The 41766-nt window shown below is 68.2% G+C and carries 42 protein-coding genes; 23 read left to right on the top strand and 19 right to left on the bottom strand.

What is annotated here, in order from left to right:
* Nucleotides 1-95: 95 nt before the first annotated feature.
* From PMI12_RS27580 to PMI12_RS27570, 3 genes are read right to left on the bottom strand one after another with little or no spacing between them, the layout of a single operon-like run.
* The gene (locus tag PMI12_RS27580; RefSeq protein WP_007839274.1) at nt 96-1061 is read right to left on the bottom strand and encodes a threonine/serine dehydratase; all 966 of its coding nucleotides are present in this window, start codon (nt 1059-1061) and stop codon (nt 96-98) included.
* Complete coding sequence (gene ispH / locus PMI12_RS27575) at nt 1058-2026, bottom strand: 4-hydroxy-3-methylbut-2-enyl diphosphate reductase (protein ID WP_007839273.1); 969 nt, start codon at nt 2024-2026, stop codon at nt 1058-1060. The genes PMI12_RS27580 and ispH overlap by 4 nt, the downstream gene beginning before the upstream one ends.
* Nucleotides 2023-2466, bottom strand: coding sequence for an FKBP-type peptidyl-prolyl cis-trans isomerase (locus tag PMI12_RS27570; protein WP_007839272.1), 444 nt, complete (start codon nt 2464-2466; stop codon nt 2023-2025). Before PMI12_RS27570 ends, ispH begins: the two co-directional genes overlap by 4 nt.
* A 108-nt stretch (nt 2467-2574) precedes the next feature.
* On the opposite strand from PMI12_RS27570, the gene radC reads away from it, so the two are divergent.
* A complete protein-coding gene (radC, locus tag PMI12_RS27565; RefSeq protein WP_007839271.1) occupies nt 2575-3252 on the top strand; it encodes a RadC family protein in 678 nt (225 codons plus the stop codon).
* Nucleotides 3252-3908, top strand: a complete 657-nt coding sequence (locus PMI12_RS27560; RefSeq protein ID WP_007839270.1) for a Smr/MutS family protein — start codon at nt 3252-3254, stop codon at nt 3906-3908. Before radC ends, PMI12_RS27560 begins: the two co-directional genes overlap by 1 nt.
* A gap of 143 nt (nt 3909-4051) precedes the next feature.
* Here PMI12_RS27560 and PMI12_RS27555 read toward each other — a convergent pair whose 3' ends face one another.
* The 3 genes from PMI12_RS27555 to fabV are packed head-to-tail and all read right to left on the bottom strand — an operon-like array spanning nt 4052 to nt 6957.
* Entirely contained in the window at nt 4052-5275 is a 1224-nt protein-coding gene (locus tag PMI12_RS27555) for an NAD(P)/FAD-dependent oxidoreductase (RefSeq protein WP_007839269.1), read from the bottom strand.
* Nucleotides 5276-5313: 38 nt separating this feature from the next.
* Nucleotides 5314-5733 (bottom strand): group II truncated hemoglobin, encoded by a 420-nt coding sequence (locus PMI12_RS27550; protein ID WP_007839268.1) that lies wholly within the window; start codon nt 5731-5733, stop codon nt 5314-5316.
* A gap of 27 nt (nt 5734-5760) precedes the next feature.
* Entirely contained in the window at nt 5761-6957 is a 1197-nt protein-coding gene (gene fabV / locus PMI12_RS27545) for an enoyl-ACP reductase FabV (protein ID WP_007839267.1), read from the bottom strand.
* Nucleotides 6958-7143: 186 nt separating this feature from the next.
* Between fabV and PMI12_RS27540 the strand changes: the two genes are divergently transcribed.
* The 5 genes from PMI12_RS27540 (at nt 7144) to PMI12_RS27520 (ending at nt 11296) form a co-directional block, all read left to right on the top strand.
* The gene (locus PMI12_RS27540) at nt 7144-7971 is read left to right on the top strand and encodes an ABC transporter substrate-binding protein (protein ID WP_007839266.1); all 828 of its coding nucleotides are present in this window, start codon (nt 7144-7146) and stop codon (nt 7969-7971) included.
* Between the two features lie 168 nt (nt 7972-8139).
* Nucleotides 8140-8835 (top strand): amino acid ABC transporter permease, encoded by a 696-nt coding sequence (locus PMI12_RS27535; protein ID WP_007839265.1) that lies wholly within the window; start codon nt 8140-8142, stop codon nt 8833-8835.
* A gap of 12 nt (nt 8836-8847) precedes the next feature.
* Nucleotides 8848-9558 carry an amino acid ABC transporter permease gene (locus PMI12_RS27530; RefSeq protein WP_007839262.1) on the top strand — a complete coding sequence of 237 codons (711 nt, stop codon included), beginning with the start codon at nt 8848-8850 and terminating at the stop codon, nt 9556-9558.
* Complete coding sequence (locus PMI12_RS27525; RefSeq protein WP_007839260.1) at nt 9555-10298, top strand: amino acid ABC transporter ATP-binding protein; 744 nt, start codon at nt 9555-9557, stop codon at nt 10296-10298. The genes PMI12_RS27530 and PMI12_RS27525 overlap by 4 nt, the downstream gene beginning before the upstream one ends.
* Nucleotides 10295-11296, top strand: a complete 1002-nt coding sequence (locus tag PMI12_RS27520; RefSeq protein WP_007839259.1) for an isopenicillin N synthase family dioxygenase — start codon at nt 10295-10297, stop codon at nt 11294-11296. Before PMI12_RS27525 ends, PMI12_RS27520 begins: the two co-directional genes overlap by 4 nt.
* 10 nt (nt 11297-11306) lie before the next feature.
* Here the strand turns inward: PMI12_RS27520 and PMI12_RS27515 are convergent, their stop codons facing one another.
* Both PMI12_RS27515 and PMI12_RS27510 read right to left on the bottom strand, forming a co-directional pair.
* Nucleotides 11307-11996 carry an HAD family hydrolase gene (locus tag PMI12_RS27515; protein ID WP_007839258.1) on the bottom strand — a complete coding sequence of 230 codons (690 nt, stop codon included), beginning with the start codon at nt 11994-11996 and terminating at the stop codon, nt 11307-11309.
* Nucleotides 11997-12060: 64 nt separating this feature from the next.
* Entirely contained in the window at nt 12061-13401 is a 1341-nt protein-coding gene (locus PMI12_RS27510) for an MFS transporter (RefSeq protein WP_007839257.1), read from the bottom strand.
* Nucleotides 13402-13579: 178 nt separating this feature from the next.
* Here PMI12_RS27510 and cyoA point away from each other — a divergent pair, with 178 nt between their 5' ends.
* From cyoA to trhA, 8 genes are read left to right on the top strand one after another with little or no spacing between them, the layout of a single operon-like run.
* On the top strand, nt 13580-14608 hold the full coding sequence (gene cyoA, locus PMI12_RS27505) for a ubiquinol oxidase subunit II (RefSeq protein WP_042674611.1): 1029 nt from the start codon (nt 13580-13582) through the stop codon (nt 14606-14608).
* A 1-nt stretch (nt 14609) separates the two neighbouring features.
* A complete protein-coding gene (gene cyoB, locus PMI12_RS27500) occupies nt 14610-16613 on the top strand; it encodes a cytochrome o ubiquinol oxidase subunit I (RefSeq protein ID WP_007839255.1) in 2004 nt (667 codons plus the stop codon).
* Complete coding sequence (gene cyoC / locus PMI12_RS27495; RefSeq protein ID WP_007839254.1) at nt 16606-17268, top strand: cytochrome o ubiquinol oxidase subunit III; 663 nt, start codon at nt 16606-16608, stop codon at nt 17266-17268. The genes cyoB and cyoC overlap by 8 nt, the downstream gene beginning before the upstream one ends.
* Nucleotides 17265-17669 (top strand): cytochrome o ubiquinol oxidase subunit IV, encoded by a 405-nt coding sequence (gene cyoD / locus PMI12_RS27490; protein ID WP_007839253.1) that lies wholly within the window; start codon nt 17265-17267, stop codon nt 17667-17669. The genes cyoC and cyoD overlap by 4 nt, the downstream gene beginning before the upstream one ends.
* Entirely contained in the window at nt 17669-18457 is a 789-nt protein-coding gene (locus PMI12_RS27485; RefSeq protein ID WP_007839251.1) for an SURF1 family protein, read from the top strand. Before cyoD ends, PMI12_RS27485 begins: the two co-directional genes overlap by 1 nt.
* A complete protein-coding gene (locus PMI12_RS27480) occupies nt 18441-19835 on the top strand; it encodes an ATP-binding protein (protein ID WP_042674621.1) in 1395 nt (464 codons plus the stop codon). The genes PMI12_RS27485 and PMI12_RS27480 overlap by 17 nt, the downstream gene beginning before the upstream one ends.
* On the top strand, nt 19816-20361 hold the full coding sequence (locus PMI12_RS27475) for a response regulator transcription factor (RefSeq protein WP_007839247.1): 546 nt from the start codon (nt 19816-19818) through the stop codon (nt 20359-20361). The genes PMI12_RS27480 and PMI12_RS27475 overlap by 20 nt, the downstream gene beginning before the upstream one ends.
* Nucleotides 20362-20397: 36 nt before the next feature.
* A complete protein-coding gene (gene trhA / locus PMI12_RS27470) occupies nt 20398-21087 on the top strand; it encodes a PAQR family membrane homeostasis protein TrhA (protein WP_007839245.1) in 690 nt (229 codons plus the stop codon).
* 10 nt (nt 21088-21097) lie between these two features.
* Here the strand turns inward: trhA and PMI12_RS27465 are convergent, their stop codons facing one another.
* The 3 genes from PMI12_RS27465 to PMI12_RS27455 all read right to left on the bottom strand — a co-directional run bounded on the left by PMI12_RS27465 (nt 21098) and on the right by PMI12_RS27455 (nt 23071).
* On the bottom strand, nt 21098-21322 hold the full coding sequence (locus PMI12_RS27465; RefSeq protein WP_007839244.1) for a SlyX family protein: 225 nt from the start codon (nt 21320-21322) through the stop codon (nt 21098-21100).
* 63 nt (nt 21323-21385) lie between these two features.
* Nucleotides 21386-22282: an SDR family NAD(P)-dependent oxidoreductase gene (locus tag PMI12_RS27460; protein WP_007839243.1), complete on the bottom strand. Its 897-nt coding sequence runs from the start codon at nt 22280-22282 to the stop codon at nt 21386-21388.
* Between the two features lie 45 nt (nt 22283-22327).
* Nucleotides 22328-23071, bottom strand: coding sequence for an SDR family oxidoreductase (locus PMI12_RS27455; protein WP_007839241.1), 744 nt, complete (start codon nt 23069-23071; stop codon nt 22328-22330).
* A 123-nt stretch (nt 23072-23194) separates the two neighbouring features.
* On the opposite strand from PMI12_RS27455, the gene PMI12_RS27450 reads away from it, so the two are divergent.
* Nucleotides 23195-24091 carry a LysR family transcriptional regulator gene (locus PMI12_RS27450; RefSeq protein ID WP_007839239.1) on the top strand — a complete coding sequence of 299 codons (897 nt, stop codon included), beginning with the start codon at nt 23195-23197 and terminating at the stop codon, nt 24089-24091.
* Between the two features lie 7 nt (nt 24092-24098).
* On the opposite strand, the gene PMI12_RS27445 is transcribed toward PMI12_RS27450, so the two are convergent.
* A complete protein-coding gene (locus PMI12_RS27445) occupies nt 24099-25610 on the bottom strand; it encodes an MFS transporter (RefSeq protein ID WP_007839237.1) in 1512 nt (503 codons plus the stop codon).
* Between the two features lie 107 nt (nt 25611-25717).
* Between PMI12_RS27445 and PMI12_RS27440 the strand changes: the two genes are divergently transcribed.
* Nucleotides 25718-26644, top strand: a complete 927-nt coding sequence (locus PMI12_RS27440) for a LysR family transcriptional regulator (RefSeq protein WP_007839236.1) — start codon at nt 25718-25720, stop codon at nt 26642-26644.
* On the opposite strand, the gene PMI12_RS27435 is transcribed toward PMI12_RS27440, so the two are convergent.
* Together PMI12_RS27435 and PMI12_RS27430 are read right to left on the bottom strand one after the other, a co-directional pair.
* Entirely contained in the window at nt 26645-28231 is a 1587-nt protein-coding gene (locus PMI12_RS27435; RefSeq protein WP_007839235.1) for an AAA family ATPase, read from the bottom strand.
* An 89-nt stretch (nt 28232-28320) separates the two neighbouring features.
* Nucleotides 28321-30837 carry an ABC transporter permease gene (locus PMI12_RS27430; RefSeq protein ID WP_007839234.1) on the bottom strand — a complete coding sequence of 839 codons (2517 nt, stop codon included), beginning with the start codon at nt 30835-30837 and terminating at the stop codon, nt 28321-28323.
* A 204-nt stretch (nt 30838-31041) separates the two neighbouring features.
* On the opposite strand from PMI12_RS27430, the gene PMI12_RS27425 reads away from it, so the two are divergent.
* Nucleotides 31042-31269 (top strand): hypothetical protein, encoded by a 228-nt coding sequence (locus PMI12_RS27425; protein ID WP_007839233.1) that lies wholly within the window; start codon nt 31042-31044, stop codon nt 31267-31269.
* A gap of 84 nt (nt 31270-31353) precedes the next feature.
* Here the strand turns inward: PMI12_RS27425 and selD are convergent, their stop codons facing one another.
* Nucleotides 31354-32421 carry a selenide, water dikinase SelD gene (gene selD / locus PMI12_RS27420; RefSeq protein ID WP_007839232.1) on the bottom strand — a complete coding sequence of 356 codons (1068 nt, stop codon included), beginning with the start codon at nt 32419-32421 and terminating at the stop codon, nt 31354-31356.
* An 83-nt stretch (nt 32422-32504) separates the two neighbouring features.
* On the opposite strand from selD, the gene PMI12_RS27415 reads away from it, so the two are divergent.
* From PMI12_RS27415 to mnmH, 5 genes are all read left to right on the top strand, one after another.
* Nucleotides 32505-33365 (top strand): putative selenate ABC transporter substrate-binding protein, encoded by an 861-nt coding sequence (locus PMI12_RS27415; RefSeq protein ID WP_007839231.1) that lies wholly within the window; start codon nt 32505-32507, stop codon nt 33363-33365.
* Between the two features lie 142 nt (nt 33366-33507).
* Nucleotides 33508-34323 carry a phosphonate ABC transporter ATP-binding protein gene (locus PMI12_RS27410; protein WP_007839230.1) on the top strand — a complete coding sequence of 272 codons (816 nt, stop codon included), beginning with the start codon at nt 33508-33510 and terminating at the stop codon, nt 34321-34323.
* The gene (locus tag PMI12_RS27405; protein ID WP_007839229.1) at nt 34320-35150 is read left to right on the top strand and encodes a PhnE/PtxC family ABC transporter permease; all 831 of its coding nucleotides are present in this window, start codon (nt 34320-34322) and stop codon (nt 35148-35150) included. Before PMI12_RS27410 ends, PMI12_RS27405 begins: the two co-directional genes overlap by 4 nt.
* Nucleotides 35147-35947 (top strand): phosphonate ABC transporter, permease protein PhnE, encoded by an 801-nt coding sequence (gene phnE, locus PMI12_RS27400; protein ID WP_007839224.1) that lies wholly within the window; start codon nt 35147-35149, stop codon nt 35945-35947. Before PMI12_RS27405 ends, phnE begins: the two co-directional genes overlap by 4 nt.
* Nucleotides 35948-36068: 121 nt before the next feature.
* Nucleotides 36069-37139 carry a tRNA 2-selenouridine(34) synthase MnmH gene (mnmH, locus tag PMI12_RS27395; RefSeq protein WP_007839223.1) on the top strand — a complete coding sequence of 357 codons (1071 nt, stop codon included), beginning with the start codon at nt 36069-36071 and terminating at the stop codon, nt 37137-37139.
* Here the strand turns inward: mnmH and fdhD are convergent.
* The 4 genes from fdhD to PMI12_RS27375 all read right to left on the bottom strand — a co-directional run bounded on the left by fdhD (nt 37073) and on the right by PMI12_RS27375 (nt 41554).
* Nucleotides 37073-37999, bottom strand: a complete 927-nt coding sequence (gene fdhD, locus PMI12_RS27390) for a formate dehydrogenase accessory sulfurtransferase FdhD (RefSeq protein ID WP_007839222.1) — start codon at nt 37997-37999, stop codon at nt 37073-37075. The genes mnmH and fdhD overlap by 67 nt on opposite strands.
* Nucleotides 38000-38030: 31 nt before the next feature.
* Nucleotides 38031-38321 carry a hypothetical protein gene (locus PMI12_RS27385; RefSeq protein WP_007839221.1) on the bottom strand — a complete coding sequence of 97 codons (291 nt, stop codon included), beginning with the start codon at nt 38319-38321 and terminating at the stop codon, nt 38031-38033.
* Nucleotides 38318-40678, bottom strand: coding sequence for an FdhF/YdeP family oxidoreductase (locus tag PMI12_RS27380; RefSeq protein WP_007839220.1), 2361 nt, complete (start codon nt 40676-40678; stop codon nt 38318-38320). The genes PMI12_RS27385 and PMI12_RS27380 overlap by 4 nt, the downstream gene beginning before the upstream one ends.
* Before the next feature lie 84 nt (nt 40679-40762).
* Nucleotides 40763-41554 (bottom strand): ABC transporter ATP-binding protein, encoded by a 792-nt coding sequence (locus tag PMI12_RS27375; RefSeq protein WP_007839219.1) that lies wholly within the window; start codon nt 41552-41554, stop codon nt 40763-40765.
* Between the last annotated feature and the right edge of the window lie 212 nt (nt 41555-41766).

The raw sequence follows: 41766 nt of genomic DNA, 5'->3' as shown, positions 1-41766 counted from the left end.
CTTTTCACTGCGCTTCGCTCCGTGTAATTCGCCACCCCCCCGAGGGGGAGGCGCGGCTCGCCTTGGGGCGGCCCGGCGGCGGCCGCCTTCGACTCTCAGGCGACCGTCGCGGGATCGACGTTCGCCCCGCAGACGATCAGGCAGACCTTCTCGCCCGCGCGCGGCGCGTAAGCGCCGGTCTGCAGCGCGGCCAGCGGCAGCGCGGCGGCCGGTTCCACTGCCAGCTTCAGCTCTTTCCACAGCCACTGCTGGGCGGCGCGGATGGATTCGTCGGACAGCAGCAGGGCGTGCCGCACCTGCCGCTGCGTAATTTCCCACGAAATGGCGCCGATGCGACGCGCCCCGAGCGAATCGGCCGCGATGCCGCCCACCTCCACGTCGATCGGCTCTCCGGCCTCGCGAGCGCGAAACAGCGTGGGCGCCTTTTCGGGTTCGAGTGCCACCACACGGACGCGCTGCTCGAACCAACCAGCGAGGCCACCGATCAGCCCACCGCCGCCGACGCTCACGAGCACAGCATCGGGAAGACCGCCCTGCTCTTCGATCTCACGGCCGAGCGTGCCCGCGCCGGCCACCACTTCGGGCTGGTCGTAGGCGTGGGTGAGCAAGGCGCCGGATTCCTTCTGGCGCGTCAGGCAGGCGGCCAGCGCATCGGGGTACAGCTCGCCGACGACGACCACTTCCGCGCCCAGCGCACGCAGCCGCGCGCGCTTGGCCTCAGGCGACACGCCCGGCAGGAACACCTGGCAAGGCACGCCCAGAGCGCGCGCCGCGGCCGCCGTGGCGATGCCCGCATTGCCGCCCGAGGCCACGACCACGCCGCTGTCGGGAATGTCGTTGGCCAGCAGCCGGTTCATCATGCCGCGCGCCTTGAAGCTGCCGCTGACCTGCATGTGCTCGAGCTTCAGCCAGATCTCGGCGCCCGGCGCCGCGACGCCGAAGGCGGCCGCCGGCAGCTTCCACAGCGGGGTTTCGCGCAGAAAGTGGCCGGCACGCTCGCTCAGCCTGCGGGAAGCGCTATCTATTTCAGAGCGCCAGTCGAAGGTTTTCTTGTCGTTCAAGAGATATGTCCTGGAGGGGGAATGTCGTCGAGCTTGAGCCCCTTGGGCAGCGGAAACTTGATGGTTTCCTCGATGCCGTCCATCTTGCGGACCGACACCGCGCCGAACGCGCGCACGCGCTCGATCACCTCGCGCACCAGCACCTCGGGGGCCGAGGCGCCGGCGGTGAGGCCGATGCGCGTCTTGCCCTCGAACCACTCGGGCTTGAGCTCTTCGGCCGAATCGACCATGTAGCTCTCGGTGCCCAGCCGCTGCGCCAGTTCGCGCAGCCGGTTGCTGTTGGAACTGGTGGGGCTGCCGACCACGATCACGAGGTCGACCTGCGGGCTCATGATCTTCACCGCGTCCTGGCGGTTCTGGGTGGCATAGCAGATGTCCTGCTGCTTGGGTTCGCGCACGGCCGGAAAGCGCGTGCGCACGGCGGCGGCGATCTCGGCTGCGTCGTCCACGCTCAGCGTGGTCTGGGTGACCACCGCGAGCTTCTCGGTCTGCGAGGGCGAGACCTTCGCCACGTCGGCCACGTCCTCGACGAGGTGAATGCCGCTGCTGAGCTGGCCCATCGTGCCCTCGACCTCGGGATGCCCCTTGTGGCCGATCATGATGAACTCGAAGCCCTCCTTCGCGAGCTTGGCGACCTCGACGTGCACCTTGGTCACCAGCGGGCAGGTGGCATCGAAGATCTCGAAGCCGCGGTCGCGCGCCTCCTGCTCCACCGCCTTGCTCACGCCGTGTGCGCTGAACACCAGCGTGGCGCCGGGCGGCACGTCGGACAGTTCCTCGATGAAGATCGCGCCCTTGGCCTTGAGCTCGTTCACCACGTAGGTGTTGTGCACGATCTCGTGGCGCACGTAGATCGGTGCGCCGAACTTGGCAATGGCGCGCTCGACGATCTCGATGGCGCGATCGACACCCGCGCAGAAACCGCGCGGTTCGGCAAGGATGACTTCCGAGATGTCGGGGTTCATAGCACGCCGATCAGCTTCACTTCGAAGGTGACGGGCTGGCCGGCCAGCGGATGGTTGAAGTCGAAGCGCACCGCCGTGTCATTCGATTCGATCACCGCTCCCGCGTAGCTGCCCGTGCCGTCGGGCGTGGGGAACTGCACGACGTCGCCCGCGGCGTATTGCTCGTCGGGGTCGCCCATCTGAGCGAGCAGCTTCCTGGCCACCCACTGCTGCATGTCGGGGTTGCGCTCGCCGAAGGCCTCGCCGGCGGGCAGCTCGAAGGTGGCATGCGCGCCTTCTTCCAGGCCCATCAGGCGCTGCTCCATGGCCGGAGAAAGCTCGCCGGTGCCGAGCGACAGGGTCGCGGGCTTGTCGGCGAAAGTGTTGATGATGTCGCCCGCCGGGCCGGCCAGCCGGTAGTGCAGGGTCAGGAAGGAGCCGGAAGTCACGAGTTGGGACATGGGGGCAGCGGAGGTGGGCAAAGACAAGGTGGGTGTCCCGATAAACTGGACCTCATTTTAAGGACCGGGACTTCACCCGGCTCCGCCAAGGTTTCACCCCAGGGTTTCATGGCATTCAAGGATCTCCCTCTCGACGCCCGTCCCCGCGAAAAACTCATCTCGCGAGGGGCATCCGCGCTGGCCGACGCCGAGCTGCTGGCCCTGCTGCTGCGCACCGGCGTGGCGGGCATGAACGTGCTGCAGCTGGCGCAGCAGCTGCTCGAGCGCTTCGGCGGCCTCTCGGGCCTGCTGCACACCGGCGCCGAGGAGCTCAAGACCATCAAGGGCATGGGCGGCAGCGCCAAGCGCTCCGAACTGATCGCGGTGCTCGAACTGGCGCGCCGCGCCATGGGCGAAAGGCTCAGGGAGCGCACGGTGTTCGACTCGCCCGACGCGGTCAAGCAGTACCTGCAGCTGCACATCGGCTCGCGCCCCTACGAAGTGTTCGCGGTGGTGTTCCTCGACGTGCAGCACCGCATGATCGCGCTGGAGGAAATGTTCCGCGGCACGCTCACGCAGACCAGCGTCTATCCGCGCGAGGTCGTCACGCGCGCCATCCACCACCAGGCCGCGGCGGTGGTGCTGGCGCACAACCACCCCAGCGGCAACATCGAGCCCTCGCGCGCCGACGAGTCGCTCACGCAGACGCTGCGCGCCGCACTGGCGCTGGTGGACGTGCGGGTGCTCGACCACATCATCGTGAGCCCCGGACAGAGCTTCTCGATGGCCGAGAAGGGCGTGCTCTGATGGCCGCACGCGCCCCGTCTCTCAAGAACCTCGCCGACCTCAAGCAGGTGCAGCGCACGCTCGCCGAAACCCGCGAGCGCGAAGCCGCCGAGGCGGCCGCAAAGGCCGCGGCCGAACGCAAGCTCGCCGCCGAGAAAGACCTCTTTGCACGCGCCATCGGTGCCACCGAGCCGCTGCGCCGCAAGGCCGCAGTGCCGCTTGCGCCGCTGCCGCCGGCACCGATCCCGGTGCAGCACCAGCTCGACGAGCAGCGCGTGCTGCGCGAGTCGCTCTCCGACGAGTTCGACGTGACCACGCTGCTCGACGTGGACAACGCCATGAGCTTTCGCCGGCCCGGCATCGGCACCGACGTGACGGCGCGGCTGCGCAAGGGCGAATGGGCGATCCAGGGGCAGGTCGACCTGCACGGGCTGCGCAGCGACGAGGCGCGCGAGGCGCTCGGTGGCTTCATCCGCAACGCCAGCAAGCAGGGGCTGCGCTGCGTGCGCGTGGTGCACGGCAAGGGGCTGGGTTCGCCAGGCAGGCAGCCGGTGCTGAAGACCAAGGCGCAGCGCTGGCTGATCCAGAAGAACGAGGTGATCGCGTTCGTGCAGGCCAAGCCCGCGGAAGGCGGCGCCGGCGCCCTCGTCGTGCTGCTGGCGCCCACGCGGCGCTGACGCTTTCTGACTTGCTCCTTCCCCTTCCGGGCGAAGGCTGGGATGGGGGCTCGCGGCCTTTGCACGGGCCCTCCCTCATCCATCGCCGTCGTGTCCCCACCCCTACCCTCCCCAGCGGGGAGGGAGCAGGAAACGCAGCCGGCTTACGCCAAGTGATTCTTCAGCGGAACCGATGCGTCCGCCACCGCCGCAGCATCAGGGCTACGCCCCGCTTCAAGCAGCTTGCGGCTCATCATGTGGTCGACCGGCGCGTTCACCGACTCCACGCACACGAGCTGCCCATCGACGTAGTGGAACAGCGAGAACGCATCGGGCTTCGGCCCCGCGCGGCGAACGCTGACGAGGCCCGGCGTGCCTTCGGCCGGCATCAGGCCCACCATCTGCAGGCGCATGCCGCCCTGGTCGGACCAGAACCACGCGACCGCGTCGTGCGCACGCGCCGCGCCGGTCAGCGTGGCCACCGCGGTGCGCGCCTGGTCGTTGGCGTTCTGCACCGACTCGAGCCGCAGCGCGCGGCCCGCGCGGCGGTCGGGGAAGCGCGTGCAGTCGCCCACCGCGAGCACACCGGCCGCGCTGGTCTGCATGTGGCCGTCGACCACGATGCCGTCGGCGCATTCGATGCCGGCCGCCTGTGCGAGCGCCGTCTCGGGCACGGCGCCGATGCCGAGCAGCAGCAGGTCGACCGGCTGCTTCACGCCGTTGACCTGGATCGACACCAGCCGGTCGCCTTCCACTTCGAAGGCACCGGTCTGCGCACCGAGCACGATGTCGATGCCGGCCGCACGGTGCGTGGCGAGCACATGCGCCGACAGCTCGGGCGAGACGGCCCGGCCCAGCAGGCGCGGCGCGCTTTCGATCACCTGCACCGATTTGCCGAGCGCCTTGGCGGTGGCCGCCACCTCGAGCCCGATGAAGCCGCCGCCGAGCACGGTCACCTTCTCGGCCGATGCAAGCCGCTCGCGCAGGCGGTGCGCTTCTTCGGCGGCACGCAGGCTCGCGACGTTTTCGAGGCCCGGCTTCAGGTCGGGCATCTGGCGTGCGCGCGTACCGGTGGCCAGCACCAAGCGCTCCCACGGCAGCACCGCGCCCGAACGCAGCGTGACGGTGCGCGCCTCGCGGTCGATCGCCACGGCCGCGTCGCCCAGGTGCAGCGCGATGCCCGCTTCGCGGTACCAGTCGGCGGCCTTGTGCGGCTGCGTGGTTTCCTCCGCGCTCTTCAGGAAGGCCTTGGACAGGGGCGGGCGGTGGTACGGCTCGCACGCCTCTTCGCACACGAGGTGCACGCGCGCGCCCTGCCCCGCTTCGGCAAGCCCCGCGCAGAGCTGGGCCGCGGCGTGGCCGCCGCCGATGATGACGATGGAATTCATGATGAGAGAAACGTCTTTCGGAATCGTTATGGGGTCGGTCACTCGCCGCGGTTGCGCATCCAGTCGGCGGTTTTGAAAAAGGAGTCGCGCAGCCTTGCGCGCAAGTCCTCGGGCACACCCGTCTCGCCCATCGCCTGGTCCATGCAGGCCAGCCATTGGTCGCGTTCCTTGATGCCGATGGTGTGGCCGCCGATGCTCTGCGGCAGGTGGCGCGCGCGCAGCATCGGATGGCCGAAGCGGTCGGTGTAGTGCTGCGGCCCGCCGAGCCAGCCGCAGAGGAACCAGAACAGGCGCTGGCGCGCGTTGTCGAGGCTGGTGCCGTGCACGGCGCGCAATTGCGCATACGCGGGCTCGAGGTCCATCAGGTCGTAGAAGCGCTCGACCAGCGCCTCCACCTTCGGTTCGCCGCCGATCCAGTCGAACGGCGTGCCGGCGGGCGGCTTTTCTTGAATCTGCATGGGCGGGAGTATCCCTCCGAGCGCTTGCTAGAGCTGCACGAGGCCGGGAATGGCCACGTCGGGGTTCACGTCGGCCTCGTAGTCCACGCCCTCCACCGAGAAGCCGAAGAGGCGCAGGAACTCGGTCTTGTAGCCGGCGAAATCAGTGAGCTCGTCGAGGTTGTCGCCGGTCACCTGCGGCCAGAGCTCCAGCACGCGAGCCTGCACCCGCGGCGCCAGTTCCTTGTAGTCCGCGCGCAGGCGGCCTTCCTCGTCGATGTGCGGTGCGCTGCCGTAGAGACTTTCGGCGAAAAGCCCGTGCACCTGCTCGATGCAGCCCTCGTGCGTGCCTTGCGCCTTCATCACCTTGAACAGCAGCGACAGGTACAGCGGCATCATCGGAATGGCCGAACTGGCCTGCGTGACGACCGCCTTCAGCACCGACACGCGCGCATCGCCGCCCTTGGCCGCCAGTTGCGCGCGGATGCCCAGCACCTTCTGGTCGAGGTCCTTCTTGGCGGCGCCGATGGAGCCGTTCCAGTAGATGTCGTGCGTGATCTGCTCGCCCAGATAGGTAAAGGCGGTGGTCTTCGCGCCGTCGGCCAGCACGCCGGCCTGCTGCAGCGCGTCGATCCACATTTGCCAGTCTTCACCGCCCATCACGGCCACGGTGTTGTCGATTTCTTCCTGCGTCGCGGGTTCGAGCACCGTTTCCTTCACGGCCCCGCTGTCGGTGTCGAGGCCGCGCAGGTTCACGGCCTTGCCCACGGGCTTGAGCACCGAGTTGAAGACCTGGCCGGTCTTCGGGTGCGTGCGGCGCGGCGCGGCCAGGCTGTAGACGACGAGGTCGACCTGCCCCAGGTCGGCGCGGATGGTGTCGATGACCTGCTGCTTCACCGCGTCGGAAAAGCCGTCGCCGTTGATGCTCTTCGCATAGCGGCCTTCGGCGTGCGCCGCGCGCTCGAAGGCGGCGGTGTTGTACCAGCCGGGCGAGCCGGGCTTGGCCTCGCTGCCGGGGCGCTCGAAGAAGACGCCCAGCGTGTCGGCGCCGCAGCCGAAGGCGGCGGTGATGCGCGCCGCGAGGCCGTAGCCGGTCGATGCGCCGATCACCAGCACCTTCTTCGGGCCGCCCTCGATGGCGGGCCTGGCCTTGACGTACTCGATCTGCTGGCGGACGTTGGCTTCGCAGCCGGCAGGATGGGTGGTAACGCAGATGAAGCCGCGCACGCGGGGTTTGATGATCATGAGGATCTCGCTGGATGAGATGCGGGAAGAAAACGGCGGGAGCGCGTTTTTGGCGCCGCGAATTTAACCCAGCCCGTAATAACCGCCTTCAGCTTGTCCATATGCATATGTCGATTGACGATTTAATAATCAGGGGTTTTATTGATATGGTTCGACCCTGAATTTCCTCTAGGAGAGAGACAACCTATGCGCCACACCCTGCTCGCCGCGGCCGTCGCCGCTTCCACTTTCCTGCTCGGCACCGTCGCCCACGCCGACCAGCTGGCCGACATCAAGAAAAAGGGCGAGCTGGTCGTCGGCGTGCTCGGCACCGACGAGCCCGCGACCTTCGTCGACCCCAAGACGCGCCAGATCGTCGGCTACGAAGTCGACCTGGTGAACGCCATTGCAAAGAAGATCGGCGTGAAGCCGGTGCTCAAGCAGATCGCCGTGGCCGCGCGCATTCCCGAACTGCAGCAGGGCCACGTCGACCTTGTCGCCGCCGGCCTCACGCACAACAAGGAGCGCGAGGCGCAGATCGACTTCTCGCTCACCACCTTCGTGACGGGCCAGAAGGCCATCGTGAAGAAGGACAGCGGCATCACCGAGGTGCCGCAGCTCGCCGGCAAGAAGGTGCTGACCATCCGCGGCGGCACGCAGGAACCCAACATCCGCAAGGCCGTGCCCAACGTCGAGGTCGTGACCTTCGACACCAGCCAGCAGGCCTTCCAGGCGCTGCAGCAGGGCAAGGGCGTGGGCTATGTGGACGACGAGGCCGCGCTGCTGCGCAGCTACGCCAAGCTCGGCCCGCAGAAGGCGCAGTACGTGGTGCTCAAGCAGAACCTGAGCACCGAGGCGCTGGCCATCGGTATCAAGAAGGGCGAGAGCGGCCTGAAGGCCGTGGTGGACGACACGCTGCGTGAGCTCGAGAAGTCGGGCGAGGCGCAGAAGATCTTCATCAAGTGGTACGGCCCGGACACGGCCTCGGGCTTCCAGTCGCGCGACTTCAAGCTCGAGAGCGACAAGATCGACTGAGCCCGGCCCCCGGTCTTTCTCCTTCCCCCGCTGGGGGAAGGCCGGGATAGGGGCTGACGGCCTTTGCATAGGCCTCGGTGGATCGACCTCCGCCGCACCCCCACCCCAACCCTCCCCCAGCGGGGGAGGGAGCCAAGACCCCCTGCGGCAGTGATACTGTCGCCCCCCATGCCCCTGTTCGACTATTCCTTGCTGCTCACCGGCAAGTACCACGACATGCTGGTCGCGGGCCTGCTGCTGTCGCTGCAGCTGCTCGCGGCCGCGCTGGTGCTGGCGCTGCCCCTCGCGCTGGTGGTCGCGCTGCTGCGCCTTTCGCCCTTCGCACCGCTGCGCTGGCTCGGCTTCGCGTACGTCGAGTCGATCCGCAACATCCCGCTGCTCGCGCACATGCTGTTCTGGTACTTCGGCGCGCCCGAGCTGCTGCCCGAAGGCATCAAGCAATGGCTCTACGCGGGGCACATCGAGGCCTACAGCGCGGTGATCGCGCTGTCGCTGTACACGGCGGCCTTCATGGCCGAGGACATCCGCAGCGGCATCCGCGCGATCCCCACGGTGCAGTTCGAGGCCGGCCGCGCGATGGGCTTCAGCTACCTCGCCACCATGCGCGGCGTGGTGCTGCCGCAGGCGCTGCGCGTGACTGTCCCGCCGCTGATCTCGCAGACGCTGAGCCTCTGGAAGAACACCTCCATCGCCACCGTGATCGGCGTGGCCGAGCTGATGTACCAGGCCGGCCAGGTCGAGAGCGCGACCTTCCGCAGCTTCGAGTCCTTCGCGTTCGCGAGCGCGGCGTACCTGACGGTGTCGCTGGCGATCACGGGGCTGGCGACGTGGTACCACCACCGGTATCCGGTGCGCACGATCTGAGGACGCCGGGCGATGCTGCAGATCATCAACGACTATTGGGTCTACTTCCTCATCGGGCAGTACCCGAATGGCCCGCTCGGCGGACTGGTGCTCACGCTGCTGCTGGCCTCCTGCGGGCTCGTACTCGCCTTGCCATTGGGCATCGTGCTCGGCCTCGCGCGCGTCAGTCCGTGGCGCTGGCTGCGCTGGCCGGTCACGGGCTTCGTGTTCGTGGTGCGCGGCCTGCCGCTGCTGATGGTGATCTTCTGGGCCTACTTCTTCCTGCCGAGCGTCACGGGCGTGAAGACCGACCAGTTCACCACCATGCTGATCGCGCTGGTGATATTCGACGCCGCCTACCTCGCGGAGATCGTGCGCGCCGGCATCCAGGGCCTGCCCCGCGGGCAGATGGAAACCGCCCGCGCGCTGGGCCTGGGCTACGGCCGCGCGATGCGCCTCGTGGTGCTGCCGCAGGCGCTGCGCAGCATGCTGCCCTCGCTGGTGAACCAGTTCGTCTCGACCATCAAGGAAACCTCGCTGGGCTACATCATCGGGCTGGCCGAGGTGTCGTTCATCGCGACGCAGATCAACACGCAGGTGTTCACCAAGCCCGCGCAGATCTACCTGATCCTGGGCGGCACGTATTTCATTCTCTGCTTCGGCCTGTCGCGCTTCGCCTACTGGCTGGAACGCCGGCTTGCGCGCCGCGGCATGTCCACCGTTGCACCCAAGGTGTCCGCATGATCGAACTCGAAAAAGTCAACAAGTGGTACGGCAGCTACCACGCGCTGGTCGACATCACTGAGACCATCCACAAGGGCGAAGTCGTCGTGGTGTGCGGGCCCTCGGGCTCGGGCAAGTCGACGCTGATCCGCACCTTCAACCGGCTGGAGCCGATCCAGTCGGGCCGCATCGCCGTGGACGGCCAGGACATCCATGCGCCCGGCCTCGACGTGAACGCCTTCCGCTCGCGCATCGGCTTCGTGTTCCAGCAGTTCAACCTCTTTCCGCACCTCACGGTGCTGCAGAACTGCACCATGGCGCCGATGCAGCTGCGCGGCCTCACGCGCAAGGAGGCCGAGGAGCGCGCGATGGCACTGCTGCAGCGCGTGGGCCTGTCGAACAAGGCGAATGCGTGGCCCAGCGAACTGTCGGGCGGCCAGCAGCAGCGCGTGGCGATTGCGCGCGCGCTGGCCATGCAGCCGCCGCTGATGCTGTTCGACGAACCCACGAGTGCGCTCGACCCCGAGATGGTCGGTGAAGTGCTCCTGGTGATGCGCGACCTCACGCGCGACGGCATGACGATGGTCTGCGTGACGCACGAGATGGGCTTCGCGCGCGAGGTGGCCGACCGCGTTCTGTTCATGGACGAGGGCAAGGTGCTGGAACGCGCCACGCCCGACGATTTCTTCAACCGTCCGCAGCATCCGCGCGCGCAGCAGTTCCTGGCCGACATCCGGTCGCCCTTTGCGAGAGACGCATGACCGACACCGCCCTCCCCCTCATCGACGTCGCGCCCCTCGTGGCGGGCACAGCCGGGCGCGACGCAGTCGCCGCGCAGATCGGCGCGGCCTGCCGCGCGCACGGCTTCTTCTACGCGACGGGCCACGGCGTCGACGCGGCGCTCGTGAAGCGGCTCGAAGACCTGAGCCACCGCTTCTTCGACCTGCCCGAGGAAACCAAGATGCGGTGGCGCATGGCCTTGGGCGGGCGCGCGTGGCGCGGCTACTTTCCGCTCGGCGGCGAGCTGACCTCCGGCCGGCCCGACTGGAAGGAAGGGCTCTACCTCGGCACCGAGCTGCCCGCCACGCATCCGCTGGTGCAGGCGAAGACGCCGGTGCACGGGCCCAATCTGTTTCCCGATGTGCCGGGCTTGCGCGAGACCATCCTCGACTACATGGCCGCCGTCACGCAACTCGGCCACCGGCTGATGGAAGGCATCGCGCTGAGCCTGGGCCTGCCCGGGAGCTACTTCGCCGAACGCTACACGGCCGACCCGCTGATCCTGTTCCGCCTCTTCAACTACCCCTCGCAGCCAGTGCCCGAAGGCCTCGACGTGCAATGGGGCGTGGGCGAGCACACCGACTACGGGCTGCTCACCATCCTGCACCAGGACACCGTGGGCGGCCTCGCCGTGCACACGCCGGACGGATGGATCGACGCGCCGCCGATTCCCGGCTCGTTCGTCTGCAACATCGGCGACATGCTCGACCGCATGACCGGCGGGCTCTACAAGTCGACGCCGCACCGCGTGAAGCGCAACACCTCGGGCCGCGACCGGCTGTCGTTCCCGCTGTTCTTCGATCCGAATTTCGAGGCCCGCGTGCAGCGCATCGAAGGGCTCGCCGGCGCCGAGGCACGCGACGACAGCGCCGAGCGCTGGGACCGCGCCAACGTGCACGCCTTCAACGGCCGCTACGGCGACTACCTGCTCGCAAAAGTGTCGAAGGTGTTCCCGCAGCTGCGCGACGAAGTGCTCTGAACAGACCCTGTCACGCGGGCTGCTGCTTTTCCGCCGGCGAAGGAAACCAGCGCGGCAGATGTGCCAACGCGTCGTGCAGCGAGCCGAGTACGTGGAATGCCCGCTCGAGGATGGGTTCGGGCGGCTGCTTGAGATCGGGCACCACCACCACGCGCATGCCCGCGGCCAGCGCCGCCTTGGCGCCGTTCTCGCTGTCCTCGAAGGCGATGCAGTCCGCGGGGTCCACGCCCAGCCGCCCGGCTGCGAGCAGGTAGAGCGCCGGATCGGGCTTGGCGCGCGCCACCTCGTCGCCGCCCGCGAAAGCCTCGAAGTGATGAAGCACGCCGAGACTGCCGAGGCAGGCCTGGATCTGCCCGCTGGTCGACGACGAGGCCACGGCGCAGCGCGTGCCGCGTTCGCGCAGCGCCGCCAGGAATTCGCCCGCACCGGGCTTGATGGGAAACAGCGGCGTGCCGTCGGAGCGCGCCAGCTGCAGCCGCTGGCGCACGTGGCCGATGGCGTGGCGGTAGGCGTCCGCGCCGCCGAGCAGCGATGCGAGGATGCGTTCGGACTCGGAGGTGGCCAACCCCACGACCTGCAGGTACTCGCTATGCGAAAGCTCGATGCCGAGCGTGCGGGCAGCCTCGATCCAGGCGGCCATGATGGGGCGCTCCGAATCGATCAGCAGCCCATCCATGTCGAAAATTGCGGCAGCGAACATCGGGGCATCCTAATGAAAAAGGGGCCGAAACGGCCCCTTACGGAAGAAATGGCTGCGCAGCCGGTCAGTCGCGCGCCAGCGCCCGGTTCAGCCCCAGCGCGGCCAGCGTGGCGACCGCGCCCGACAGCAGGTAGACGCTGACGTACGCCAGGCCGAAGTGGGCCGACAGGCCCAGCGCGACCAGCGGCGCGAACGCCGCGCCGATCAGCCAGGCCAGGTCGGCCGTCAGGGCCGCGCCGACGTAGCGGTACTTGGGCGCGAAGTTCGAGGTCACGGCGCCGGCCGCCTGGCCGTACGACAGGCCCAGGATCACGAAGCCCACCAGGATGAAGATGTCCTGGCCGAGACGGCCGCCGTCGAGCAGCGTGGGGGCGAAGCCACTGAACGCGGCAATCACGGCGGCCAGGCCGCCCAGAGTGAAGCGGCGGCCGATGCGGTCGGCCAGCAGGCCCGAGGCCACGATGCCGGCTGCGGCCAGCACCGCGCCGATCATCTGCACGACCAGGAATTCGCTGACCGACTGGTCGGAGTACAGCGTGATCCACGACAGCGGGAACACGGTGATCAGGTGGAACAGCGCATAGCTGGCCAGCGCGGCGAAGGCGCCGATCAGCAGGTTGGCGCCCTGCGAGCGGACCAGCTCAGTCACGCTGGTGGGCTCCAGTTCGCGTTCCTCGAGCAGGCGCGAGTATTCGTCGGTGGCCACCAGGCGCAGGCGCGCGAACAGCGCCACCACGTTGATCGCGAAGGCCACGTAGAAGGAATAGCGCCAGCCCCAGTCGAGGAAGTCCTCGGATGGCAGGCTCGAATACAGGTAGGCGAACAGCGCGCTGGCAATGAAGAAGCCGATGGGCGCACCCAGCTGGCCCAGCATGGCATACCAGCCGCGGCGGTTGGCGGGCGCATTCAGCGCCAGCAGCGAAGGCAGGCCGTCCCACGAGCCGCCCAGCGCCAGGCCCTGGCCGAAGCGGAACACCGACAGCAGCACGATGGCCGTGAAGCCGAGGCTCGCGTAGCCCGGAAGGAAGGCGATGCCGGCGGTGGAGGTGCCCAGCACGAAAAGCGCCAGCGTGAGCTTGGCCTCGCGCCCGAAACGTCGCTGGATCATCATCGAGATGACAGTTCCGAACGGACGCGCGATGAAGGCGAAGGAGAAGATCAGGAACGAGTACAGAACACCTTCGAGGTGTTGCTCGAAGGGGAAGAAGACCGCCGGGAACACCAGCACCGAGGCGATGCCGTAGACGAAGAAGTCGAAATATTCGGAGGCGCGGCCGATGATCACGCCGACCGCGATCTCGCCGGGGGCGATGTGCGAGTGGTCGTCGCCCTGCCGGGCGCCGCCGTGCTCGGGCGAGTTCGGCAGCGGCTGTGCGCCTTGCGGACTGATGCTGGACGTCGTCATTGCTTGCTGTAATTCAGGTGTCACGCCTGGACGCGACACAAAAGACCATGGAGAACCTAGAGCGTCGCACCGAAACACATTTACCGCCATAGGACAAAACGTCCAATAGGCGAAACCCGTCTTCGAGCGTAGATTGTGGGGTCTTTTTGCGTCGCCCCTGCACCTCTTTTCCCCCGGCATGCACATCCTCAAGAACCTTCGCCGATCACTCCTGCTGCTTTCCGCCATGCTCCTGGCGGGCTGCAACACGGTGTTGATGAACCCCTCCGGCGACATCGCCAATCAGCAGGGACGCCTCATCGTCGTCTCCACCGTGCTGATGCTGATCATCATCATCCCGGTGATCGCCCTGACCGTCTTCTTTGCCTGGCGCTACCGCCAGTCGAACAAGGAGGCCACCTACAGCCCCGACTGGGACCACTCGACCCAGCTCGAACTGGCGATCTGGGCGGCGCCGCTGCTCATCATCATCGCGCTGGGCGCCATCACCTGGATCAGCACCCACACGCTCGACCCCTACCAGCCGCTGCGCCGCCTCGACGCGCAACGCGCAATCCCGGCCGAAGCCAAGCCGCTGGTGGTCGAAGTGGTGGCCCTCGACTGGAAGTGGCTCTTCATCTACCCCGAGCAGGGCATCGCCACGGTGAACGAGCTGGCCGCCCCGGTGGACCGCCCGATCAGCTTCAAGATCACGGCCTCCTCGGTCATGAACTCGTTCTTCATCCCCGCGCTGGCCGGCCAGATCTACGCCATGCCGGGCATGGAGACCAAGCTGCACGCGGTGATCAACAAGCCGGGCGAGTTCGAAGGCTTCTCCGCCAACTACAGCGGCGCCGGCTTCTCGGGCATGCGCTTCAAGTTCCACGGCCTGAGCAACGGCGACTTCGACCAGTGGGTGCAGAAGGTCAAGGCCGGCAAGGACGGCGAACTCACGCGCGAGCTCTACCAGAAGAAGCTCGAAGTGCCGAGCGAACGCGAGCCCGTGCGCCACTACGCGTCGGTGGACCCCGCGCTGTACGACGCCATCCTCAACCTGTGCGTCGACCGCAGCAAGATGTGCATGAAGGAAATGATGGCCATCGACGCCGACGGCGGCCTGGGCAAGCCCGGCGCCTTCAACGTCGCCACCAAGCAGGCCTGGCAGGCCGACTCCCTCGATTCGCCCAAGCGCAAGTACGTCACCGCGATGTGCACCACCGAAGAATAAGATGTTGCAGAACCTAGACCTGACGAAGCTCGTCTTCGGCCGCCTCTCCTGGGAGGCGATTCCCTTCCACGAACCCATCCTGCTCGCGACCTTCGCGGGCGTGGTGCTGGGCGGCATCGCCGTGCTGGGCGCGCTGACCTACTTCAAGCTGTGGGGCATGCTGTGGCGCGACTGGATCACCAGCATCGACCACAAGAAGATCGGCATCATGTACATCATCCTGGGCCTGGTGATGCTGCTTCGCGGCTTCGCCGACGCCCTGATGATGCGGGCCCAGCAGGCGATGGCCTTCGGCGACAACGCCGGCTTCCTGCCGCCGCACCACTACGACCAGGTCTTCACCGCCCACGGCGTGATCATGATCTTCTTCGTGGCGATGCCGCTGGTCACGGGCCTCATGAACTTCGTGGTGCCGCTGCAGATCGGCGCGCGCGACGTGGCCTTCCCGTTCCTGAACAACTTCAGCTTCTGGATGACCACCTTCGGCGCCGGCCTCGTGATGGCGTCGCTGTTCGTCGGCGAGTTCGCCAAGACCGGCTGGCTGGCCTATCCGCCGCTGTCTGGCATCCTGTTCAGTCCCGACGTGGGGGTCGACTACTACATCTGGTCGTTGCAGATAGCGGGGGTGGGCACATTGCTGTCCGGCGTGAACCTGCTGGCCACCATCGTGAAGATGCGCGCGCCCGGCATGACCATGATGAAGATGCCCGTCTTCACCTGGACCGCCCTGTGCACCAACGTGCTGATCGTCGCCGCCTTCCCGGTGCTGACCGCCGTGCTGGCCCTGCTGTCGCTCGACCGCTACGCAGGCACCAACTTCTTCACGAACGACCTCGGCGGCAACGCCATGATGTACGTGAACCTGATCTGGATCTGGGGCCACCCCGAGGTGTACATCCTGATCCTGCCGGCCTTCGGCATCTTCTCGGAAGTGGTCTCCACCTTCTCCGGCAAGCGCCTCTTCGGCTACGCCTCGATGGTGTACGCCACGGTCGTGATCACCATCCTGTCGTACCTCGTGTGGCTGCACCACTTCTTCACCATGGGCTCCGGCGCCAGCGTGAATTCGTTCTTCGGCATCACGACGATGATCATCTCGATCCCGACAGGGGCGAAGATCTTCAACTGGCTCTTCACCATGTACCGCGGCCGCATCCGCTTCGAGCTGCCCATGCTGTGGACCATCGGCTTCATGATCACCTTCGTGATCGGCGGCATGACCGGCGTGCTGCTGGCCGTTCCCCCGGCCGACTTCGTGCTGCACAACAGCCTGTTCCTGATCGCCCACTTCCACAACGTGATCATCGGCGGCGTGCTGTTCGGCATGCTGGCCGGCATCACCTACTGGTTCCCGAAGGCCTTCGGCTACAAGCTCGATCCGTTCTGGGGCAAGTGCTCGTTCTGGTTCTGGATCGTCGGCTTCTGGTTCGCCTTCATGCCGCTGTACATCCTGGGCCTGATGGGCGTCACGCGCCGCATGAACCACTTCCAGGACATGTCGCTGCAGATCTGGTTCCAGGTTGCTGCCTTCGGCGCCGTGCTGATCGCGCTGGGCATCGGCTCGTTCATCATCCAGCTGGTGGTGAGCTACATCCGCCGCGAGTCGCTGCGCGACACCACGGGCGACCCGTGGAACGGCCGCACGCTGGAGTGGTCGACCTCGTCGCCGCCGCCGGCCTACAACTTCGCCTTCACGCCGCGCATCCATGACAACGACGCCTGGTCCGACATGAAGGCCCGCGGCTACGAGCGTCCGGTGGAAGGCTTCAGCCCGATCCACATGCCCAAGAACACGGCCGCCGGCTTCATCATCGCCGCGCTGGCCGCGCTGTGCGGCTTCGCTCTGATCTGGCAGATGTGGCTCGTGGCCGGCATCGGCTTCTTCTCCATGCTCGCCGCCGTGATCATCCATACCTTCAACTACAAGCGCGACTACCACATCCCCGCGGATGAAGTCGTTCGCACCGAAGACGCGCGCACGCGCCTGCTGGCCGCCCATGTCTAACAGTACCGCCCTCCCCTCCAGCCACGCGAACACCGTGGGCAACGCCTCGAGCGTGCCCACCTTCGAGGTGTTCAACGTCCGCAACGAAGACCACCACCCCGAGAACGGCACGCTGCTCGGGTTCTGGCTCTACCTGATGAGCGACTGCCTGGTCTTCGCCTGCCTGTTCGCGGTGTATGGCGTGCTGGGCCGCAGCTACGCGGCCGGCCCCTCGGGCGCCGACCTGTTCGACCTGCCGCTGGTGGCGATCAACACCTCGCTGCTGCTGTTCTCGTCCATCACCTACGGCTTTGCCGTGCTCCAGATGCAGCAGCGCCGCATGGGCGGCGTGCTGGTCTGGCTGGCCATCACCGGCCTGCTGGGCGCGGGCTTCATCGGCCTGGAGCTGTACGAGTTCGCGCACCTGATCCACGAAGGCGCCGGCCCGCAGCGCAGCGCCTTCCTGTCGTCGTTCTTCGCGCTGGTGGGCACCCACGGGCTGCACGTGACCTTCGGCATCGTCTGGCTCATCGTGCTGATGATCCAGCTGCCCAAGCACGGCTTCACCGCCGCCAACCGCCGACGCCTGATGTGCCTGTCGATGTTCTGGCACTTCCTGGACGTGGTCTGGATCGGCGTCTTCACCTTCGTGTACCTGATGGGATCGCTGCAATGAGCGCGCATATCGAAACCGCCGGCCATGGCGCCCATGGCCATGACGACCACGGCCACGACGACGGCCCGGTGAGCCACAGCACCTTCAAGGGCTACATGACCGGCTTCGTGCTGGCCGTGATCCTCACCGCCATTCCGTTCTGGATCGTGATGGGCAAGGTCTTCGACAAGCCAGGCACCACCGCGCTGGTCATCCTGGCCTTTGCCGTGGTGCAGATCGTGGTGCACATGGTGTACTTCCTGCACATGGACGCCAAGTCCGAAGGCGGCTGGAACATGCTGGCACTGATCTTCACGCTGGTGCTCGTGGTCATCACGCTGGCCGGTTCGCTGTGGGTCATGTACCACATGAACACCAACATGATGCCGCACTCGATGCACGACATGAAGAACATGCCCTGATGGCGCAGCAGGCCGCGCGCCAGCGTTCCGATACCTCGCGGGTGGCGCTGGCGGTCTGCGCCGCTCTCGCCTTTGCCGGCTTCATCTCGCTCGGCACCTGGCAGGTCGAGCGCAGGGCCTGGAAGCTCGATCTCATCGCCCGCGTCGACCAGCGCGTGCATGCCCCGGCCGCCACGGCCCCCGGGCGAACCGAATGGCCCACCGTCAACGCGGCCAACGACGAATACCGGCATGTCCGCCTCGCCGGCATCTTCCTCCATGACAAGGAAACGCTGGTGCAAGCCAGCACGAAGCTCGGCCCGGGCTTCTGGGTGCTGACCCCGCTGCGCACGACCGAAGGCACCGTGGTGCTGGTCAATCGCGGCTTCGTGCCGCCCGAGGCGCGCGAACGCCAGGCCCGCACCGCGCCAGAGCCGCAGGGCGAAACCAACGTCGCCGGCCTGTTGCGCCTGACCGAACCCAAGGGCGGCTTCCTGCGCAAGAACGATCCGGCCGGCGAGCGCTGGTTCTCGCGCGACGTGCAGGCCATTGCCGCGGCGCGCGGCCTGAACAACGTCGCGCCCTACTTCGTCGATGCCGAGGCCGCTCCCGCGCAGGCTGCGAACGGCACCCCGGCCTGGCCCGCCGCCGGCCTCACGGTCATCGCCTTCCCCAACAGCCATCTCGTCTACGCCCTGACCTGGTATGGCCTGGCGCTGATGGTGCTGATCGCCGCCTGGTTCGTGCGGCGCAGCGAAAATGCGGCCCATGCCGACACCCGCCCTGCCGAAGATGCCCACCGCGATTGAGGCGATCGCAGGAGAGCTGCACGCCCCCCGCGCCGGTGTCGCGAGCCTCGACAACGCCACCGGCCACCAGAACATGCAGCAGCTGATCCAGCTGCGCTGGTTCGCCGTGGTCGGGCAAGTGGTCACCATCCTGGTGGTGCACTACGGCTTCGCGATCCGCCTGCCGCTGGACCACATGCTGCAGGTGCTGGCCTGCCTGGCGCTCTTCAACATGGTCAGCCTGCTGCGCTCGCGCAGCCACCGGCGCGTGACGAACGGCGAACTGTTCCTCGCGCTGCTGGTCGATGTGGCCACGCTCACCGCGCAGCTCTACCTGAGCGGCGGCGCCACCAACCCCTTCGTGTTCCTGTTCCTGCTGCAGGTGACGCTGGGCGCAGTGCTGCTGAAGCCATGGTCGACCTGGACCATCGTGGTCATCACCAGCATCTGCTTCGCCGGGCTGGCGCTGTTCTCGCGCCCGCTCGCGCTGCCGCTGGACCACGACCGCGGCCTCTGGAGCCCCTTCGTCCAGGGCATGCTGGTGTGCTTCGCGCTGAACGCGGCGCTGCTCGTGATCTTCATCACCCGCATCAGCCGCAACCTGCGCGCGCGCGACGCGCGGCTGGCCGACCTGCGCCAGCGCGCCTCGGAGGAAGAACACATCGTGCGCATGGGCCTGCTGGCCTCGGGCGCGGCGCACGAGCTGGGCACGCCGCTGGCCACGCTGGCCGTGATCCTCGGCGACTGGCGCCGGCTGCCACACTTCAGCTCCGACCCCGAGCTGCTGACCGAGGTGGCCGAGATGGAGCTGCAGATCCAGCGCTGCAAGAGCATCGTGAGCGGCATCCTGCTGTCGGCCGGCGAGGCGCGCGGCGAGTCCTCCGAGGAAACCACCGTCAGCACCTTCCTCGACGACCTGATCGAAGAGTGGCGCACCACCCGCCCGGTGGAAGATTTCGAATACGACAATCGCTTCGGCCGCGACCTGCCCATGGTCTCGGACTCGGCGCTGAAGCAGATGATCTGCAACGTGCTCGACAATGCGCTGGAGGCGTCGCCGCACTGGCTGCGCCTCGAAGCGGCGCACGACGCCGACGCGCTGACGATCACGGTCACCGACGCGGGCCCCGGCTTCCTGCCGGCCATCCTGAAGGAGTTCGGCAAGCCCTACCAGTCGAGCAAGGGGCGACCCGGCGGCGGGCTGGGGCTGTTCCTGGTCGTCAACGTGGCGCGCACCGTGGGTGGCCGCGTCGCGGCGGCCAACCGGCCCGAGGGCGGCGCGATCGTGACGATCACGCTGCCGCTCGCGGCCATCGTGCTGGAAGAAGAAGCAGGGGACGAAGAGGTCCTCGACGGCGAGACCATCGAAACGGAAGGCCATGACCGAAACCGGAGCTGAGCGCCAGTTGCTGATCGTCGAGGACGACGACGCCTTCGCGCGCACACTCGGCCGCTCCTTCGAGCGGCGCGGCTATGCCGTGGCGCTCGCCAACAACCTCGGAGACGTCGAGGCGCTGCTCGCCACCTCGTCGCCGGGCTACGCGGTGGTCGACCTCAAGCTCAACGGCGAGGCCTCGGGCCTGGCCTGCGTGCAGATGCTGCACCGGCACAACGCCGAGATGCTGATCGTGGTGCTGACGGGCTTCGCCAGCATCGCCACCGCCGTCGAGGCCATCAAGCTCGGCGCCTGCCACTACCTGGCCAAGCCGTCGAACACCGACGATATCGAGGCCGCCTTCGGCCGCGCCACCGGCACCACCGAGGTGGAGCTGACCAACCGCTCCACCTCGATCAAGACGCTCGAATGGGAGCGCATCCACGAGACGCTGGCCGAAACCGGCTTCAACATCTCGGAGACCGCGCGCAGGCTCGGCATGCACCGGCGCACGCTGGCGCGCAAGCTGGGCAAGCAGCAGGTCAAGTAGGCAACCACTGCATCCCTCCATCTGCATGAGGTTCCGATGACGACAGCTCCCTCCCAGACGCAACCCTCGCAGCGCACCTCCGTGCTGGCAGCCCGCGACCAGACGGCGATGGAAGAACTCTTCAATGCCCTGAGCCACGGCCTGGGCCTGGCGCTGGCCATCGCCGCGCTGCCCATCCTGGTCTACAACGCGGCGCAGAAGGGGCAGGCCGCGGGCGTGGTCGGCGCCTGCCTGTTCGCGGGCACGGCCATTGTGCTGTACCTGATCTCCACGCTGTACCACGCACTGCCCATGGGCCGGGCCAAGGCCTGGTTCAACCGGCTGGACCACGCGGCCATCTACCTGTTCATCGCGGGCAGCTACATGCCCTTCGTGTTCGGCGTGCTGCGCGGTCCGCTGGGGTGGACGCTGTTCGGCGCCATCTGCGCGGCGGCCGTGCTGGGCGTGAGCGCCAAGCTGTTCAACCGGCTGCAGCATCCGCTGTGGTCGACCGGGCTCTATGTGGCAATGGGGTGGATGGCGCTGATGGCTGCGGTGCCGCTGTACGAGCGCATGTCACCGGCGGGGCTGGGTTGGCTGGTGGCCGGTGGGCTCTTCTATACGGCGGGCGCCGTGGTGTTCCTGTTCGACAACAAGGTGCGCTTCGCGCATTCGGTGTGGCACCTGTTCGTGCTCGCGGGCAGCACCTGCCATTTCTTCGCCGTGCTCTGGCACTCGCACGGCTGATCTTCCTGACTCAGTAATGCGGCGGTAGCTCGTCGCGCGGGTTGCGCGCGGCGCCGTCCTGACCCGCGCTTTGCGCTTGTTCCTTGAGTTGCGTGACCTGGAGGATCAGCCGGTCGATCTGCTGCTGCTGGCGGTAGATCGTCATGTTCAGTTGGTCGAGCAGGTCTTCGGCGTAGCTCGACTTGATCTCGAGCTCGGTCACGCGTTCCGCGAGGTCGTGGGGTGGGTTTTCCATGCCGCTATTGGACAGGAAGACCGACCCACCTTTTATGACGCCTCCCTTAGCCCCCTTGGCCTCCTAGCGCCGTACCTTCGCTTCGAGCAGATCGCCCATGCCGATGCGCTTCGCGAACTCGATGCGCACACGCTCCGACACCTCGAACACCTCCGTAGCACCGTCGCCCACGAAGTCGATCAGCGAGCGCATCGGCCGTGTGCCGGCGGGCAAGCCCACGATGCGCACGATTTCGTCGGCCACGGCCTGCGGGTCGGCGTTGTCGGGCGTCAGCGCCGAGAGGCGTTCACCGATCTGGTCCATCACGCCGTCGTAGCGGCTGTAGGCGGCGGCGGTCGCGGCATCGGCCGGCTTGCCCGCGCTCGGGAAGTGGTCGGTGCCCCTGGTGAAGGCGCCCGGCACGACGATGGAAGTCTCGATGCCGAAGCGCGCGATCTCGTAGGCCAGCGTGACGGCCAGCGAATCCATCGCCGCCTTGGCCGCGCCATAAGGGCCCATGAACGGCGGAAAGCCGCCCTTGGTGGTGGTGCTGCTGATCCACAGCATCAGCCCCGATTCCTGCCTGCGCAGGTACGGCAGCACCGCGCGGTTCACGCGCTGCGCGCCGAGCACGTTGGTGTCGAACACCTTCACGATCTCTTCGGGCGTGAAGGCCTCGGTCGGACCGACCACGAGGTGGCCGGCGTTCTGCATCACCACGTCGAGGTGGCCCTGCTCGCGCACGATGGTCGCGGCGGCGGCATCGGCCGAGTCCTGCGAGAGCACGTCGAGTTCGAGTGGGTGGAGCTGAATGCTCTTCGCCGCGGCGAGCGAGCGCAGTTCGGCGGCGCGGCCGGCATTGCGGCCCGCGATGTCGCGCATCGACGCGTAGACGACGTGGCCGGCTTCGGCCAGCGATTGCGCGCCGAGCTTGCCGATGCCGGTGCCGGCACCTGTGACCAGGATGATCTGCTTTTGCATGAGGTTTCTCCGTATGGGTTGGGTTGATCCGAGAAAGCGAATGGCTCAGGCCACGCCGCCGTTGGCGCGCAGGACCTGCCCGTTGACCCAGCCCGCGTCCGGGCCGGCGAGGAAGGCCACCACCGAGGCGATGTCCTCGGGCTGGCCGAGGCGCTGCAGCGGCGGCATCCTGGCGAAGGTCTGGATCTGTTCGTCGGTCTTGCCGTCGAGGAACAGCGAGGTGGCGATCGGGCCCGGCGCCACGGCATTCACCGTGATGTTTCGGCCGCGCAGCTCCTTGGCGAAGACGTGCGTGAAGGCCTCGACCGCCGCCTTGGTGGCGTTGTAGATCGCATAGCCGGGCATGTTCAGCGCGAGCGTGGTGCTCGAGAAGTTGACGACGCGCCCGCCCTCGTTGAGGCGCGTGGCGGCTTCGCGCAGCGTGTTGAAGGTGCCGCGCACGTTGATGTCGAAGGTCTGGTCGTAGAGCGCGTCCGTGTGCTCGGCCAGCGGCACGGTCTTGAGCACGCCGGCGTTGTTGACCAGCACGTCGACCTTGCCGAGCTGCGCCTCGACGGCGTCGAACATGGCGCGCACTTCGCTGGCGCTGGCCACGTCGGCCTTGACCGCGAGAGCCTTGCCGCCGGCGGCCTGCAGTTCGGCGACGAGGGCGTCGGCCTGCGCCGGGCTCGACGCGTAGTTGACGGCGACCGCGAAGCCGTCCTTGGCGAGACGCCACGCAATGGCGGCGCCGATGCCGCGCGATGCGCCGGTGACGAGGGCGACTTTGGAATTGGAGGGCTTGTTCATGGCTGTTTCCTTTGCAGTGGTTGGTTGGTGAGACGAATGATCGACTGTTCCAACCTAAAGATAATTAGCCTTTAATCGCCATTACTATTCCATTTACTTCAACAATAGATTCGGAGCCCGGCCATGGACCGCTTCCAGGAAATGCTGGCCTTCGTGCGCATCGCCGAGCGCCAGAGCTTCACGCAGGCGTCCGAAGACCTGCAGATTCCGCGCGCCACCGTCACCAACCTGATCAAGCGCGTGGAGCAGCGCCTGGGAACCCGGCTGCTGGAGCGCACCACCCGCACCGTGCGCCTCACGCAGGACGGCGAGGCCTACTACCGCCGCTGCGTGCGGCTGCTGGCCGATGTCGAAGAGGCCGAGGGCCTGTTCCGCGACGAGGCGCCCAAGGGCCTGCTGCGCGTGAACCTGCAGGGCACGCTGGCACGGCATTTCGTCGTGCCCGCGCTGCCGGCGTTCCTGGCGCGATATCCCGACCTGGAACTGCACATCGGCGAAGACGACCGGCTGGTCGACCTGGTGCGCGAAGGCGTCGACTGCGTCCTGCGCGCGGGCACGCTGCAAGATTCATCGATGGTCGGGCGGCGCGTGGCGCTGCTGCCGCAGGTCACGGTCGCGAGCCCGGCCTACCTGGCGCAGCACGGCGAGCCCGAGAGCGTGGAAGCGCTGTCGGCGCACCGCGCCATCCACTACATCTCCAGCGCCACGGGCAAGGCAGTGCCGCTCGAATTCACGGTCGACGGGCGGGTGACGAGCGTGCAGCTCGGCGGCATCGTCTCGGTGACGGGCGCCGACCTGTACACCGGCTCGGCCGTCGCGGGCCTGGGGCTGGTGCAGGTGCCGCGCTATCGCGTGGCCAGCGAACTTGCAGACGGGCGGCTGAAGGTGCTGCTGCCCGGCTTCGCGCCACCGCCGATGCCGATCTCGGTGCTGTACGCGCAGAACCGGCAGCTGTCGTCGCGGGTGCGAGTGTTCACGCAATGGCTGCGCGACATCTTCGAGGCGGCCGCGCAAGCCTGAGCAGGTCTCAACAGGCCGTCGACTCCAGCGCCACGGCACCAGCCTCGGCCTGTGTCTCGCCACGCAGGAACGCGAACACCACCAGCGCCGTCACCACCGTCACGCCTGCCAGCACGCAAAGCAGCGTGCCGAATGCGGCGCCGTAGGCATGCAGCAGCGCCGCGCGGTCCATGCCGGGCAGCAGAGCCAGCGCCTGCGACATGTTCCCGGTCGTGACGCGCTGCGCCGCCTGCGATGCGGCGGCGGCATGCCCCAGTTGCGCCGTCACAAGTGCAGTCAGTCCGGCCCCGACCAGCGCCAGCGCAATCCCCTCCCCCGCCACTCGCACGGTGTTGAAGATGCCCGATGCCATGCCCGCACGCTCGCGCGGCACCACGCTCACGGCCAGCCCGTCCATCAAGCCCCACGGCAGGCCGATGCCGGCGCCGATCAACAACAGCGGCCACACGATGTCGTGCAGCGGCGTGCCCGGCGCGCAGCGGCTGAGCCAGAACAGCCCCGCCGCGCACACCAGCAGCCCCACGGCCGAAATCACACCCGCCGAGAACCGCCGTGCGAGCGATGCCGCCAGCGTCGGCACGACGAGGATCGGCCCCGAGAGCGCGAACATGAAAGTCCCCGCCTCGATCGCGCTGCGCCCTTCCAGCCCGATGAAGCGGATCGGCAACAGCACCAGCAGCACGACGAAGCCATAGGCCGGCGCGGCAGCCAGCAGTTGCACGCCCACGAAGCGCGGAAAACGGAACAGCGACAGATCGAGCATCGGATGCGCCACGCGCCGCTCGATGGCGATGAAGGCCGCGCCCATCAGCGCCGCGCCCGCCAGCGCGCAAAGCACCCACGGGCTGCCCCAGCCGCTGTCGGGCGCCTGCAGCACGCCGAGCGTCAGCAGGCTCAGCGCAGCGGTGAAAGTCGCTGTGCCCGGCATGTCGAGCCCCATGGCATCCGGATTGCGCGACTCGCGCATGCTCGGCGCGGCGATGCACAGCGCCACGAGGCTGACCGCGCCGGGGCTCAGCATCACCGCCTGCCAGCCGAAGCTCTCGGCGAGCCAGCCCGAGAGGATGGAGCCGCACGACAGCCCCACGCCGAACGAAGTGCCGATCAGGCTGAAGGCCCGCGTGCGCGCCGCGCCGTCGAACACCTGCGCCAGCGCGGCCGTGCCCGCCGCGAAGGCCGCGGCCGAGCCCAGCCCCTGCAGGGCCCGCGCCAGATCGAAGGCGACGATGCCCGGGGCCAGCGTCAGCAGCGAGCTGCTCAGCGCCACCACCGCGAGCCCCAGCAGGAACACGCGCTTGCGCCCATAGGCATCGGCCAGCGCCCCGGCCGCCATCAGCGTGGCGCCGAAGCTCAGCATGAAGGCGTTGGTCACCCAGTTGAGTTGCACCGGGCTGCCGCCCAGCGCATCGCGGACCGCGGGCAGCACCACCGCCGGGCCGGTGAAGCTCAGCGGCATGCCCAGCGCTGCCAGGCAGACGGCGGCCAGCAGCCAGTTCTTGTTGGGGGAAGACGTGGACATCGAAGGCTTTCACGCAGGAGAAAGGAAGCCACAGAAGATAGAAAGGAATCAATGGAATGAAAATGACGCCATTGATCCTCACACTCCCAACCCAGGGTTGCTAATCCATGGACAGCTTCAGCGGACTCGAATCTTTCGTGCGCGCGGCCGACCAGCTGAGCTTTGCCAAGGCCGGCCGGCAGCTGGGCATCTCGGCTTCGGCGGTGGGCAAGAATGTCGCACGGCTCGAACAGCAGCTCGGCGTGCGCCTTTTCAACCGCACCACGCGCCACACGCGGCTGACGCAGGAAGGCGCGCTCTTCCACGAGCGCTGCCGCCGCATCCTCGACGAGCTGGACGATGCGCGCGCCATGATGCAAGACGCCGTCGCCGCCCCGCGCGGCCGGCTGCGCGTGAGCCTGCCGACCATCGGCTACCGCTTCCTGCTGCCGATCCTTCCGGACTTCAAGGCGCGCTACCCCGAGATCGAGCTTGACCTCGACTTCAACGACCGGCTGGTCGACGTGATCGCCGAGGGCGTCGATGTAGCCATCCGCAGCGGCGACCTGGTCGATTCGCAACTGGTGGCGCGGCGGCTCGGCCCGTTCCAGTTCGTGCTGGTGGCCTCACCGGCTTATCTCGAACGCCACGGCGTGCCGCAGGTGCCGGCCGACCTGATACAGCACGCCTGCCTGCGCTACAAGTTCGTGACCGGCGGCAAGGTCGAGGAATGGGACCTGCCCGGGCTGCCCGCGCAACTGCCGCCCGGCCTGCTGTGCAACAACATGGAAGCCATGCTGGGCGCGGCCGTGGCCGGACTCGGCGTGGCCTACATGCCCGACTTCCTGGCGCGCGATTCGCTGTACCGCGGCGAGCTTCAGCGCGTGCTGGCCACGCACCTCGTGCGGCAGGGGCAGTTCTCGGCGCTGTGGCCGTCGAGCCGGCAGTTGTCGCCGAAGGTGCGGGCGTTTGTGGACTTTGCGGGGGAGCGGATGTTCAAGGAGGGCGACGAAGTCCCGCCCACCCCGGTCACGAGGCAGGCCGCGCGCGGATGATCAGCCCGGTTCCACCTGCTCGGCGACCGCCTCGGCAGGCGCGGCCACGGCGGCAGGCATCACCTCCACGGGCTTGGCCGCCCTGACAGGCTTCACGCCCTCTGCAGTCACCGTTCTTGCAGCCGCCGGCTTCGTCGGCTCCGCCTTCACAGCCACGGCCTTCGCGGCCTCCACCTCCACCGGCTCGCTCCCAAGCCGGCTCAGTGCCAGTGCAGCCTTCAGCGGGAACAGCGTGCGCTCGTCGCCCTCCGCGGCATTGCTCACAGTGGTGCCGCTGGTCTCGCCGAGGCTGGCCGTGCGCACCGAGTCGAGCCGATGCGCAGGCACCATGAACGGCGAGTGCGTGGTGTAGATGATCTGGTTGCCGAAGTCTTTCTCGAAGTGCGCCAGCAGGTCGGCCTGCGAGTGCGGGTGCAGGTGCAGCCCGGGTTCGTCCAGCAGCAGCACCGCGTCTTCCGCACGCCCGCCCTTCGTGTCAGCAAAGAACGCGATGTAGAACGAGAAGAACCACTGGAAGCCGCGGCTGCGCTCGTCGAGGTTCACTTCGACCTCGTAGGCGCCGTTCGGGTCGGACACCAGCGTGTCGAGGTACTGCCCGTCGAGGTTGAAGCGCACCTTCAGCGCACGGTCCTTCCACAAGCGGCGGACCTCGGCCGTCACCACCGAGCCCGCGCGATTGGCGAGCTGGTTGCGCGTGGCCTGGTCGTTCTTTTCCAGCAAGTCCTGCAGCTGCTGCGGATCGAGCCCCGCGACCTTGCACAGCTTGCCGAAGCTCTGCTGCGCGAGCGTGAGCTGCCCCCAGCCCTGGCGCCCAAGGTACTCGGCGATGTTCTGGCGGCCGGGCAGCGCCGGGTACTCGTCGACGTAGATGAAGCGCGGCAGCTTCTCGAGCACCCAGGCCTGCGCGCGGGCGAGCGCGGGCGTGTCGTTGGAGATGGACAGGGCCATGTCTTCCAGCTCGGCCAGCATCTGCTCCTGCTTGTCGCTGAGTTCGGCACCCGCCGCGGCCAGCGCCTTGCGCAGGGCCTGCGCCGCCTTGACCGCGCCGGCCGACCACTTGATGTAGTCGGGGCTCATGATCATCGCGGCGTCGAAGGTGTCGGCCTCCTGCTCGAGCGTTGCCTTCGCTTCCTCGGCGACCTTCTCGGCGGCGGCCTTGACGGCCGGCACGATCTTGCGGACCTTGCCCTTGATGTCGCTCACGTCGAGCGACAGCGCATTGAGCCCTTCGAGCCCGGCCCGGCGCGCGGCGGCATAGCCGCGGGCCGCCGTGACGTGGCGCACGCCCGCCGCGCGCGGCAGGATCCCGGCCAGCTCGGCCTGCTCGCTTTCGTCGAGGCTCCAGCGCGCGAAGACGACCGGCGTTTCGCCAGTGCACTCCTCGAGCCGCCGGTGGCGCGGGAAGTCCTTGATGGGGCTGAGTTCGGCCAGGCCCTCTGCCGGGTTCAGGCTGTGGAGTGCGCGCAGCAGGTTCGATTTACCGCTGTCATTCCGTCCGAGGACCGCCGTGATCTGCTGTGTGGAATCGATGAGGCCGCTGTCGTTGATCGAGCGAAAGTTGGTGATCTGGAATGACGCCAAGCGCATGTAGAAAGCTTCTTCTGAATTGAATACGGGGCCGGGGAATGTATTGCATTCCCCGGCCCCGTCCGGCCCGAATCCGAAGAAAAAGTTTGCTACTCGGCAGCGCGGCGCAGCGTGTCGACCACCGGGCGGCGCAGCACGTCGCGCAGGCCCCACCATCCGGCTCCCAGCGCGAGCACCGCGCCGGCCAGCGCACCGGCCACCGGCACGATGGGCGAGGCCCTCCACGTGAACTCGAACACATAGCGCGCCAGGGCCCAGCCGATCGCCGAAGCCACGATGCTCGCGAGAAAACCCGCAAGCAGGCCGACACCCGCCAGCTCGGCGCGCTGCACCTGCCGCAGCAGGCTGGCACGCGCGCCCACCGCGCGCATCACCGCGAACTCGCGCGCGCGCTCCTCGCGCGTGGCCGTGACAGCCGCGAACAGCACCACCAGCCCGGCCGCGAGCGTGAAGCCGAACAGGAATTCGACCGCGCGGATCACCTGGTCGAGCACACGCTGCACCTGGTTGATGGTGGCGCTCATGTCCACGTTGGTGACGTTCGGATAGCTGCGCACCAGCGCGTTGTCGAAGCCCCGCGTCTCGGGCGCGCGGAAGGCGCCCATGTAGGTGGTGGGCACATCGGCCAGCGAAGCCACCGTGTACATGACAAAGAAGTTGGCATGCATCGAGCCCCAGTCGACCTTGCGCAGCGAGGTGATGCGCGCCTCGCTCTGCGTGCCGCCGATGTCGAAGCGCAGCGAGTCGCCGAGCTTGAGGCCGAGTGTCTCGGCCAGGCCCTCTTCCACGCTCACTTCGCCGGCTGCATCCGGCGTCCACTTGCCGGCCGTGATGCTGTTGTGCGCAGGTGCAGCCACGCTGTTGCTGAGGTTGAACTCGCGGTCCACCAGCCGCTTGGCGCGGTCCTCGGCGTAGTCGTCGGGCGACACCGGCTTGTCGTTGATGGCCACGAGGCGGCCGCGGATCATGGGATACCAGTCGAACTTGCGCACGCCCGCATCACGCAGCGACTTCTGGAAGGCGTCGCTCTGGTCGGGCATGACGTTGATGACGAAGCGGTTCGGCGCGTCGGGCGGCGTGGCCTGGCGCCAGCTCGCGACGAGGTCGGTGCGCAGCAGCACCAGCAGCACCAGCGCCAGCAGCCCCACCGACAGCGCACTGACCTGCACCACCGCATACGCCGGCCGCGCCGAGATCTGCCGCGTGGCCAGCACCAGCCAGCGCGGCGCGGTGGTTTCGTTGACGCTGCGGCGCAGCACCTTCACAGCGAGCCAGCTCAGGAGCGCGAACACGGCCACCGCGCCCGCGAAGCCGCCGACGGCAATGAGGCCCAGCTTGATGTCGCTGCTGGCCGCCATCAGCAGCGCCGCGAAGCCCGCGACGCCGACACCCAGCACCGCGAGCGAAGCGGGCTTGAGGCCGCCGACATCGCGCCGGATCACGCGCAGCGGCGGCACGCGGGCCAGTTGCAGCACCGGCGGCAGGCCGAAGGCGAACAACAGCGTGAGCCCCATGCCCAGTCCGAAGGCCACCGGCCACAGCGTGGCTGCGGGCAGCGCGGTTTCGACCAGCCCGGCCAGCAGCAGCACGAACACGTAGTGCACCGCGAAGCCGATCGCCACGCCGAGCGCGCTGGCCACGATGCCGATCACCGCGAACTCGAAGGCATAGGCGACGGCGATGGTGCGCTGGCTCTGGCCCAGCACGCGCAGCATCGCGCAGTCGTCGAGGTGGCTGGCCGCGAAGCCGCGCGCGGCCAGCGCCACCGCCACGGCCGACAGCAGAGCGGCGAGCAGCGCGACCAGGCTCAGGAATTTCTCGGCGCGGTCCAGCGTCTGGCGCATCTCGGGCCGGCCGCCCTCGAAGGAATCGAGCCGCACGCCGCGCAGCTCGCCCTTCTTGATGGTGGCGTCGGCCCAGTCGGAAAAACGCTTCACCGCCGCGTCGCTGCCCGCCACCGCATAGCGGTAGCCGACACGGCTGGCCGGCTGCACGAGCGCAGTGCGCGCGACGTCGGCCTGGTTGATCATCACGCGCGGCGAGAAGCTCATGAAGCCGGCGCCGCGGTCGGGCTCCAGCGTGATGACGCGGCCGACGCGCAGGCCGGCATCGCCAAGCAGCAGCGTGTCGCCGACCTTGAGCGCGAGCGAGTCGAGCAGCGAGGCATCGACCCACACCTCGCCCGGCGGTGGGATGTCTCGCGTCGCCTTGCCGGGGCCTTCGAGGGTGGCCGAGGTCAAAAGGCTGCCGCGCAGCGGATAGCCCGCGGCCACGGCCTTGAGCGCCACCAGCTTGCTGGCGCCGCCCTGCGCATCTTCGGCCCGGGCCATGGTCGGGAAGCCGTAGGTGCCGGAACCTTCCAGGCCGAGCGCCCTGGCCTGCGCCACGAAGGCAGCGGGGGTCGGGTTGTCGCTGACGATCACCGCATCGCCGCCCAGCAACTGGCGCGCATCGCGCTTCAGCCCACCCTGCAGCCGGTCGGCGAAGAAGCCGACGGCCGTGAGCGCAGCCACGGCCAGCAGCACGGCGACGATCAACAGGCGCAGCTCGCCGGCGCGCAGGTCGCGCCAGAGCGTGCGCCAACCCAGGCGGAGGGAGGCATTCATGGCGCGAACGATAGCCGACAGTCGGGGGCACGGCCGGCTCCAAGGGTTATTGCGCCCTTGCGCCCCTTGATCCCGACTGGATGCTGCCGCATGATGCGACAAACACACCCCGTTCTGTCGCAAACCGGGCCTTCGGCGAGCGAAGGACGAGGCAAGAAAAACAGCCAGTTTGTTTGTCGGACCATCCTTCCTCAAGGAGTGTCTATGCCACGATGCCAGCGCTTGCAGATCGTCGGCCTGTGCCTGGTTGCAGGTGTGCTGGCCAGTGCCTGCGATCCCAAACCCCCCGCACCGAAGGTGACCGGCGCGAGCCCGGCGGGCGTCAGGCCCGCCGACTCCGGTGTCGGCGGCATGAGCGGCCCGAATGGCGGCAGTTCCTCCGGCGGCGCGGCACCCGCGCCGAGCGGCGGCGACGCTGCGGCGCCCAAGTAGCGCCGGCCGCCAGATCCAGCTATCGAGCGCCGCTTGCCCCCACCCCTTCCCTCCCCCGGAAGGGGTGGGAGAAATGCCCGGGGGCTACGAAATCACGCGCAACGAGGGTTCACCAGCCTCCACACGGCCTATGACCGCCGCTCGCGCAAAGCCTTCGTCGCGGAAGATCTTCAGCACCGCATCGACCGCTTCGGGCGCACAGCTCACGAGCAGGCCGCCCGATGTCTGCGGATCGCTCAGCAAGTTCTGCGCGGTGGCCGGCAGGCCGGCTGCGAGTTCGATCTCTGCGCCATAACCCGCCCAGTTGCGCCCCGAGGCGCCAGTCACGAATCCTGCGCCAGCCATCGCCACCACGTTGTCGAGCAACGGCACCTTCGACCACTCGACCACCGCCCTCAGCTTTGCGCCGCGCGCCAGTTCGAGCGTGTGGCCCGCCAGCCCGAAGCCCGTGACGTCGGTCAGTGCGTGCACGCCGTCGAGCGCCGACAGCGCGATGCCCGGCGTGTTGAGCTTCGTCGTGTTCTCGATCAGCTGGCGGTAGCCCGTCTCGGACAGTTGCTCCTTCTTGAGCGCGGCCGACAGCACGCCCACGCCCAGCGGCTTGCCCAGCACCAGCACGTCGCCCGCCTTCGCATCGGCATTGCGCCGCACGCGGTCCGGGTGCACCAGACCCATCGCGACGAGGCCGTAGATCGGTTCGACCGAATCGATGGTGTGGCCGCCGGCAATCGGGATGCCAGCTGAGCGGCACACGTCCTGCCCGCCGCGTACGATCTCTGCGATGACTTCCACCGGCAGCTGGTTGATCGGCATGGCCACCAGGGCCAGCGCCATGATCGGCCGGCCGCCCATCGCGTACACGTCGCTGATCGCGTTGGTCGCGGCGATGCGGCCGAACTCGTAGGGATCGTCCACGATGGGCATGAAGAAGTCGGTGGTCGCGATCAGTGCCTGCTGGTCGTTGAGCCTGTACACAGCCGCGTCGTCGGCGGTCTCGATGCCCACCATGAGTTCGGGCGGAATCATGCCGCCGGCGTGGTTCTTCAGGATCTGCGACAGCACGCCGGGCGCGATCTTGCAGCCACAGCCACCGCCGTGCGAAAAACTCGTGAGGCGCAAGGGCGCGAGCGGGTTCATGAGCGTTGGGTTCATGGGCCGATTATCGAAGCGGCCCCGCTTTCTACAATCCCGTCCTTACCTTTCCCGTACCCGCTGCACGTTTTCGAGGCACATCCATGAAGAAGACAACTCTCACCCAGCTGGCGCTCGCGCTCGCCGTTTCCGTCGCCAGCTTCGGCGCCCTCGCCCAGGGCCTGCTGCGCGTCTCGGCCATTCCCGACGAGGCGCCCACCGAGCTGCAGCGCAAGTTCACCCCGCTGGGCGACTACCTCAAGAAGGAGACCGGCATGGACGTGCAGTTCACGCCCGTGACCGACTATGCAGCAGTGGTCGAGGGCCTGGCCACCAACAAGATCGACCTGGCCTGGCTCGGCGGCTTCACCTTCGTGCAGGCGCGCATTCGCACCAACGGCGGCGCGGTGCCGATCGTGCAGCGCGCAGAAGACGAGGTGTTCACCAGCAAGTTCATCGTGCCGGTGGACAGCACCGCGAAGACCCTGGCCGACCTGAAGGGCAAGACCTTCGCCTTCGGCGCGCCCTCGTCCACCTCGGGCAGCCTGATGCCGCGCTACTTCCTGCTGCAGGCCGGCATCAACCCCGAGAAGGACTTCAAGACGGTCGCCTTCTCGGGCGCGCACGACGCCACCGTGGCCTTCGTGGCCGCATCGCGCGCCGAGGCAGGCGTGCTCAACGCATCGGTGTGGGACAAGCTGGTCGAGTCGAAGAACCCCAACGCCGCCAAGGTGCGCGTGCTGGCGACCACGCCGACCTACTACGACTACAACTGGACGGTGCGCCCGGGCATGGACGCCACGCTGCAGAAGAAGCTGACCGACGCGTTCCTGAAGCTCGATCCGGCGAACCCGGCGCACAAGGAAATCATGGCGCTGCAACGTGCGAGCAAGTTCATCCCGACCAAGTCGTCGAACTACGACGGGATCGAGACGGCGGGGAAGTCGGCGGGTTTGATCAAGTGATTTTCTGGAAGGCGGGGGCACCCTCATCCTATACAGGGTCCGGCCGTTGGTTTTGGCTCCCTCTCCCTCTCCCTCTCCCTCTCCCTCTCCCGCTCGCGGGAGAGGGTTGGGGTGAGGGAACGCCCCCCGAAAGCCCCGCAGCGTGAGCTTCTCCCTCGATGCCATCGGCGTGGTCCACGCCAACGGCCAGCGCGCGCTGGCCGGAGTGACCCTCGCCGCGCAGGACGGCGAATGCATCGCCGTCATCGGCCCTTCGGGTGCCGGCAAGACCACGCTGCTGCGCGTACTCGGTGCGGCGCTGCGGCCCACGGAGGGCGCAGTGCAGGCATTGGGCGCACAGCCCTGGCAGTTGCCGGCCGCAGCGCTGAAGAAGCTGCGCGCCCGCATCGGCACCGTGCACCAGGCGCCACCGATCGCGCCACGCCTGCGCGTAGTCACCGCCGTGCTCACGGGCCGGCTCGGCGAATGGTCCACGCTGCGCGCGCTGGGTTCGCTGTTCTATCCCTCGGACATTGCCGGCGCGCACGAAGCGCTGTCGCGGCTGGCCATGGAAGACCGTCTGTTCGACCGCTGCGACCGCCTCTCGGGCGGGCAGCTGCAGCGCGTCGGCATCGCGCGCGCCCTGTACCAGCGCCCCGCCCTGCTGCTGGCCGATGAACCCGTGTCCGCGCTCGACCCCACGCTGGCCGACGCCGCCGTCGGCCAGCTCGTTGCGCAAAGCGAATCGACAGGGGCCACGCTGGTGGCCTCGCTGCATGCGGTGGACCTGGCGCTGCGCTGGTTCCCGCGCATCGTCGGCATGCGCAACGGGCAGGTGATGTTCGACCTGCCTGCCGCGCAAGTCACGGCCGCGATGCTCGACACGCTGTATGCGAGCGAAGGCGGCATCGCCATGCAGCGGCCGCTGCCGGCGGGCGCTGCGATGGAGGCGGCCTTCCACCGGCCGGACTGCCCTTGAGCTCGAACGCCATCGCGCAGCGCGACCCGCATGCGGCACGCCGGCTGGCCGGGTGGATCGCCGCGCTCGTCATCGCGTGGCCGATGCTGGCGCTGTCGGAGTTCAAGCCGTGGGCGCTGTTCGGCAGCGGCAACCTCGCCGTCATCGGCGGATTCCTGGCGGGCTTCTTTCCGCCCGAAGGCTCGCCCGCATTCCTCGCGATGCTCTTCAAGGCCACGCTCGAAACGCTGGCGATGGCCACGGCCGGCACCGCACTGGCGCTGCTGATCGGTGCGCCGCTCGGCTTCGTGACGACGCGCGCGCTGTCCATCTCGCGCATCGGCCCCGGGCCCGGCCGCGTGCAGGCGGGCATCGTGCGGCAGGCCGCGCGCTGGCTGCTGATGGTGCTGCGCGCCATTCCGGAAATCGTCTGGGCGCTGCTGTTCGTGCGCGCGCTCGGGCTCGGCCCCGCCTCGGGCGTGCTGGCGCTGGCCATCACCTACGGCGGCATGCTGGGCAAGGTCTACGCCGAGATCCTCGAATCGACCGACACGCGCCCCGCGCGCGCCCTGCTCGAAAGCGGCAGCGGCCGGGTCGCGGCGCTGTGCTACGGCCTGCTGCCGAACACGGCGCAGGAGCTCGCTTCGTACACCGTCTACCGCTGGGAATGCGCGGTGCGCGCCTCGGTGGTGATGGGCTTCGTCGGCGCTGGCGGGCTGGGGCAGCTGATGGACCAGTCGATGAAGATGCTCAACGGCGGCGAGGCCAGCAGCATCCTGCTGGTGTTCCTCGCGCTGGTGCTGCTGGCCGACCTGCTGAGCAATGCACTGCGGAGGCTGCTGGCATGACGACGCCGCTGCCCCCGCGCCCGCCGCCGTGCTGGCGCTGCCGCATCGCGCTGCTGCTGATCGGCGCGGCGGTGGCCGCGAGCTTTGTCTACCTGGGCATCGACTACCGCGCGCTCGGCTCGTCGGAGTCGCTTCGGCTCATGGGCAAGTTCATCGCCGAGTTCTTCCCGCCCGACCTCTCGCCGGACTTCCTCGCCAAGGTGGGCAACGGTGCCTTGCAGACACTGGCGGTGTCGGCCCTCGGTACGGTGCTGGCGGCCATTGCGGGTGCGGTGCTTGCGCTGCCTGCATCGGGCCGCACCGGCTGGCTGCCGCGCCACGTGGCGCGATTCGTCCTCAACTTCCTGCGCAGCGTGCCCGAACTCGTGTGGGCCGCGCTGATGGTGCTGGCCGCGGGCATCGGCCCATTCGCCGGCGCGCTGGCCCTGTCGCTGCACACCACGGGCGTGCTGGGCCGCCTCTTCGCCGAAGCATTGGAAAACGCACCGCGCGAACCCGAGCACGCGCTCACGCTCTCGGGCGCCAACGCGGTCACCGCCTTCAGCTACGCGAGCCTGCCCATCGTGCTGCCGCAATGGGTGGCCTACACGCTCTACCGATGGGAGATGAACATCCGCATGGCGGCCGTGCTGGGCTTCGTGGGCGGCGGCGGGCTGGGGCTGCTGCTGTACTTCCACCTGTCGATCTTCCAGCAACAGCAGGCGATGACGGTGCTGATCGCGATGTTCGTGCTGGTCACCTTTGTCGACCTTGCCAGCGCTCGGTTGCGCAAGGGGCTGGGGCCTGCTTACGCTTGATGCGCTCCCGGTCAGGGGTGCGATCACGCCGACGGGGGACATTCGCGCAGGGGAGCACCCGGGGCCCTGTGCACGCACCCCGAACAGCAAGACCGACAATCGAGCCCATGAGGTTCCAGCCATGAGTCACCGCCAGCCCGTACGAGTCGCCGACCGCCACGCCTTCGACACGCTGATCGACGCCCGCTCGCCGGCCGAGTTCGCGCTCGACCACATTCCCGGCGCCATCAACTGCCCCGTGCTCGACGACGAGGAGCGGCACATCGTCGGCACCGTCTATGTGCAGACCGGCGCCTTCGAGGCCCGGCGCATCGGCGGCGCGATGGTCGCGGCCAACATCGCCAGGCACCTGCGCGAGACGCTGGCCGACCGGCCCGAGAACTGGAAGCCGCTGGTCTACTGCTGGCGCGGCGGCATGCGCAGCGGCTCGATGGTCACCTGGCTTCGTCTCGTCGGGTGGGATGCGCAGCAACTCGCGGGCGGCTACAAGAGCTTTCGCCGGCATGTGATCTCGCAAATCGACGCGCTGACGCCCAAGCTCGACCTGCGCGTGATCTGCGGCGCCACCGGCAGCGCGAAGACCCGCGTGCTGCATGCGCTGGCCGCGCGCGGTGCGCAGGTGCTCGACCTCGAAGATTTCGCCAGCCACAAGGGCTCGCTGCTGGGTTCGCTGCCGGGCGTGCCGCAGCCGTCGCAAAAGCATTTCGAGACGCGCATCGCGGCCGTGCTCGAAACCATCGACCTGTCGCGCCCGCTGTACGTCGAGGGCGAGAGCATTCGCATCGGGCGGCTGTCGCTGCCACTGTCGCTGGTGGCGCAGATGCGCGCGGCGCCGTGCATCGAGGTGTCCGCCACGCCCGAGGCGCGACTGGTCTACCTGCTGCGCGACTACGCCTACCTGGGCGACGACCGCAACGCGCTGGCCGACAAGCTCGGCGTGCTGAAGGAACTGCAGGGCAAGGAAACGGTGGCGCGCTGGCAGCAGTGGGCACACGAGGCCGACCTGCCGCACCTGTTCGCGGAACTGATGGCGCTGCACTACGACCCGCACTACCAGAAATCGCAGGAGCTGCACTTCCGCGCCTGGGCGCAGCGCCAGCGCGTGGCGGCGCCCGACCTGTCGGATCAGGGCATCGAGGCGGTGGCCGATGCAGTGCTGGCGCTCGGCGAACCTGCGAGCCCGTCGGCATAGAGCACGCCGCGCGGTGCGCGGCACAGGCCCCAGAAACGCAGGCCGCTGAGCTCGGCCATGCGCACACCCATCGAGGTCGGCGCGGAGATGGTCGCCATCGCCGCAATGCCCAGGCGCGCGCACTTGCGCACCAGTTCGTGGCTGCCGCGGCTGGACATCAGCACGAAGCCCGGCTCCTCGAGGCGGCCCGCCAGCGCGAGCTTGCCGAGCAGCTTGTCGAGCGCGTTGTGGCGGCCGACGTCTTCCATCAGGTCGGTGAGCTCGCCATCGATCGTGGCCCATGCGGCGGCATGGATCGCGCCGGCTTCGGCGTTGAGGATCTGGCGCGGCGGCATGGCGGCGAAGGCGCGCAGCACGGTGGCCAGATCGATGCGCTCGATCCAGTCGCGCGGCGGCACGCGCTGCGGCGTGAGGTCCAGCCCCGCGAAACTCTCGACACCGCACACGCCGCAGCCGGTACGACCCGCGAGGCTGCGGCGGCGGTCTTTCAGGCGCTCGAAGCTGCGCGTGGAAATCTCGAGCTGCACCTCGATGCCGGGCATGCCTTCGGGCAGGCCCGCGTCGGTGGCATCGACCGTGCGCGCCTCGACGCCGCGGCAGTCGGCCGCGGTGTCGAGGATGCCTTCGCTCAGTGCGAAGCCGAGCGCGAAGGCTTCGAGGTCTTGCGGCGTGGCCATCATCACCGCATGCGAGACGCCGTTGAACACCAGCGCCACCGGCACTTCGGCCGCCAGCGTGTCGTCGCGCACCACGCCTTCGGGCGCAACGCCGCGCTCGCCGAAGACATGCACGGCGTGCCGCGAAAGCGGCGGCAGGGCGTCTTCGGGATCGGCGAGATTGGCGAGGTCTGGCTTCGACATGGTGGCTCCGGGTGGGCCTGCCATTGTCTGCTCAGTCGCGGTTCTCGTCCGCAAGGGGCGGCAGCGTTTGCACCTGGGCCCGTCCGGGCGCCTGGAGGTGTGCCACCCAGCGGTCGTCGTACTGCACCACCCGCACCCAGCCGGGGCCGCGCACGCCGCCGATGGCCGCATCGCCCATCAGCGTGAGCCGGCGCATCAGCACGCTGGCGCCCTGCCCTAGCCGCTTGCCCAGGCGCGGCAGCGAGACGCCGGTGCCGTCGGGCTCCTGCGCGAGCATGCGCAGGATGGCCACCGACAGGCTGTCCTGCAGCAGGGCACTCATGCCGCCACCATGCCGTCGGCTTCGTCCTCCGCCAGTTTCTGGATCGGCAGCTCGTGCGGCACCAGCACCACGGGAATGGACTTGGAAGTCGGCGTGCCCGCGTTCTCGGCCACCGACGACAGCGGCACCAGTGGGTTCGTTTCGGGGTAGTAGGCCGCGAGGTTGCCGCGCGGGATGTCGTACGCCACCAGCCTGAAACGGTCGGCGCGGCGCTCCTGGCCGTCGTTCCACACCGTCTGCAGATCGACCCAGTCGCCGTCCTTCATGCCCAGCGCCCGGATGTCCTCGGCGTTGATGAAGACCACGCGACGCTGGCCGAACACGCCGCGGTAGCGGTCGTCCATGCCGTAGATGGTGGTGTTGTACTGGTCGTGCGAACGCGTGGTCAGCAGCGTGAAGACGATGGTGTCGCCCTTCTTCGCAAAGCGCGCGCGGGCGCGGTGCGAATGGGTGTCCAGCGGCACGGCGTGCGTGAAGAACACGGCCTTCTTCGACGCGGTGTTCCACACCCGCTCGCTCGCGGTGTTGCGCAGGCGGAAGCCGCCGGGGTGCGCGACACGCGCATTGAAATCCTTGAAGTCGTCGAACACGGCTTCGATCTTGTCGCGGATGCGGGCGTAGTCTTCGATCAGCGACAGCCACGGCGTCTTGCTGCGCGCGCCGAGGGTGGCGTCAGCAAGCCGCGCCACGATGGCCGGCTCGGACAGCAGGTGCTCCGACGCGGGCGGGTTGATGCCCATCGAGATGTGCACCATGCTCATCGAGTCTTCCACCGTCACGCCCTGGGGGCCGCCGGCCTGCATGTCGATCTCGGTGCGCCCCAGGCACGGCAGAATGATCGCCTCGCGCCCGTGGATCACGTGGCTGCGGTTGAGCTTGGTGGTCACGTGCACCGTGAGGTCGCACTTCTGCAGGCCCTTCCAGGTCTGGTAGGTGTCGGGCGTGGCCGCCGCGAAGTTGCCGCCGAGCGCGAAGAACACCTTGCCCTTGCCCTCGAGCATGAGTTGTATGGCCTCGACCGTGTCGACGCCATTGCGGCGCGGCGGCTCGAAACCGAACACCTGCTGCAGCCGATCGAGCAGCGCGGCAGGCGGCTTTTCCCAGATACCCATGGTGCGGTCGCCCTGCACGTTGCTGTGGCCGCGCACCGGGCAGGCGCCCGCGCCTTCGCGCCCCATGTGGCCGCACAGCATGAGCCAGTTGCCGATCATCTGGATGGTGGCCACCGAATGCTGGTGCTGCGTGATGCCCATGCCCCAGCAGGCGATGACCCTCTTCGCACCCAGGTACACGTCGGCCGCGGCGCGGATCTGCGCTTCGCTCAGCCCCGACTCCTGCACCAGGATGTCCCACGACTCGGCACGCAGGTCGGCCGCCAGAGCCTCGAAGCCGGTGGTGTGCGTGGCGATGAATTCATGGTCGAGCACCGGAGGCTCGCCGCGCGCCACGGCTGCGTCCTCGCGCTCGACGACGTGCTTCATCATCCCCTTGACGGCGGCAAAGTCGCCGCCCACGCGCAGCTGGAAGTAGTGCGTGCTGATGGGCGTGGAGCCCATGGTCGCCATCTCGAGCTTGTCCTGCGGATCGGCGAAGCGCTCCAGCCCGCGCTCGCGCAGCGGGTTGAAGCTCACGATGCGCGCGCCGCGCTTCGAGGCCGCGCGCAATTCGCCGAGCATGCGCGGATGGTTGGTGCCGGGGTTCTGGCCGAAGATGAAGATCGCGTCGGCCTTCTCGAAGTCATCGAGCGTGACCGTGCCCTTGCCCACGCCGAACTGCGGGCGCATGCCGCTGCCGCTGGGCTCGTGGCACATGTTCGAGCAGTCGGGAAAATTGTTGGTGCCGTACTCGCGCACGAACAGCTGGTAGAGGAAGGCGGCCTCGTTGCTCGCGCGGCCCGAGGTATAGAAGATGGCCTGGTCCGGATCAGGCAGCGCGTTCAGGTGCTTCGCGATGCGCGCGAAGGCGTCGTCCCATTCGATCGGCACGTACTTGTCGCTGGCCGCGTCGTACGCCATCGGGTGCGTGAGGCGGCCCTGGTCCTCGAGCCAGAAATCGCTCTGCTCGGCCAGTTGCGCCACGGTGTGCTTTGCAAAGAGTTCCGGGCCGGCACGCCGCGCAGTGGCTTCGGCCGCCACGGCCTTGACGCCGTTCTCGCAGAACTCGAACGTGGAGGCATGGTTGCGGTCGGGCCAGGCGCAGCCCGGGCAGTCGAAACCGTCCGGCTGGTTGGCCGAGAGCAGCGTCTTCGCGCCCTTGATGGGAATGTCCTGCCGCAGCAGCGCGTTGGTCACGCTGCGCAATGCGCCCCAACCGCCCGCGGGGCCCTTGTAAAACTCGATCTTCTGCTCACTGCTCATGCCGGCGAGTGTTCGCCGTGGGCCTGCGGAGCGTCAAATTGAATCGGGACATGCGGCGATTCAAAAAGGAAATGAAGCGAGGTCTCAGGCGCCTCGCGTGTCTTGCATCAGCAGCCCACGCAACTTGCTGCGCAGCGGCGTCTCTTCCACAGCCTGCACGCCGGCGATCTCGCGCAACGCGAAGTCGCGGCTTTCAGCCGTGCGCAGGTCGATCTCGCGCACCACCTGCCCGTCCTTGTAGACAAAGGCCACGTCAGCCAGCGCGAGCACGTCCTCGATGTCGTGCGTGATCATCAGCACGGGAATGCCCCATTGCCTGCGCACTTGCGCGAGTTCGTTGCGCAACTCCGCGCGCAGCATGGGGTTGAGCGCGGCGAAGGGTTCGTCGAGCAGCAGCACCTGCGGCTCGCAGGCCAGCGCGCGCGCGAGCGCCACGCGCTGCTGCTGGCCGCCCGAGAGGTTCTGCGGCCGGCTGTCGGCCAGCGCCCCGAGGCCGAAGCTTTCGAGCAGGGCCTGCACGCGCTCGGCGTCTTTGGCGGCCGGCTTGCGACGGTGCCATGCGGTCAAGCCGAAGCCCACGTTCTCGCGCACGCTCAGGTGCGGGAACAGTGCGTAGTGCTGGAACAGGTAGCCGATGCGCCGCGCCGGTGCGGGCACGTCGATGCCCTGGGCCGCGTCGTACAGCGTGCGACCGTCGAGCCGCACGTGGCCGGCGCTGGGATGCAGCAGGCCGGCAATGGCCTGCAAGGTCAGCGACTTGCCTGCACCCGAAGGGCCGTAGAGCGCGGCGAAGGGCACGTCCGTGGCGAAACGCACGGCCAGATCGAAACGCCGGCGGCCGTCGGCTACCGTGAGCTTCAGGTCGACATCGATCATCCTTGCTGCTCCGGCGTTCTGGGGCGTGATACGCGTTTCGTTCCGGGGTGCGTGCGCAGGCCACCGGGTACTCCCCTCCGCGAATGTCCCCCGCTTCGCTCCTCCTTTATTTCGCTGCGGGGAGCACCCGGTGCCCTGCGCACAGGGCACGCTGCTGGTGTACCGCCGATCAACGACTGCTCTGTCCAACGCTCACGCCGATGGGGTGCCTT

Source organism: Variovorax sp. CF313 (assembly GCF_000282635.1).
In the GTDB taxonomy this organism is placed as follows: Bacteria; Pseudomonadota; Gammaproteobacteria; order Burkholderiales; family Burkholderiaceae_C; genus Variovorax.
Note: the sequence above shows the minus strand (reverse complement) of the source record. Positions and strands in the feature narration are given on the sequence as shown.

Coding starts and splice junctions, on each gene's coding strand:
- PMI12_RS27440 (WP_007839236.1), top strand. CDS start 25,718: ATGGACAGCTTCAGCGGACTCGAATCTTTCGTGCGCGCGGCCGACCAG.
- PMI12_RS27385 (WP_007839221.1), bottom strand. CDS start 38,321: ATGAGTGCCCTGCTGCAGGACAGCCTGTCGGTGGCCATCCTGCGCATG.
- PMI12_RS27540 (WP_007839266.1), top strand. CDS start 7,144: ATGCGCCACACCCTGCTCGCCGCGGCCGTCGCCGCTTCCACTTTCCTG.
- PMI12_RS27510 (WP_007839257.1), bottom strand. CDS start 13,401: ATGACGACGTCCAGCATCAGTCCGCAAGGCGCACAGCCGCTGCCGAAC.
- PMI12_RS27515 (WP_007839258.1), bottom strand. CDS start 11,996: ATGTTCGCTGCCGCAATTTTCGACATGGATGGGCTGCTGATCGATTCG.
- PMI12_RS27475 (WP_007839247.1), top strand. CDS start 19,816: ATGACCGAAACCGGAGCTGAGCGCCAGTTGCTGATCGTCGAGGACGAC.
- PMI12_RS27450 (WP_007839239.1), top strand. CDS start 23,195: ATGGACCGCTTCCAGGAAATGCTGGCCTTCGTGCGCATCGCCGAGCGC.
- cyoC (WP_007839254.1), top strand. CDS start 16,606: ATGTCTAACAGTACCGCCCTCCCCTCCAGCCACGCGAACACCGTGGGC.
- PMI12_RS27485 (WP_007839251.1), top strand. CDS start 17,669: ATGGCGCAGCAGGCCGCGCGCCAGCGTTCCGATACCTCGCGGGTGGCG.
- PMI12_RS27380 (WP_007839220.1), bottom strand. CDS start 40,678: ATGAGCAGTGAGCAGAAGATCGAGTTTTACAAGGGCCCCGCGGGCGGT.
- PMI12_RS27530 (WP_007839262.1), top strand. CDS start 8,848: ATGCTGCAGATCATCAACGACTATTGGGTCTACTTCCTCATCGGGCAG.
- cyoD (WP_007839253.1), top strand. CDS start 17,265: ATGAGCGCGCATATCGAAACCGCCGGCCATGGCGCCCATGGCCATGAC.
- phnE (WP_007839224.1), top strand. CDS start 35,147: ATGACGACGCCGCTGCCCCCGCGCCCGCCGCCGTGCTGGCGCTGCCGC.
- radC (WP_007839271.1), top strand. CDS start 2,575: ATGGCATTCAAGGATCTCCCTCTCGACGCCCGTCCCCGCGAAAAACTC.
- PMI12_RS27570 (WP_007839272.1), bottom strand. CDS start 2,466: ATGTCCCAACTCGTGACTTCCGGCTCCTTCCTGACCCTGCACTACCGG.
- PMI12_RS27555 (WP_007839269.1), bottom strand. CDS start 5,275: ATGAATTCCATCGTCATCATCGGCGGCGGCCACGCCGCGGCCCAGCTC.
- fdhD (WP_007839222.1), bottom strand. CDS start 37,999: ATGTCGAAGCCAGACCTCGCCAATCTCGCCGATCCCGAAGACGCCCTG.
- PMI12_RS27465 (WP_007839244.1), bottom strand. CDS start 21,322: ATGGAAAACCCACCCCACGACCTCGCGGAACGCGTGACCGAGCTCGAG.
- cyoA (WP_042674611.1), top strand. CDS start 13,580: ATGCACATCCTCAAGAACCTTCGCCGATCACTCCTGCTGCTTTCCGCC.
- PMI12_RS27415 (WP_007839231.1), top strand. CDS start 32,505: ATGAAGAAGACAACTCTCACCCAGCTGGCGCTCGCGCTCGCCGTTTCC.
- PMI12_RS27455 (WP_007839241.1), bottom strand. CDS start 23,071: ATGAACAAGCCCTCCAATTCCAAAGTCGCCCTCGTCACCGGCGCATCG.
- mnmH (WP_007839223.1), top strand. CDS start 36,069: ATGAGTCACCGCCAGCCCGTACGAGTCGCCGACCGCCACGCCTTCGAC.
- PMI12_RS27460 (WP_007839243.1), bottom strand. CDS start 22,282: ATGCAAAAGCAGATCATCCTGGTCACAGGTGCCGGCACCGGCATCGGC.
- PMI12_RS27435 (WP_007839235.1), bottom strand. CDS start 28,231: ATGCGCTTGGCGTCATTCCAGATCACCAACTTTCGCTCGATCAACGAC.
- fabV (WP_007839267.1), bottom strand. CDS start 6,957: ATGATCATCAAACCCCGCGTGCGCGGCTTCATCTGCGTTACCACCCAT.
- selD (WP_007839232.1), bottom strand. CDS start 32,421: ATGAACCCAACGCTCATGAACCCGCTCGCGCCCTTGCGCCTCACGAGT.
- PMI12_RS27445 (WP_007839237.1), bottom strand. CDS start 25,610: ATGTCCACGTCTTCCCCCAACAAGAACTGGCTGCTGGCCGCCGTCTGC.
- ispH (WP_007839273.1), bottom strand. CDS start 2,026: ATGAACCCCGACATCTCGGAAGTCATCCTTGCCGAACCGCGCGGTTTC.
- PMI12_RS27480 (WP_042674621.1), top strand. CDS start 18,441: ATGCCCACCGCGATTGAGGCGATCGCAGGAGAGCTGCACGCCCCCCGC.
- PMI12_RS27430 (WP_007839234.1), bottom strand. CDS start 30,837: ATGAATGCCTCCCTCCGCCTGGGTTGGCGCACGCTCTGGCGCGACCTG.
- PMI12_RS27550 (WP_007839268.1), bottom strand. CDS start 5,733: ATGCAGATTCAAGAAAAGCCGCCCGCCGGCACGCCGTTCGACTGGATC.
- PMI12_RS27375 (WP_007839219.1), bottom strand. CDS start 41,554: ATGATCGATGTCGACCTGAAGCTCACGGTAGCCGACGGCCGCCGGCGT.
- PMI12_RS27525 (WP_007839260.1), top strand. CDS start 9,555: ATGATCGAACTCGAAAAAGTCAACAAGTGGTACGGCAGCTACCACGCG.
- PMI12_RS27520 (WP_007839259.1), top strand. CDS start 10,295: ATGACCGACACCGCCCTCCCCCTCATCGACGTCGCGCCCCTCGTGGCG.
- cyoB (WP_007839255.1), top strand. CDS start 14,610: ATGTTGCAGAACCTAGACCTGACGAAGCTCGTCTTCGGCCGCCTCTCC.
- PMI12_RS27535 (WP_007839265.1), top strand. CDS start 8,140: ATGCCCCTGTTCGACTATTCCTTGCTGCTCACCGGCAAGTACCACGAC.
- trhA (WP_007839245.1), top strand. CDS start 20,398: ATGACGACAGCTCCCTCCCAGACGCAACCCTCGCAGCGCACCTCCGTG.
- PMI12_RS27560 (WP_007839270.1), top strand. CDS start 3,252: ATGGCCGCACGCGCCCCGTCTCTCAAGAACCTCGCCGACCTCAAGCAG.
- PMI12_RS27425 (WP_007839233.1), top strand. CDS start 31,042: ATGCCACGATGCCAGCGCTTGCAGATCGTCGGCCTGTGCCTGGTTGCA.